General features: G+C 45.0%; 46 protein-coding genes (2 of these 46 running past the window's edge). 31 read left to right on the forward strand and 15 right to left on the reverse strand.

The window, feature by feature from the left end; all coding sequences use genetic code 11:
• The 5 genes from recC to ACE1OE_RS07940 form a co-directional block, all read left to right on the forward strand.
• Positions 1-2,569, forward strand: the 3' portion of a protein-coding gene (recC, locus tag ACE1OE_RS07920) for an exodeoxyribonuclease V subunit gamma (protein ID WP_449210646.1). Its footprint begins 944 nt before the window's first position; the window shows 2,569 of its 3,513 coding nt (coding positions 945-3,513); its start codon lies off the left edge, out of view; its stop codon occupies positions 2,567-2,569.
• Positions 2,570-2,877: 308 nt separating this feature from the next.
• Positions 2,878-6,501, forward strand: coding sequence for an exodeoxyribonuclease V subunit beta (recB, locus tag ACE1OE_RS07925; RefSeq protein WP_449210647.1), 3,624 nt, complete (start codon positions 2,878-2,880; stop codon positions 6,499-6,501).
• Positions 6,501-8,702, forward strand: coding sequence for an exodeoxyribonuclease V subunit alpha (gene recD / locus ACE1OE_RS07930; RefSeq protein WP_449210648.1), 2,202 nt, complete (start codon positions 6,501-6,503; stop codon positions 8,700-8,702). Before recB ends, recD begins: the two co-directional genes overlap by 1 nt.
• 360 nt (positions 8,703-9,062) lie before the next feature.
• Entirely contained in the window at positions 9,063-17,846 is an 8,784-nt protein-coding gene (locus tag ACE1OE_RS07935; protein WP_449210649.1) for a LamG-like jellyroll fold domain-containing protein, read from the forward strand.
• Positions 17,847-17,860: 14 nt separating this feature from the next.
• Positions 17,861-19,111 (forward strand): DUF1501 domain-containing protein, encoded by a 1,251-nt coding sequence (locus ACE1OE_RS07940; RefSeq protein WP_449210650.1) that lies wholly within the window; start codon positions 17,861-17,863, stop codon positions 19,109-19,111.
• A gap of 150 nt (positions 19,112-19,261) precedes the next feature.
• Here ACE1OE_RS07940 and ACE1OE_RS07945 read toward each other — a convergent pair whose 3' ends face one another.
• The 3 genes from ACE1OE_RS07945 to argA form a co-directional block, all read right to left on the reverse strand.
• The gene (locus ACE1OE_RS07945; protein WP_449210651.1) at positions 19,262-20,149 is read right to left on the reverse strand and encodes a LysR family transcriptional regulator; all 888 of its coding nucleotides are present in this window, start codon (positions 20,147-20,149) and stop codon (positions 19,262-19,264) included.
• Between the two features lie 644 nt (positions 20,150-20,793).
• Positions 20,794-20,973: a hypothetical protein gene (locus ACE1OE_RS07950; RefSeq protein WP_102468762.1), complete on the reverse strand. Its 180-nt coding sequence runs from the start codon at positions 20,971-20,973 to the stop codon at positions 20,794-20,796.
• A gap of 178 nt (positions 20,974-21,151) precedes the next feature.
• Positions 21,152-22,489 (reverse strand): amino-acid N-acetyltransferase, encoded by a 1,338-nt coding sequence (gene argA / locus ACE1OE_RS07955; RefSeq protein ID WP_449210652.1) that lies wholly within the window; start codon positions 22,487-22,489, stop codon positions 21,152-21,154.
• A 227-nt stretch (positions 22,490-22,716) separates the two neighbouring features.
• Between argA and ACE1OE_RS07960 the strand changes: the two genes are divergently transcribed.
• The 4 genes from ACE1OE_RS07960 (at position 22,717) to ACE1OE_RS07975 (ending at position 25,685) form a co-directional block, all read left to right on the forward strand.
• Entirely contained in the window at positions 22,717-23,151 is a 435-nt protein-coding gene (locus ACE1OE_RS07960) for a DUF2850 domain-containing protein (protein ID WP_449210653.1), read from the forward strand.
• 70 nt (positions 23,152-23,221) lie between these two features.
• Complete coding sequence (gene mltA, locus ACE1OE_RS07965) at positions 23,222-24,331, forward strand: murein transglycosylase A (protein WP_102468759.1); 1,110 nt, start codon at positions 23,222-23,224, stop codon at positions 24,329-24,331.
• A gap of 97 nt (positions 24,332-24,428) precedes the next feature.
• Positions 24,429-25,238 (forward strand): tRNA cyclic N6-threonylcarbamoyladenosine(37) synthase TcdA, encoded by an 810-nt coding sequence (gene tcdA / locus ACE1OE_RS07970; RefSeq protein ID WP_372059451.1) that lies wholly within the window; start codon positions 24,429-24,431, stop codon positions 25,236-25,238.
• Between the two features lie 15 nt (positions 25,239-25,253).
• Positions 25,254-25,685, forward strand: coding sequence for a SufE family protein (locus tag ACE1OE_RS07975; RefSeq protein ID WP_449210654.1), 432 nt, complete (start codon positions 25,254-25,256; stop codon positions 25,683-25,685).
• Between the two features lie 178 nt (positions 25,686-25,863).
• Here the strand turns inward: ACE1OE_RS07975 and csdA are convergent, their stop codons facing one another.
• The 4 genes from csdA to ACE1OE_RS07995 all read right to left on the reverse strand — a co-directional run bounded on the left by csdA (position 25,864) and on the right by ACE1OE_RS07995 (position 29,452).
• Entirely contained in the window at positions 25,864-27,063 is a 1,200-nt protein-coding gene (gene csdA, locus ACE1OE_RS07980) for a cysteine desulfurase CsdA (protein WP_449210655.1), read from the reverse strand.
• Positions 27,060-27,662, reverse strand: a complete 603-nt coding sequence (locus ACE1OE_RS07985; protein WP_372059447.1) for a DJ-1 family glyoxalase III — start codon at positions 27,660-27,662, stop codon at positions 27,060-27,062. The genes csdA and ACE1OE_RS07985 overlap by 4 nt, the downstream gene beginning before the upstream one ends.
• On the reverse strand, positions 27,655-28,548 hold the full coding sequence (locus ACE1OE_RS07990) for a 2-dehydropantoate 2-reductase (RefSeq protein ID WP_449210656.1): 894 nt from the start codon (positions 28,546-28,548) through the stop codon (positions 27,655-27,657). The genes ACE1OE_RS07985 and ACE1OE_RS07990 overlap by 8 nt, the downstream gene beginning before the upstream one ends.
• Positions 28,549-28,672: 124 nt before the next feature.
• Positions 28,673-29,452: an outer membrane protein OmpK gene (locus ACE1OE_RS07995; RefSeq protein ID WP_449210657.1), complete on the reverse strand. Its 780-nt coding sequence runs from the start codon at positions 29,450-29,452 to the stop codon at positions 28,673-28,675.
• Positions 29,453-29,761: 309 nt separating this feature from the next.
• Here ACE1OE_RS07995 and ACE1OE_RS08000 point away from each other — a divergent pair, with 309 nt between their 5' ends.
• From ACE1OE_RS08000 to ACE1OE_RS08010, 3 genes are all read left to right on the forward strand, one after another.
• Positions 29,762-30,355, forward strand: coding sequence for an LON peptidase substrate-binding domain-containing protein (locus ACE1OE_RS08000; RefSeq protein WP_372059444.1), 594 nt, complete (start codon positions 29,762-29,764; stop codon positions 30,353-30,355).
• A 157-nt stretch (positions 30,356-30,512) separates the two neighbouring features.
• A complete protein-coding gene (locus ACE1OE_RS08005) occupies positions 30,513-31,091 on the forward strand; it encodes a sigma-70 family RNA polymerase sigma factor (RefSeq protein WP_372059443.1) in 579 nt (192 codons plus the stop codon).
• Between the two features lies 1 nt (position 31,092).
• Positions 31,093-31,770, forward strand: coding sequence for a ChrR family anti-sigma-E factor (locus ACE1OE_RS08010; protein WP_449210658.1), 678 nt, complete (start codon positions 31,093-31,095; stop codon positions 31,768-31,770).
• 193 nt (positions 31,771-31,963) lie between these two features.
• On the opposite strand, the gene ACE1OE_RS08015 is transcribed toward ACE1OE_RS08010, so the two are convergent.
• The 4 genes from ACE1OE_RS08015 to ACE1OE_RS08030 all read right to left on the reverse strand — a co-directional run bounded on the left by ACE1OE_RS08015 (position 31,964) and on the right by ACE1OE_RS08030 (position 35,778).
• A complete protein-coding gene (locus ACE1OE_RS08015) occupies positions 31,964-33,325 on the reverse strand; it encodes an AmpG family muropeptide MFS transporter (RefSeq protein ID WP_449210694.1) in 1,362 nt (453 codons plus the stop codon).
• Between the two features lie 71 nt (positions 33,326-33,396).
• Entirely contained in the window at positions 33,397-33,942 is a 546-nt protein-coding gene (locus ACE1OE_RS08020) for a peptidylprolyl isomerase (RefSeq protein ID WP_372059441.1), read from the reverse strand.
• Complete coding sequence (locus ACE1OE_RS08025; protein WP_102468749.1) at positions 33,942-34,511, reverse strand: YajG family lipoprotein; 570 nt, start codon at positions 34,509-34,511, stop codon at positions 33,942-33,944. The genes ACE1OE_RS08020 and ACE1OE_RS08025 overlap by 1 nt, the downstream gene beginning before the upstream one ends.
• A 136-nt stretch (positions 34,512-34,647) precedes the next feature.
• The gene (locus tag ACE1OE_RS08030) at positions 34,648-35,778 is read right to left on the reverse strand and encodes a methyltransferase (protein ID WP_372059440.1); all 1,131 of its coding nucleotides are present in this window, start codon (positions 35,776-35,778) and stop codon (positions 34,648-34,650) included.
• 149 nt (positions 35,779-35,927) lie between these two features.
• On the opposite strand from ACE1OE_RS08030, the gene bolA reads away from it, so the two are divergent.
• From bolA to ACE1OE_RS08095, 13 genes are all read left to right on the forward strand, one after another.
• Complete coding sequence (gene bolA / locus ACE1OE_RS08035) at positions 35,928-36,236, forward strand: transcriptional regulator BolA (RefSeq protein ID WP_102468747.1); 309 nt, start codon at positions 35,928-35,930, stop codon at positions 36,234-36,236.
• Positions 36,237-36,734: 498 nt separating this feature from the next.
• Positions 36,735-38,075 carry a Na(+)-translocating NADH-quinone reductase subunit A gene (locus tag ACE1OE_RS08040; RefSeq protein ID WP_102468746.1) on the forward strand — a complete coding sequence of 447 codons (1,341 nt, stop codon included), beginning with the start codon at positions 36,735-36,737 and terminating at the stop codon, positions 38,073-38,075.
• A gap of 3 nt (positions 38,076-38,078) precedes the next feature.
• Positions 38,079-39,320 (forward strand): NADH:ubiquinone reductase (Na(+)-transporting) subunit B, encoded by a 1,242-nt coding sequence (locus ACE1OE_RS08045; protein ID WP_102468745.1) that lies wholly within the window; start codon positions 38,079-38,081, stop codon positions 39,318-39,320.
• Entirely contained in the window at positions 39,310-40,077 is a 768-nt protein-coding gene (locus ACE1OE_RS08050) for a Na(+)-translocating NADH-quinone reductase subunit C (protein ID WP_102468744.1), read from the forward strand. The genes ACE1OE_RS08045 and ACE1OE_RS08050 overlap by 11 nt, the downstream gene beginning before the upstream one ends.
• Positions 40,077-40,709: an NADH:ubiquinone reductase (Na(+)-transporting) subunit D gene (locus ACE1OE_RS08055; RefSeq protein ID WP_102468743.1), complete on the forward strand. Its 633-nt coding sequence runs from the start codon at positions 40,077-40,079 to the stop codon at positions 40,707-40,709. The genes ACE1OE_RS08050 and ACE1OE_RS08055 overlap by 1 nt, the downstream gene beginning before the upstream one ends.
• Before the next feature lie 7 nt (positions 40,710-40,716).
• Positions 40,717-41,313, forward strand: coding sequence for an NADH:ubiquinone reductase (Na(+)-transporting) subunit E (gene nqrE, locus ACE1OE_RS08060; RefSeq protein ID WP_102468742.1), 597 nt, complete (start codon positions 40,717-40,719; stop codon positions 41,311-41,313).
• Between the two features lie 29 nt (positions 41,314-41,342).
• Positions 41,343-42,569: an NADH:ubiquinone reductase (Na(+)-transporting) subunit F gene (gene nqrF / locus ACE1OE_RS08065; protein ID WP_449210659.1), complete on the forward strand. Its 1,227-nt coding sequence runs from the start codon at positions 41,343-41,345 to the stop codon at positions 42,567-42,569.
• A gap of 145 nt (positions 42,570-42,714) precedes the next feature.
• Entirely contained in the window at positions 42,715-43,740 is a 1,026-nt protein-coding gene (locus ACE1OE_RS08070) for an FAD:protein FMN transferase (protein WP_449210660.1), read from the forward strand.
• Between the two features lie 12 nt (positions 43,741-43,752).
• Positions 43,753-43,986 carry a (Na+)-NQR maturation NqrM gene (gene nqrM / locus ACE1OE_RS08075; RefSeq protein WP_102468739.1) on the forward strand — a complete coding sequence of 78 codons (234 nt, stop codon included), beginning with the start codon at positions 43,753-43,755 and terminating at the stop codon, positions 43,984-43,986.
• A gap of 114 nt (positions 43,987-44,100) precedes the next feature.
• Positions 44,101-45,171, forward strand: coding sequence for a DNA polymerase IV (dinB, locus tag ACE1OE_RS08080; protein ID WP_102468738.1), 1,071 nt, complete (start codon positions 44,101-44,103; stop codon positions 45,169-45,171).
• Position 45,172: 1 nt separating this feature from the next.
• Positions 45,173-45,649: a GreA/GreB family elongation factor gene (locus tag ACE1OE_RS08085; RefSeq protein WP_449210661.1), complete on the forward strand. Its 477-nt coding sequence runs from the start codon at positions 45,173-45,175 to the stop codon at positions 45,647-45,649.
• A gap of 19 nt (positions 45,650-45,668) precedes the next feature.
• Positions 45,669-46,424, forward strand: coding sequence for a DUF2884 family protein (locus ACE1OE_RS08090; protein ID WP_449210695.1), 756 nt, complete (start codon positions 45,669-45,671; stop codon positions 46,422-46,424).
• Between the two features lie 296 nt (positions 46,425-46,720).
• Positions 46,721-48,088 (forward strand): sodium-dependent transporter, encoded by a 1,368-nt coding sequence (locus ACE1OE_RS08095; RefSeq protein ID WP_449210662.1) that lies wholly within the window; start codon positions 46,721-46,723, stop codon positions 48,086-48,088.
• A 106-nt stretch (positions 48,089-48,194) separates the two neighbouring features.
• Here the strand turns inward: ACE1OE_RS08095 and ACE1OE_RS08100 are convergent, their stop codons facing one another.
• From ACE1OE_RS08100 to ACE1OE_RS08110, 3 genes are all read right to left on the reverse strand, one after another.
• Positions 48,195-48,386: a DUF4250 domain-containing protein gene (locus ACE1OE_RS08100; protein WP_102468734.1), complete on the reverse strand. Its 192-nt coding sequence runs from the start codon at positions 48,384-48,386 to the stop codon at positions 48,195-48,197.
• 10 nt (positions 48,387-48,396) lie between these two features.
• Complete coding sequence (locus ACE1OE_RS08105) at positions 48,397-48,600, reverse strand: YaeP family protein (protein ID WP_102468733.1); 204 nt, start codon at positions 48,598-48,600, stop codon at positions 48,397-48,399.
• Positions 48,601-48,747: 147 nt separating this feature from the next.
• A complete protein-coding gene (locus ACE1OE_RS08110) occupies positions 48,748-50,217 on the reverse strand; it encodes an aminoacyl-histidine dipeptidase (RefSeq protein ID WP_449210663.1) in 1,470 nt (489 codons plus the stop codon).
• 905 nt (positions 50,218-51,122) lie between these two features.
• On the opposite strand from ACE1OE_RS08110, the gene ACE1OE_RS08115 reads away from it, so the two are divergent.
• The 6 genes from ACE1OE_RS08115 to ACE1OE_RS08140 all read left to right on the forward strand — a co-directional run bounded on the left by ACE1OE_RS08115 (position 51,123) and on the right by ACE1OE_RS08140 (position 57,399).
• Positions 51,123-52,418: an NCS2 family permease gene (locus ACE1OE_RS08115; RefSeq protein WP_372059435.1), complete on the forward strand. Its 1,296-nt coding sequence runs from the start codon at positions 51,123-51,125 to the stop codon at positions 52,416-52,418.
• A 37-nt stretch (positions 52,419-52,455) separates the two neighbouring features.
• A complete protein-coding gene (gene gpt / locus ACE1OE_RS08120; protein WP_102468730.1) occupies positions 52,456-52,920 on the forward strand; it encodes a xanthine phosphoribosyltransferase in 465 nt (154 codons plus the stop codon).
• Between the two features lie 171 nt (positions 52,921-53,091).
• Positions 53,092-54,339, forward strand: coding sequence for an esterase FrsA (frsA, locus tag ACE1OE_RS08125; protein WP_102468729.1), 1,248 nt, complete (start codon positions 53,092-53,094; stop codon positions 54,337-54,339).
• Positions 54,340-54,467: 128 nt separating this feature from the next.
• Complete coding sequence (gene crl / locus ACE1OE_RS08130) at positions 54,468-54,857, forward strand: sigma factor-binding protein Crl (RefSeq protein ID WP_102468728.1); 390 nt, start codon at positions 54,468-54,470, stop codon at positions 54,855-54,857.
• Between the two features lie 135 nt (positions 54,858-54,992).
• Complete coding sequence (gene proB / locus ACE1OE_RS08135; protein ID WP_102468727.1) at positions 54,993-56,129, forward strand: glutamate 5-kinase; 1,137 nt, start codon at positions 54,993-54,995, stop codon at positions 56,127-56,129.
• Positions 56,130-56,148: 19 nt separating this feature from the next.
• Positions 56,149-57,399, forward strand: a complete 1,251-nt coding sequence (locus tag ACE1OE_RS08140; RefSeq protein WP_449210664.1) for a glutamate-5-semialdehyde dehydrogenase — start codon at positions 56,149-56,151, stop codon at positions 57,397-57,399.
• A 174-nt stretch (positions 57,400-57,573) separates the two neighbouring features.
• On the opposite strand, the gene ACE1OE_RS08145 is transcribed toward ACE1OE_RS08140, so the two are convergent.
• Positions 57,574-57,671: the 3' portion of a YaiI/YqxD family protein gene (locus ACE1OE_RS08145; protein ID WP_102468725.1), read on the reverse strand. It continues 358 nt past the right edge of the window; only the last 98 of its 456 coding nucleotides appear in the window; its start codon lies beyond the right edge, outside the window; it ends in the stop codon at positions 57,574-57,576.

Raw genomic sequence — 57,671 nt, forward strand, 5'->3', positions numbered from 1 at the left:
GATGGGTAAATTGGGCCGAGACAATCTTTATCTGCTTTCTCAGCTTGAGTCGAATGAAATTGAAGCCTTTGTTGATATCGACCGAGATTCTTTACTGCATCATATTCAGGCCGATATTTTAGGTCTGGAAGAGCATCAAAATGACAGTATCATCCTCAACTCTGAGCACAAACCGGATATTGCCAGCGATGATCGCTCGTTAACGCTGCACGTCTGTCATAGCGCGATGCGTGAAGTTGAAGCCCTTTACGATAATCTACTCACCATGTTTGACAATGATCCCCAGCTCAAACCAAGGGATATCATTGTGATGGTGGCGGATATCAACGCTTACAGCCCTTCGATTCAAGCGGTATTTGGTAACGCCGCGGGTGAGCGCTATATTCCTTTCTCCATATCAGACCGAACCGCAGACAAAGAAAGCCCGCTACTCAATGCCTTCAATCAGCTTTTGGCGCTGCCTGAGTTGCGTTGTACCTCTAGCGAGCTGTTAGAGCTCCTTGATGTACCGGCCATACTGGCGCGTTTTGATCTCGATGAGCAAGAATACGCCATGATCAAGCTTTGGGTTGATGAAGCTCAGGTTCGCTGGGGGATTGATGAGCATACCGCTCACGAGTTTGATTTACCGGAGTTTGGCCAGAATTCGTGGATGTTTGGCATATCAAGAATGCTAGCAGGCTATGCAATCAGTGAAGAATCCGGATTACTTTGCGTGGATGACGATGTGATTGCACCTTATGAGCAGACCCAAGGTATGCGCGCAGAAACGGCCGGTAAATTAGCGCAGTTTATCGATACCATAGCAGGCTATAGGCAACGCTTGAGCATGGCCACTAACATTGAGCAGTGGCGTACGGTGATTAATCAGCTGGTGGATGATTTCTTCAAGGTTGAACTTGAAGGCGAAGTCGTGATTAAGTCGATACGAGATACCATTTCAGGGCTGCAAGAACAGTTGCAAGATGCGTGTTTCGACGAGCATTTATCCCCTAAGATCGTCAGGCAGTATTTTATCAATAAACTGTCGGGCTCACGTGTTAGTCAGCGCTTCCTTGCCGGGCAGGTGAATTTTTGTACCCTAATGCCGATGCGTTCGATCCCGTTTAAGGTGGTGTGTTTGCTGGGAATGAATGATGGCGTCTATCCGCGAAGCGTCCCGCCGGAGAGTTTTGACCTCATGACAGGGCGTACTCGGGCTGGGGACCGGTCTCGACGAGATGATGACCGTTATCTGTTCCTCGAGGCGCTGCTTTCTGCGCAGCAATCCCTTTACATCAGCTATGTTGGACGCTCTATCCAAGACAACACTGAACGAGTGCCATCGGTACTAGTGTCTGAGTTGATGGAGTACTGTCAGCAAAATTATCGCTTGCCGGATGATGGGGATATGAATGTGGATGATTCTGGTCAGCGTCTCAATCAGCGCCTAACACAAGAATACCCAATGGTGCCATTTAGCCCTTCGCACTTTGATGCCAATAGCGATAAGCAGAGCTATGCGGCCGAGTGGCTACCCACCGCGCGACAGAGCTCGCAAGAACAAACGGTGCAATCTGCGGCAACGCATTTTGTGCTACCGCCGATTGACCGAGCGTTAGGCGAAGTGGTTGAGCTGGACCTAACCGAGTTACAGCGATTCTGGCGCTTGCCGGTGCAGTATTTATTTAATCGTAGGCTGCAGGTTTCATTTGACCAGCAGCATTTTATGGTCGAAGAAGACGAACCCTTCGCACTCAATGGGCTAGAAAGTTTTGGCCTGCGAAATGAGTTGCTGTCGACACTGGTTAAAAATGGTGGTCAGTTGTCTGAGTCGGCCATGTCGGACTTTCAACAACAGCAAAAAGCGCAAGGCTTCTTACCTGTGCGGCATTTCGGTGATTTAGAACTGGCGGGCAACATGATGCAGACGCAAGAGCTGGCGCAAGCTGTGGCTGCGTTGACGACCTCTACGGTGGATGATTGCGAGGTGAATCAACGAGTAGATCTGGGGCACTACCGCATTCGCCTGCAAGGCTGGATTACCGGGCAGTATGCGTCGGGTTTAGTTCGATACCGAAGTGGGCGGCTGCGTGCCAGTGATTATCTCAGTGCGTGGATTGACCATTTACTACTCGCGGCAACCGGCAGTACTAAGGCCACTCATATGCTGGCATACGACAAAAAAGAAGGCGTTGTGCATCGCGTTTTACCCGCGTTGGACGCAGAGTTTGCCGCAGGGCATCTGAAAGAGCTGTTGTCTTTGTTTGTGGAAGGGCTCGATCAACCCTTGGCGTACTTTCCTGAAACGGCCATGGCAGGCATTGAGGCCAACTTTAGCCGCGGCGCATGGAAACCCGATGACGAAAAAATGCTGAGTAAAATGGAAGCCAAGTTCATCGGGGGTTACATGATGATTGGAGAGGGGGGAAACCCTTATATCTCGAGAGTCTGGCCACAATGGGACGACAACATGGCGCAAGAAAGCAAGCAATTGGCGGCGCGCGTCTTACAGGCGCCACGAACCATGAGCCAAAGTGCCGAAGACTTTTATTCAATGGTTCCCGCGACCACAAACGCCGACGATTGACGCCGATCATGAGTGCTAATAGCCTGATAGAGAGAGTAAATCGAGAGAGTGGGCATGAGCGATCGGTTCTTTTAAACCACAGCGCCCATCGGCAAATAGGGGGGAGTGACCGCCAGCATTATTAGTATATGTAGGGAGTACGCTGGTCGGCCACAGGGTCAGAGGGACCGTAATTCGTTAGGCATGATAGTAGTGCCTATCTAATATTGATTCCGTGAATGGGATCGCACGGATTATGGCTTTAACCTCGTAATTTATTGTTTTAATTAAATTTTAAGTACTGGATCACAAAGTTGAGTTCACACATCATGTCAGACAAGAATATTCAGGCACCAATCGCACTTGATACAATGAGTTTTCCCTTGCACGGGGCGAGGCTGATCGAGGCTTCGGCGGGCACAGGGAAAACCTTTACTATTGCTGGCCTCTATTTACGTTTGTTGCTTGGGCATGGTGATGACGCCTCTCGCCATCAGCATCCACTTACCGTTGACCAAATACTGGTGGTGACCTTTACCGAAGCAGCCACTGCAGAACTGCGAGACCGTATCCGTGCACGGATTCATCAGGCCCGAATTGCCTTTGCGCGAGGCCACAGTGATGATCCTGTGATTGCTCCGTTACTGGCGGATATTAAAGACCATCGCTTTGCGGTTACGACGCTATTACAAGCGGAAAGACAGATGGATGAAGCGGCGGTGTATACCATTCATGGTTTTTGCCAGCGCATGCTAACCCAGAATGCCTTTGAATCGGGCGCTCGTTTTAACAACGAATTCATTACGGATGAAAGCCGATTAAAAGCACAAGTGGTGGCAGACTTTTGGCGCAGCCAGTTTTATCCACTTGCTTTGGAATTGGCAAGTGAGGTGAGAAAGCTGTGGGCAACCCCTAGCGCTTTGCTGAAAGACATTTCTCGTTATATGACAGGGCCGGCTGTCGCCTTTACTCGTCATGCCAGTGCAACTGACTTGGCGGCGCTACATCAAGATAACCTTAACGCGATTCAAGCACTAAAAGCTCAATGGAGCGCGGCAGCTGATGATATTGAGGCTTGCATCAGTCAGTCGGATGTCAACAAGCGCAGTTATACCAAAAAGTCACTGCCTACCTGGATTAGCGCGGTGACACAATGGTCGCAAGCCGAGACAAAAGATTACTATTTACCAGAACCACTAGAAAAATTTTCTCAAGCGATATTGAATGAAAAAACACCGAAAGGTACTGCGCCTGCTCATGAGATTTTCCTTGCGATAGAAACCCTGCTTGCGTCACCTCCGGAGCTTAAAACACCACTATTGGCGTTGGCGATCACCCAGTGTCGCCAACGACTGATTGAAGCTAAAGAGAGCAAGCAATGGTTGTCGTTTGATGATCTACTGACGCATTTATCTGCTGCGCTTGAGTTTGAATCGGGCGACCTACTGGCAGAGAAAATACGTCAGCAGTTTCCCGTGGCGATGATCGATGAATTCCAAGATACCGACCCGCTGCAATATCATATTTTTAGTCGCGTCTACCTTGAATACGCACAGTGTGGTTGGTTCATGATTGGTGATCCTAAACAAGCCATTTATGGCTTTCGTGGTGCCGATATTTTTACCTACATCAAGGCAAGAAATCAGGTAACGAAGCACTACACGTTGGGGACGAACTGGCGCTCAAGTGAGAGCATGGTTCAGAGTGTTAACACCCTGTTTGAGCATGCGCAATCGCCGTTTGTGTATGATGACGATATTCCCTTCTTTGCGGTCAACGCGAACCCTAAAGCCCACCTTCGTCACTGGCGTTTGAATGACGAGCCACAAAGTGCCATCGAATTTTGGCTGCAAGAAGCCGAGAAGCCGTTACCAAAAGGTGAATATGTCACCGCAATGGCGGCGTCGACGGCTCAACACATTAAACAGGTGCTGACAGGCTCTCAACATAATGCATCCGTGTTAGTGGATGGGGACAAGCAATCTGCGATTCAAGCCGGAAACATGGCGGTACTGGTGAGAACGGGAACCGAAGGTCAGCTTATTAAGCAAGCACTGGCTGATCGCGGTATTGCCAGTGTCTACCTGTCTAATCGAGATAGTGTATTTGCCAGTCCAGTTGCCATTGATCTGTTGCGTCTACTCCAAGCCGTATGGTCCTTAGGCGATGAACGGGCCTTAAAAGCGGCACTAGCCAGTGAGCTTTTTGCGTTATCGGCTTCCTACCTCAATGATCTTAACTACGAAGAGAGCGTGTGGGAAAAGGTGATGGCAGAGTTTCAAGAGTACCGTCATTTATGGCAGACCCGTGGGGTATTGCCGATGCTGCGAGCGGTACTGTTTAAGCGTGAGATTGCGAGCCGGTTATTGACGGAGGCTGGCGGCGAACGCTTACTGACGGACTACCTTCATCTTGGTGAGCTGCTGCAAAATGAACGACAAGATCTTGAGAGCGATAGCGCCCTGTTGCGTTGGTTTGGTCAATCTATTGACGATGCGCAGCAAGGGTTGGGGGGGAGTGACGAGCACATTCAACGTTTAGAATCTGAACGTAACCTTGTGCAAATTATCACGATCCATAAGTCGAAAGGGCTGGAATATGATCTCGTGTACCTGCCGTTTGTGACTGGCTATCGTGAGGCCTCAGAGGCTAAATATTATGATGACGCCCTGCAATCTCCGGTGATTGACCTTAGTCAGTCAAAGTCGGCACTGGCGCAAGCAGATAAAGAGCGGCTAGCAGAAGACTTACGCCTTATCTACGTGGCATTGACCCGTGCTGTCTATGGGTGTTTTATTGGTATCGCTCCACTGCGTAATGGTCGCTCAACCAAGGAGCCAACGGGGGTGCACCACAGCGCGATAGGGTATTTAGTGCAACAAGCGCAAGAGCTGGGTGTGAACGAACTGGCCTCAGCGCTAGGGCAACTTGAAGGTAAGCAATCGGCGATCCAAGTCGTGTCACCGCCGTGTGTTGATGACGAACTCTATCGAGCTAAAGAAACGGAACTGCCGTCACTCAGTGTTAAAACGCTCGCCTCTGGTATCGACCGAAACTGGAGAATGACGAGCTATTCAAACCTAGTGAAACAAGGGCATCAGCATTCCGACCGCGAGGTGTTCATTGAATCGGCGGGCATTGATATCGACTCTTCTCAAGAAGAGGAAAGCGTGTCTTTGCTTGAACCGGAGAAAACGATTTATCATTTTCCCAAAGGTGCGCGTCCAGGGACGTTCCTCCATACCGTCTTTGAAGAGGTTGAGTTTACTGACCCGGTGAGATCTGAGCATAACCGCGAGGTGATTGAACACTTATTAGATAAAGAACAATATGAGCCACAATGGCTGCCTGTTATTCATGATTTAGTGGATCGCGTTCTTGATACGCCTCTTGACGGCGCATCGATGCTTTTAAGAGACAAATCGCCCTCACAACGTTTGGTTGAGATGGAGTTTTTATTGCCGATTGAGGTTCTGGATGCTGTCTCGCTTAATCGTGTCGTACAACGTTACGATGATCTATCCGCGCAGGCCCAAGACCTCGGTTTTTATACGGTAAGCGGCATGTTAAAAGGCTTCATTGACTTGGTTTTCGAACATGAAGGCCAATACTATGTCCTTGATTGGAAATCGAATTACCTTGGGGATTCGGTGGAGTATTACCAGCAGGCTCAACTGAATCACGCGATGATCGATCATCGCTATGATCTTCAATATCAAATCTACGCCCTTGCGCTGCATCGCTTCCTTAAAACACGCATTAAGGATTATGACTATGACCAGCATATCGGTGGGGTGTATTACTTATTTCTACGGGGTATTGAGCCTGGTTCAACCTCGGGTATTTTTAGCCAAAAGCCTCAAAAGGCATTGATTGAGGCGCTCGATGCGCTGATTTCGGGTGAGACTACACATCATGAGCACTCAGGTGAGCAACAAGGGAAGGGACAATAATGTCGGATCGGTTTCAGTCATTACCAGAGATCATTGAATTCTTAACAGAAAAGAAAATATTACGCCCTTTAGATCGTCAGTTTTCTAAGTTTGTCGCGTCATTGGAGTCACGTTATCAAGCTGAGGTCATGTGGCTAGCCGCTTTGACAAGTGCGCAACTCGGCCAAGGGCATATTTGCTTGAACCTAGACCCTAGTGAAGCTCATCAACCATCACTCAGCGGTGGCGCAAACTTGCAACCAAGTGCGAGTGTACTTGGGATCTATGGCGATGCGGCGCAGCAGATTGACCGCGTGGTAAGCCAAGTCGATTGGTTGGCGGTATTGAGCGGTGCGGATAGCATAGAAGCGATTAATATTAATGGTCTTAATGCAAGTAACGCTAACGGTGATTCGCCGACTCCGCTGGTTTGGCAAAGAGGGCGTTTGTACTTGCACCGTTATTACCGGTATGAACAAACCATCGCTGAGCGTCTCAATGCCATGGCAACACCAATTACGATTGAAGACCCATCGAAATCGGCTGAGCTGTTAGATCGATTGTTTGCTCGTGAGTACCACTATTTATTTGCGTCAATACAGGCTTTGTCTAATGACAAAAATACTCAAGTGACACGGCAACAGCTCGTTTGCGATGCATTAGATGTGGTGCTGCCTGACGCTATCGATTGGAGTGGGGTGGATCAAGTTCTGCTTGCGGCAAACCAGGTAAGTGATCTTGATATTCTGAGCGCTTTGATTCCACTGCCGCTTTGTTTGAATTGGCAAAAAGTAGCGGCGGCGGTAGCGCTTACACGTCGCTTCTCCGTGATATCGGGTGGTCCGGGAACCGGAAAAACCACCACAGTGACCAAGTTATTGGCCGCATTGCTGCATCAATCGCGTTCAGATAAGCAGGGGCCAGTGATAAAGCTGGTGGCACCGACGGGAAAAGCCGCAGCTCGTTTAACGGAGTCGATTGGTAAAGCGGTGACGAGCCTCGCGATTGACCCTAAAACCATGGAGCAAATTCCAACCGAGTCGAGCACAATTCATCGCTTGTTGGGTGCGATTCCGAACCGAGTGGAATTCAGACATAATCGAGACAATCCGTTGCACCTTGATGTTTTGGTGCTTGATGAAGCATCGATGGTGGATCTGCCGATGATGCATCGATTATTAGATGCGTTGCCGCCACATGCTCGCCTTATACTTCTTGGTGACAAAGATCAGCTCGCCTCTGTCGAGGCTGGAGCGGTGTTGTCGGACATCTGTGAGTTTTCCTCTCTGGGGTACAGTCCAGCGCAAAATGACACCATTCAGCAATTGACGCAGTTTGACTGTCAACGAGTGCTACCAACCAAAAAATCGACTCAAAGCAGCGCGGTTGCAGATGGTTTGTGTGTACTGCAAAAAAGCTATCGCTTTGATGCGCGCTCCGGCATTGGCCAGTTGGCGAAGGCCATTAATGCCAGTGATACTCGTGGTTTTGATCGGGTGTGGGAAAAAGGATTTACTGATATTCAATGGCATCATTTGAGTGGTAATGCTTACCAAGATTTGTTGAAAAGCATGGTGAATGCGTACAAACCGTATTTAGATGTTATTAAGCTAGAGCCTACTGGTGAAGACCGAAATACAAACGAAATTTTAGCCGAATGGCAACGAAAAACGGCAAAGTTAGCATTGACGACTTTTGCTCATCATCGGTTGTTATGCGCGGTTCGAGAAGGCGACTTTGGTGTGGTTGGCCTAAATCAGAGAATTGAACAACGATTAAATCAACGAGCAATGATCGCGAATAGTGAGGTTCAGTGGTATGCCGGACGCCCTATCATGGTGACACGTAACGATCACAACCTAGGCTTATACAATGGCGATATCGGTTTATGTATGGTGGATTACACAGGCGATGTCGATAAGCTAAAGGTGTTTTTTGAATTGCCAGATGGCAGTATTAAATCGGTGTTGCCGAGCCGAGTTCCGGACCATGACACGGCCTATGCTATGACCATCCATAAGTCTCAAGGCAGCGAATTTGCTCATACCTTTTTGATTCTACCCGGTGATTTTTCGCCATTGCTGACTAAAGAATTGATCTATACCGGTATTACTCGCGCTAAAAAGACCCTGACAATGATCGCTGATCCTGCTGTTGTTCACAAAACTATCCGCAGTAAAACGGTGAGGCATAGTGGTTTGGCGCAGCAGTTAGCGCGTTAATAAGTAGTGATACGTTGTTCAATTTAAAAGGTTGAGCAACGTATTTTAATTAGATGAAATAGCGATGGAGGTATATAAGCCCTCCCTTTCAATATTTACATATTATATGGCGCGCATGATTTTTATTAAATGACAATGTTTAATTTTAAAATGTTGGCATAGCTTATCGAAAATAATCACAGGGTCATATTTTTGACTGTTTCAAACGTCATTTTTCCGACTTACATATTAATTTAATTTTTGATACCTATAAGTAAAATATATTGTACCTTCTGTTTTTTGACTATTGCTTGTTATTTTTTATATTACTTTACTATATCGATTTATTTTTATAAGAATTAAAGGTATAGGGAATATAAAATGATGAATAAAATGGCAGTGGTGCCACAAGGGATTACTTTATTCGCTATTTTCAGTGTGTTTGCTTCTGTTGCTCAAGCGAATAATGAGAGTTATTCGTTATTACAACCTCAATTGTTGGATGAAGAACAAAGCTATTATATCCACGAGCCCAATATTGAGTTGGGTAATGTGTATATTTTTGAACTTGAAAATAAAAATGAAATAGACGCTGCTTATGCGGATATTTTTGCTGATAGTGAGCGTATTGCTTCACTTAAAGTGGATGGTGATACTCGTGATTATGCTATTAGCGTAAATGGCTCAATCGAGGAGCTTGAATTAAGGGTAGTAGAAGGGCAAGTCACGTTATCTCACGTTTCAAATCAGCAAGACTTACCGTTGCAAAATCCCAATACTGCAATAGAAAGAATCGAATTAGGTACTTTTGAATTAACCGATCAGTGGCAGACACTTTACCCGACTCTACAATATTCGATGCCTATTTTACTAACGTCAGCATATCAAGTCAGTAGCGGTGATGTTGAGGTAACAACAGAGCCGAACGTGAATGACTCAGGTGTGGTTGAACGACGCCAAGATGCGGCAGGTAATTGGGAGTTGCGCGTTAAGCCTTGGCCAGGAATGGATAACTTTCACGCGAATATCGATTACTTGATTATAGAGGCGCAAGAATATCAGTCTGAGTCAATGCAGCTACTGGCCGCTCGCTTAAACCGCACGTCGAGTGATTTCTGGCAGCAATGGTTATTTTCTGAGGCCAGCCAATTAGGTATGAATTGGCACCACCTTCCTGCCGTGGTTACTCAACCGCAAACTCAACATGATGAACGCAGCCTATTTGCTCGCATTAAACAGCTGGACTTCTCTGGATTCTGGAGCGCGTTATTCTATCCAAGCGCAAATGGAACCGGTGGCGATACAGATGAAGAGTTGGGTGTACTGGCGTTATCGGTGAATGAGGATGCCACATTAGCGATTCTTGATGTGAATATGCCCGTCTCCATGAACACATTTTCTTTAAAAGAAGCCTGGAAACAAATGGGAGATTGGGAGTATAGACTGACCGAAGATACCACCGATGATTCAGAACAAAGTCACACGTCGGAAACCGTAAACCTGATTCAAATAGGTGAGATTCAATTGGTACAAACAGTGACCAATAACGGTTCAGATAACTACAGTATTGAGCGCCGATTACATAGTTCGGTTGATTACGATCATGATGGGCTTCGTGATGAGTTTGATGCTGATAAGGATAATGATGGTGTTGCCAACGCGGATGATGCTTACCCCTACGACGAACTGCGTTCGGTTGTTGCTGTCGTTCAAGTGCCGTCGATGATTCATGCCGTGGACTATACCGAAGGTCAAGACAATGACGAGGGAGAAAGTAACTATCGAGGCGCAGACGGCATTGATATTGAGAATGATGCTACCGCTGGCTTGCATATTAGTCGAATGAATGAAGGAGAATGGTTAAGGTACACGATTGACGTGGCTCAAGCCGGTTACTATGACGTCACATTTTCTCTGGGTAGTGAAGGTACCTCTACACTGGAACTGCAAGTCGAAGGGCAGCGAAATACGACCTTAGATTTTCAATCTGGGGGAGCGAGAAACTTCCAGCCGTTTACGATACCGACCGTATATCTTCCCACTGGAGAGCAAACACTAACCGTTACTGCGAAACATGGCAGCTTTCGTTTTGCAAATATAGAAATAGCAGAACATGCCCCTGAGCTGTCGCCACTGTTGAAGTTAATGTTTGAAGATGACCATGATCTAACAATAGATAGTTCAAGCTATGCAAGAGAAGACGTCAAGCAATTGGGGGACTTTGAGCAGCCGATAATGCGTACTGGTTATGGTTTACAATTTGCGGGTGATCACACTCAGAAACTCGTGTGGAAAGCTGGCCCTACATTAAGCGATTTCTCTTTAAGTGTCCAAATCAACCAAGCTGATGTAGCAGAAGGTACGCTTAGTCTTATGGCATTAAGTCAGGCAGAGCGTGGATTTTTATTACTAGAAAAAACGCAGTCAGGCGTATTAAGACTTCGTAGCGTAGTGAAAGATGATCAAAATAACGAGATTGAACGAAGCCGGTGGGATATACAAGAAGGCACGGATAGCAACGGGTTCTTAACCATCACTTTTGCAACGGTAGAAAACCATACGTTGTACCGAGTGGGAGACCTCAAGGTTTATATTGATGGCGAACAAGTTGTCGATGAACAGCGTGTCTTTTTACCGCGCTACGATGTCAGTCAGTTGGTTCTCGGTGATAGTAGTGCTTCACTGACTCAGTTTTATAGTATTGGACGAGTGCAGCTCGATGAATGGCGCCTTGATGGTCATGCACTTAGCGCTTCTCAAATTGCCTCTGTCTACGCCAATAGCGCTGCGCCAGATACGGACAATGATGGGCACATTGATATTGTCGATGCGTTTCCGGAGGATGTTCATGAGTGGCAAGACAGCGATAACGATGGGTTAGGTAATAATGCCGACACCGATGATGACAATGATGGCGCACCAGACAGCACTGATGCCTTCCCGCTTGATCCCACTGAAGACACCGACACCGATGGCAATGGCATTGGTAACAACGCCGATACGGATGATGATGGTGATGGGGTGTTGGATGACAATGATGCATACCCTACGGATCCTAACCACTCTGAAAGTGTGACGTTAACGGTCAATGTCGATGATATTGGCGTGCCATTAACAGCGCAGATTATCTTTACTCATGGCGAGGAAAGTTATCCGTTAAATGTGCCATTTGGGGAGCTGAAAAACACCACGCTTCCCGCGCAAAAATACAGCGTTTATGCGCCCTCTGTTCAAGGGTTACAAGCATTCCGTACGCCAGTTATCGTGGATTTAAGTGATGCTGACACGGTACCGGAGGCGCTGTCTCTACGATATCGCCCAACCCCTGATGTCTCATATGTTAACCAGCGTGCCTTACCGGGGTTGAGCATTGACGTGCTAAAAACAGGCTTGGGCAATATTCGCCAGTTGGCGTTAGGTGACGGGGTACTTTACGCCGCAACGCGAACAGAAGACAAAGTCTATGGCATGCCCTTCAACGCCGCTACCATGGAAGTGGGTCACCCGGTTGTGGTGGCCGATGGGTTGAACATGCCGAGCGGCTTAGCGTATCGAGATGGGGCGTTATACATTGCTGATGTAGATGGCTTATATCGTGTCAACGATGTGGATGCACATTATACCGCTTTCCCAACTACCGAAACGTTGTTGACCTTGCCAGGGAGTGAGCTGGATACCTCTGATCGATCACAAGCCGGGCAAATTCACCATCAATGGAAGTTCATCCGTTTCGGTCCCAACCCTAACGACAACAGTATTTATATCCCGGTTGGTCAGCCGTGTAACGCGTGCAGTATTGAAGATGAACGCTTTGGTACCATCTTAAAATACGACTTAAACACGGGGGAATACACTATTGCGGCGAAAGGTATTCGTAATACCGTCGGCTTTGATTTCCATCCCGATACCCAAAACTTGTGGTTCAGTGACAATAGCCGTCAAGCGACGGGACTGGGTTCAGAGTTTCAAGGCGTGGTCGATGAGCTCAACCACGTGACAGAAGAAGGTCAACACTTTGGCGCGCCTTACGTTTATGGTTATGGGCAGCTTGGTGTTTCTCAAGACGAAGAAGACAATGGTGAAGGGCTCAATATTCCTTTATCGGATATTCGCGTCGAAAATTACCAAGCGCCAGCATTGAGTATTGCCGGTCATTCAGCGCCACTCGGCATTGAGTTCAACAACCTATTGCCAGCAAGTTTTGGTGCCCAACAGTTGTGGATAGCAGAGCATGGTAACGGCACGCCAGAGCATGAAGGCATTCATGTTCAACTGGTAGGAATGAACGCGCAAGGCGAGATTGATTATCAGATAGACGCCATTCCATTTATGAAGACATTTGGTGGCAGCTATATCTGTTTTGATGGTTCATGTAATGGCCGCCCTGTCGCGTTTTTGACGCTGGCTGATGGCAGTATGTTGATGTCAGATGATGCCATGGACAGCTTGGTTCATATTAAATCAAATGAAGCTGCATTACTGGACACTACCTTAACCATTACGCCGCCTGACGCGCCAAGTAACGACTTAGTGAACGAGCGTGTGCGTGTTCGTCTAACGGATCCGTTGGGCTATGAGCGAAACATCACGCTGCGTTTTGGTGGTCAACCACTAGTCATACAGGGTGCAATACATGGTGATTACACGCTAAAAGCCTTGGACTTCACAGATTGGCTGTCTGAATTAGACGCCCCTGAAAGTCAGTCACTGAACAGTGACAACAAAGCGATCGCGTGGGGAGTGGATTACTATGAAGTGACGGTAGACTCAGGGAGTGTCACCTTAAGGACGCCAACATCACCGAGTTTTGATGTCGTCAACGACCAACAATCAGTGACGATAACGGGAGAAAATTACCAGTCAAACCAAAATATGGCGTGGAACAGTACGTTAGTACTGGATGACTTAGCGTTAGGAGAGTATGAATTGGTCGTCTCTCAGGTTGGGGCGTATTCACCCGTGCCATCGAGCCAACGTTTGAGTGTTACGGGTCGCGAACCTAATGTAAACGCGACATGGACCATGAGCGGTGACAGCACGACCGGTGCGTCGTTATACCAAGAAAAATGCGCCGATTGCCATAATGGACAGGGTGTGGGACCCGACCTGATTGGCGATCAGGCTGTCGCGGATCGATGGTCAGATCGTTCATTGACTCAATTGAAAAGTAAAGTGGATACGATGTTTACGATGACGTGTGATGATCTATGTCGTCAGAAGGTCGCCAGTTACTTGTGGTATGACGTATGGGGAAATAAAACTGAGGAGGTCGTTGAACCAGGTATTATTTCACTCGCTTTGAATGCATCAAATAATGAACAAGTAACGGTTCGTATAATTGGCGATAATGTTGAGAAAGAAGTCGTTGTTACTGCTGGTGATGAAACGTCGATTATTGATCTACCATTGCAATATTATCGAATTGAAGTCGTGACAAAGACTGGCGTTCGCGCTATTCCAGCGGGCTACCAAGCGACGTTAAGCGAACAAGCTCCAACTCATACGATTATGTTTGAGCTACAAGCCGATCCGGATAGTGATGGTGACGGTATTGCGGATTCAAGAGACTGGGATGATGACAATGACGGAACCCCGGACTTGTTGGATGAATCACCACTTGATAACGCTGTGACTAATAATACGCTCATCTTCGATTACGGTTTTGAAGCGGAAAGCCGCAGTGTCAATCCAGATTCACCAAATGAAGGGAACTACTGGGTATACCAGAGTAGAAATTCTGCACCTAACCTGTATGCCAATCAGTATTTTGAACCCGTTCCAGGAGCCGTTGGCGACGGCGCATATAGCTATAAAGCTCGTACATTATTCGCTAACGGACTGACATTTAATTTAACGACGTTCTTAGAGAGTTTTACCTTTAGCTACTGGATGAACTTTTCTTATATTGATGCAGGCAGTTACCTCGGCCTCAACCGCTGTACGTGGCTCTGTCTGGTGCCGAATCAAGATAGCTCAATATCGGTCTTTGATAATAATGTTGAGATACATAAGAGTCAGGTGATTGATGGCTTAGATGGCTGGGCTCATATCGCGTTAGTTTACGATCAAGGAACATTCCATCTTTACGTAGATGGTAAGTCGATATCAACGTTTGTACATAGCGTCGATAAGTGGAGCCTAGACGGTCGACTCTTTATTGGTAACCCTAATAAAGGTATTGATGAGCTCAAGTTGTTTGACGCTGCACTCACAGCCAGTCAAGTGTCTGCACTGCGAGGTGATAACGACGGTGATGGCGTGCTCGATATTGACGATTTGTCCTCGAAAGATAACACGCTGGGCCTTGATAGTGATAATGATGGCATAGAAGATAGCCGAGATCTGGATGACGACAACGATGGTGTCGTGGACAGTTTGGATTGGGCGCCTACCGACGCCAGTGAAACCTTAGATACTGACGGTGATGGGATTGGTAACAACGCCGACAATGATGACGACAATGATGGTGTACTTGATGCTTACGATGGTTATCCACTGGATCCTTTGCTCAGCACATTGCCGGTCATGGTCGATATTGACCCGAATACCGCCACATTTGCTGATGTTAACGAAAGATTAATCCAAGCAAGGTGTGTGGCATGTCATACCGATGGTGGTGCGGCGGATCTCAGTCAACTGAAATTTGAACACGGTGATGATGATCTGACGGTCCAAAAAAATGCCGATCGTTTAATGGATTATGTCCGAGATTATGACAGTGAGATTGTGACTGTCCTCGCCAAGCCTGCAGGTAAAGTCAATCATGGCGGTGCCACGGTTTTTCCTGAATCAAGTAATCAGTGGCAAATTCTACGTGCGGTTTTATATAAAGCGTTTAATAAGCCGATTGAAACTGAACCAGAAGAGACCAGCTTATTCCACTTAGAGAGCAGAGACCAAACCTACAGAAAAGCGAAGCTGCTGCTGCAGGGGGAAGTACCGACTCAAAGTGAGATGTTAGATGCCAGAAGCTGGAGCGAAGAAAAGCTTAGAGAGGAAGTCACAAAACTGACGGACAGTAGTGAGCAGTTTAAAGCGTTTGTTATACGCACTGCTAACGACAATCTGCACACAAGATCGTTGCTCGGTATTAATGATTATCGCCGGCAAGATTACACGAACGACTATTACTATTGGCACTACCCTGAGTCATACAACTTAATTTCTACTGAAGGGTCGGACGTGACTTATCAAGATGGAATTAAATTCTCCAGGGAATTAATAGAAGCACCACTCGAACTTATTTGGGACATTGTTTCTAAAGATAAACCGTATAGTGAGGTTTTAACCGCAGATTACACAATGGGTTCTGCGTCAACAGCGAAACACTTTGCTGATATCAATGTTGAAGAAGGGACATTTGTGCCCGTTAAAGACACGAATTATCACGTGTCCTCAGACGGTAGGTTGCCCAATTATTATGGGGATAGCAGAGAACGGGTATGGTCCGAAAATGACATTAGTGTCGATCGGCCGCATTCTGGTGTGCTCTCTACGTTTGGATACTTGTGGACGTACCCCAACACCGATACCAACTTTCATCGTACACGTGCTAACAATACGATGAAAATATTCCTCAATTATGAGATTGAAACCAATTTAGCTCGGACGATTTCAACCGACGATGTCATTGATGATGATAACCCAACGATGAATAACCCAGCTTGTGCGAACTGTCATATCACCATGGATCCTATTGCAGCCGGCTTCCAAGACTATGGACATGAAGGCCAATATAAATATGTGGGAGGCAAAAACTCACTCATTGGAAGTTATCGAGCAGAATACATTTTTGATGACAATGAAACGTGGTACAGAGATATCCGTCCAGCTGGTTATTATGGTGTAAACCTCCCAGATGGCGAGGTGCCAATTAAATGGCTTGGTGAGCGTTTAGTTCAGGACCGAAGATTTGCCACTGGTACGGTGAACTTTTGGTGGCCGGCTCTGTTTAGCCGAAACTTGCGAAAAGCCCCCGATCCTGACTCGTTAGAGTATCAAGATGAACTGGCTATTTATGAGTATGAGCAAAGGATCGTAGAAGACCTCGCTGATAATTTCGTGGCGTCAAATATGAACCTGAAGCTTCTCTTGGTGGACATGATTATGCATGAATACTTCAGAGCAGAATCGACAACAGAGGGCTCAATCTCTGGATTGGAACGTTACCGAGCGCTCACGCCAGAAGAGCTGATCAACAAATTCGAGAGTGTGACTGGCTATTCATATAACGAAGATGGAGATTGGGGGGTGAGTGAGCATCTATTTAATGACACCAGCTATCGCGTCAATCTCGGAGGTATTGATTCAATTTCTACGAAAACTCGACAGCGTGATGTATCCGCGATTGCTTATGGTTTGATGAAATCACAAGCCGTAACGTCGTCGTGCAGCATTATCGTGAATGAATTTAAAGCTCAGAATAAGCGCTTATTCAACGGTATATCGGAGAGCGATGTACCAGGGTTGTATTCAAAGACGGATGTCATCATTAGCGCATCAGACTCCCCAGTGAATACAGAGGTTTGGTCATTTGCAGGAAAAGGAGTCAATTCAATCAGACTCAAGTTTACTGAAGGTGGGTTTATTGGTCGGTATCTATGGATCAAAAATGAAAACGACGATGTTGTACTAGAAGGGACGTTACAAGAGTTAGTACAACGTGGTGTCATCACTCATAATTTCACAGAACATAGTGATGGTGAGTCGATTTCAACGTGGAGTAATAACAATACTCGATTTATCAACATTAATATTGATATTCCTAGCAGTGGTAATTACACCGCCATTATTGAAAGTACGCCTAAAAACCAACTAGATGTTGGCATCAATGTGACGTGGAAACAGCAGGATACTCGATTAGCGGTAGGTGATAGTAAAGATAAGGTACAGGCAAAGCTATCTGAGCTGATCAACACATTATGGGGTGAGAACACATCGGTGGAGAGTGAAGAAGTACTTAAAGCTTATGAATTGTTTGCACAACTACTCGATAATCGTACGCTGGAAGCAGATGGTAGATCGTTAGATAGCTATGGTCGTTGTGCTTATATGAGCGCTGATCCTAATGCGAATATTGAACTTAGTGATACGTACAACACGCTCAATACGTGGCAAGCGATGTTGTCATACTTCCTGATGGACTTTAGGTTCGGGCATGAGTAATTAGGAGAAGAATTATGGAACGAAGAAATTTTCTAAAAATGCTAGGTATAGGCGCGACAGCGACGACTTTTCCTGCGTTATCGTTTGGACAAAGTGCCGAATCTGACCAGTACTTTATTTACGTGAATGCCCAAGGTGGATGGGATGTGACCTACTTCTGTGACCCAAAAGTAAATGTTGATGGTCAACCTGTCATCACCAATTGGTCTAAGGACAGTGCGGTTGGAAAGGCTGGGAACTTGTATTACGCACCAGTAGGGGGTAATAAAAGTTTCTTTGATAAACACCATGACAAAACGCTCGTGATTAATGGTGTCAATATGAATACGGTTAATCACACGTCAGGTGTCATTTACTCAGTATCAGGCAAGATATCTCGCACGCATCCAACACTCGGTGCACTCAATGCCAGTAATGCGAACGCAGAACTCGCAATCCCCTTTATGACTTCGTCAGAGTATAAAAATACCAAGGACTTAGTGTCTGGGTTCAACTTGTCTGGCAATTCTGATGATTTAATTGCTAAAGCGGCTTACCCGTATAACCATAAAGGCGGAACAACCAGTTCAATCTATCTAGGAAATGAAGAGCAACTACTTGAAAGTGCGCATAAATTGTCAACAGAACGGTTGGTTAACAATACAAGCCTGCTCGCGGGTGATAATGCTCGCTTAAAAAGGTTTAAGAGCACGAGTGAACAAAATCAGTATTTATACAAACTCGCTGAATACCATCAGACATTAAAAGAAACGGTGCCTGATGGGGTGGATCAAACGTTCACCTTTATGATGGCTGGACTTTGTTCGGGCTATACATCCAGTGCCGACATTGCGTGCTATGGATTTGATACGCATTTTAACAATGACGCCGGCCAGATAGATAGCTTAGATCGTTTGACGCGACATGTTGATTATATTTGGCAAGTCGCTGAAGCGGGCGGCATTGCTGACCGTCTCACGGTTCTAGTCGGTTCTGATTTTTCTAGAACCCCAGCTTATAACGGGAGTGCGGGCAAAGATCATTGGCCAATCAATAGTTATTTGGTCATGAATAAGACTTGGGGCTTAGGAAACCAAGTGATAGGAACGACAACAGATGGTCACTACGCAAATAAAATGGACATGAATACGCTAAAAGAGGATGCCGAAGGGGAGCATTTGACGCCTGAACATGTACATCAATTAGTCAGAGAAAAACTAGGCTTAGCCCAAACTGAGCAGGGGATTAAATATGCATTAGGTGTTGCGAACCCTATCAGTATTTAATTTAAGCGTGCGCCAAACCGCCACGATCATCAGGTAGTGGCGGTTTGGCTTTTTAAAATCCGAAAGTAAGGACGTCACTATGTGGCAAGATCATCAATCATTATCTATTCATTTGAGGGTAAATTAACGCCTTCGTCCATGACTTGATGGCTATAATCGATCGATGTTTGAGATTCTGTATTGTAACCAGTTTAAAGATGGAGATTTACCTAACGTCTTTTTCAACAGTGTAGATGTTCTGCAATAGGATTTATTTAATTTGTCGAAGGCTAAAGGGATCTTCATCAATTGCTGAGATGCGATATCACCGACAACGATAAAGTCAGGTAGGCAGGCTAAACCAACGCCATTTTTGCATAGCGATAATGCTGTGAGTGAGTCTTGAATTTCCCAGGTTTGGAATGCATCACAAACATCACGATTAATGACGTTTTTTATACCGTCAACAACAAGAATTCTCATGTTGCAAAACTCTTCGTAGGACAGCATGTTGGAGACGTTTTGGTCGTAATATCGAGGTGAAGCGACCCAACTAAAATTGACATAGTAACCCAAGGCACAGTTCAACGTTGTCCGGTCAGACACATTAAATAATCCAATAGCCATGTCAATCTCGTCTTGTTCAATTTTTTCATGCAAGTTCGCACTAGATTGTTGCACTAAATTTATTCGAACGGTTGGAAATAATTTTGAGAAATCACTTAAAACATCAATGACCTCAGGTGCGAAAATGAGTGGATCAATACCAATGGAGATATGTGATGGATTAGTGCTGAATATATTTCGAGATTGTTCAACAAAGTTGTTGTATTGAGATATCATCATCCGAGCACCTTTCAAAAGGAATTTCCCTTTCTCTGTCAATACAGGGTACCTCCTACTGCGGTCGAATAAAGCATACCCTAAATCTGCTTCTAAATTCTGTATTGAAAGGCTGATCGCAGCTTGAGTCTTATTGAGCTTCCTTCCAGCAGCACTAAATGACCCATTTTCGGCAGCGGCGATAAATGAATAAATGTTATCTATTTGAATCGTCATCTTTAAGTCACTTCTATTGGCACTTGATTCAATGTTCAACATATAACAATTAATAGGACGTCATTAATGATTTGTTACATACGCGGTGTGATGAGTGGAGTGTATAATATGATGCTTTAATGTGGTTACATATTTACATGCTGCTTAATGAGGATGATATTGTTTTTTGATGGGGTGTATTTTTAAGGCTTTGTTTTTTAATGATAAAGGCATGACTTTAATTATTGCTTATCGTTTGGGTAACTACTCAATAATTTCTTGTTGTGTGATTATTTCAGTATTTAAATCTATAAAAAATTAATTTAAATTATTTTAATCTGTTTGTTGTGTTTAAATAGTTAATTTAATGCATGGTTTTAAAAGTGTGATTTATTGCCAAGTTTATTGCTCATGTATTATAAGCGTAAATTAGGATACTTATATCCAATATCTATGGTTTACTTGTTGGGTATATTTGAAAGTTATTTTACCAAGGGTGGGAATATAGTCTGTATGTAAAGATTGCCTGTATTAGATATCGGTATAGCGAGAGTTTTATGAGCATGGGCTGGAATAAAAAAAGGATATCGAACCTAGTGGGCGCTAAATGCCTCAATAGCAAGACCGTCCCTGGTCGAGAGGTGTTAGTTTTGAGGAGGATAAGATCAGTTAAACACTTCAGAAAAAGTGATTTTATTGATCTTATATTGCTCTTGGTAGTGCCCCATCAGTGACTGAATCTTGTCAGATGCGGGGAACACACAATGAACATTTAAGCCTTCAAGAAAGTGGTTTTCAGCCATATCCCAAAAGCTTTGGACAGAATTACAAATAACAGTACGCATAAATATTGCTCTCAACGGCAGTCGTGGCACACGTAGCTATCCCTGCGTTTTCCCAACTTATTGGGATTTACATCACAAAACACTCTGTAATTTGTGCGAATTTTAGACAGTTATTGGCGCGTTGTAAAATAATTTATGCAATTAATTAATAGCAATCGGTTTTATATAACGTAGGTCACTAAATTGGGATGGATAAGATCTTGGATTTACGTTGAAAATTGTAAAAATCTTGCTTACTCATTGGTAGTGATTCTACACCGATCTCATGGAATCCTTGTTCTCTAAACCAGTGAAGGCTGTGTGTAGTGAGGACAAAGATTTGCTCGATACCTTTCGATTTAGACTGTTGTTTCATGTGATTAAGCAATAATAACCCGCGATTGCCATCGCGATAGTCAGTATGAATGGCGACACATGCCATTTCAGCCATTCTGTCTTCGCTATATGGGTAGAGAGCGGCGCAGCCAATGATGAGGCCATCTTTTTCAATAATGGTGAACTGATGAATCTCTTGCTCAAGTTGCTCCCTTGAGCGTCTAACGAGTACCCCTTGCTCTTCTAAGGGACGAATAAGATCGAATATTCCGCCAATATCATCGATTTCTGCCTGTCTCACTTGTTCGGCACTCGCTTTCACTATTTGTGTGCCGATGCCATCGAGAGAGAACAGCTCTTGAATCAGAGCGCCATCTAATTTGTAACTAATTAGATGACAACGCGGTACGCCAGCATGGCACGCCGCTTTTGCAGCTCGCAGGAAACGTAATGTACCGCTGCTTCGTTCTGGGTAATGCGCTTCGTTGATTTCCAGTTCGGTGATAATGCGGTCGACTTCCTTTGGGAATAATTCAGCTAATGCATTGCCATTATTATCCAATACGCCTTGCTCTGAACAAAAACCAATAAGCTTGTCGGCATTTAATTTTATCGCGACCTTGGTCGCCACTTCTTCAGAGAGTAAGTTGAAGGTTTCGCCAGTCACAGAGCCCGCCACTGGTCCTAATAATACAATGGAGCCTTGGTCAAGGACTCGGTTTATGCCGTCGATATCAATACGGCGAACCTTGCCGCTGTGACAAAAATCAACGCCATCATCGACGCCAAGTGGTTGGGCAATGACAAAATTACCACTGACGACATTGAGCTGTGTTCCAGCCATTGGGGTGTTGTTTAGGCTCATTGAAAGGCGAGCGGTGATATCAAGCTGGAGCCGGCCGGTTGCTTGCATTACGTAACCCAGTGAGCGCTCGTCGGTGACACGAGTGCCTTTGTGGTATGGGCAATAGCAATCATTTTTTTCCAGCAGTTCATTGATCTGAGGGCGAGCGCCGTGCACAAGAATCAACTTCACACCTAGGCTGTGAAGCAAGGCAATATCGCTGATGATATTACCGAAATTTTTGTCCGAAAAAGCTTCACCACCGAGTGTAATGACCATCGTTTTGTTTCTATGGGCATTGACGTAAGGGGTGGATTGCCTGAATCCCTTTACTAAGGCAGTGCTACGGATTTTCACGGTAATGACCTTCTCTACTTTGATGCAATGAATATTGAATAAATTCTAGTGATAATTAGCAATATTATTGTTATTTATGTGGAAATAATGACTTTTTATTCAATGTAGTGCAAGGGGAATTTTACGTACGGTGTTTTCTGATGATGAATTGATTTAAATAATGGCAATGGTCATCGTTTTAATAGGGGGCCTCATGCATAATGAGGCAGGATGAATCGAGTCGTATCATGAGTGAAGCACCAATGTCTGAGGTAGCAAATCAACGTCGCATACCGAATGCGAATAAATGGGTCGAATGGTTATTAATAGGGTTGGCACTGATCGGGACGATTGCGGTTATCGGGTTGTATCAAGATCTTGCTCAGCGCTATCACGAGCATTTAAACCCTAAATCTTCTGTGTTCGGGGTATGGGTAGAAAAGGAAGCAAGTGCTTACGTGAAAGACTCCTTTGAATTGAGCGCAAAAGGGGTAACGATTAATCACAGGGTGGTAGCGACAAGTTTTGAGTTTCAACAAAATAAGATTACCTTTTATGCAGGCGATACACTGCATCAATACCAAGTTCTGAATCAAAACCGAACGCAACTGCAGCAATTATCGCCGATGCACTATCACCCTGTGTTTGAATTGTCAGGAAAACACAAAAAAAGCCTTCGTTAACCCTAGGTTTTATTGCGATTTTTTAAAGAGTTTGCCATCCTGAATGCATCATCAATAAGGGATCACAATCTTGATAAAACGTATTCTTCCACTGGCCTCGATTTTACTTGTTTTTGGTTGCGCTCAACAAACGGATCGCGCACAACAATACAACGACGATGAATTCGCCGCGCCGCTCAATAAGACGGAAACGATAGAATCTAATCAGCCTCGAAACTTCAACAGTTTTGAAAAACAAGCGGAAGAGGTGACAAAAAACTCACCGTCGATGGCAAAAACCTATCAACCCTTATATGAACAGTTACAGGTCTGGGCCGTAAAAAGTGGCGATCCCAAGGCCTTAAGTCAGTATGGCGTGCAAGCGGCTCAGTTGGGTGGCGGGGATAAAAAAGGCAATGTGCTGTTCACCGGATACTTTTCACCGGTCATGGAACTGCGTCATAGCCCTGATGCGACATTTAAATATCCAGTCTATGGTTTACCAGACTGTAAAAAAGAGTGTCCGACACGTGCTGAAATTTATGGTGGCGCTCTTAATGGTCAAGGGTTAGAGCTTGGCTATGCCGATAACTTGATTGACCCATTTATCATGGAAGTTCAGGGCAGCGGTTTTGTGCATTTTGGTGACGACGATAGCCTAGAATACTTTGCATATGCTGGAAAAAATAACCAAGCCTATGTCAGCATTGGTCGCGTTCTTATCGAGCGCGGAGAGGTGCCTAAAGAGAAAATGTCACTCAAGGCCATTAAAGATTGGGTGATGAGCCAAGATGAGAAAACGGTACAAGCCTTATTAGAAGAGAACACGTCTTATGTGTTCTTTTCTCCACAAAAAGCGGCACCAGTAACGGGGTCGGCCGGTATCCCGCTTCAAGCCATGGCGGCTGTTGCAGGCGATCGAAGCCTATTCCCAATGGGAACACCTATCCTTGCTGAAGTGCCGTTGTTAAATGCGGATGGGACGTGGAGTGGGGCGCATGAGTTGCGTTTATTGATTGTCTTGGATACCGGCGGGGCGGTTAAAGGTAACCACTTTGATTTGTATCACGGGTTAGGTGAGTTTGCAGGCACACAAGCTGGTCACTATAAACATTTTGGTCGAGTCTGGAAGTTAGGTCTAGAGAACTCAAAGACCCAAGACCCTTGGCTCTTACCTTCAGATAAAGCCGCACCCCAGTAGAATTAATTACTAGGTAAAGTGCAGCAGTTGACCTTTTTTAAAAGAGTGCGTATAAATCGCACTCTTTCTTTTTACACAGACTCAGCTAGGTAGCGTTATGCGAGAACTCACCCAACCCGCCTCCGACAATTATAATCAACGCTTCGGTGGAACTCGACGCCTCTACGGACAAAGTGAGGTGGAGATCCTACGTGCTGCGCATGTTTGCGTCGTTGGGATTGGTGGTGTCGGCTCGTGGGCTGTCGAGGCGTTGGCACGCACAGGTGTAGGTGCGCTGACCCTTATCGATATGGATGATGTTTGTGTCACCAATATTAACCGCCAAATTCATGCCATGACAGGCACCGTCGGTCAGAGCAAAATTGAGGTGATGGCGGAGCGAGTTAAGCTGATTAACCCTGAATGTAAAGTGAACCTAATTGATGATTTTATTGAGCCAGAGAACATCGCTCAATACATCACCAAAGACTTCGATTACGTGCTGGATGCCATTGATAGCATGAGGCCAAAAGCGGCACTTTTAGCCTATTGTCGAAGCAATAAAATTAAAGTGATTACCACTGGCGGTGCTGGAGGGCAGGTCGATCCTACGCAGATTCAAATTGCAGATTTGACAAAAACCATCCAAGATCCGCTTGCGAAAAAGCTCAAAGATACCCTTCGTCGCCATCATAATTTCCCTAAGAATCCAGCGCGTAAGTTTGGTATTGACTGTGTCTTTTCTACTGAGCAGTTGAAATACCCTCAACCCGATGGGTCTGTTTGTGGTGTTAAGGCTACGGCAGAAGGGCCGAAGCGAATGGATTGTGCCAGCGGATTTGGCGCAGCAACGGTGGTGACTGCAAGTTTTGGGTTTGTCGCGGTTTCTCGAATTGTCGAGAAACTCATTCAGAAATACAGAGCTTAAACAGGAGTGATGAGTATGAATCAGCCCTTTGGTACGGAACTGAGTGCCGACGACATCGCCCAAAAGATGGCACAGTTGAACGGTTGGGAAGCGCGATATCGCCAGGTGGTGCAGTGGGGAAAGTTGCTACCCATTATGGATGACGTAGAAAAATCAGATCAAGTACTGGTATCCGGTTGTGAAAGCTCAGTCTGGCTAACCATGACGGAGGTGGACGGTGTTTGGCATATTAGTGCAGATTCGGATGCGCGTATTGTTCGCGGGTTGATTGCTATTGTATTGGCGGCTTACCACCATAAAACGTCACAACAAATTCAATCTTTTGATATTAATACTTACTTTGAACAGCTTGATTTGATTAATCATCTAAGCCCTTCACGTGGGAATGGTTTAAGAGCGATTGTGGACAGTATCAAAGTGGCCGCTATAAAAACGAGTGCCGAGTAATATCAGCGTCGGGTATAGATTCGATGTTGAATAGTTGAATAATTAAATAGTAATAACGACTGAAAAGCGCCATGCAAATACCTGTTTGCATGGCGCTTTTTGTCAAGAGTACACTTTGTTTAATCTAATTTTCAGTTGAACCGTTAAGGCTCAAGTCATCACTAATTATCGTGATGGCTTACAGTATATCGACACACTTCCTTACGGCCTGAACAAAACGCTCGACCTCTTCCATGGTGTTGTAAATGGCAAATGAAGCCCTCACGGTCCCCTTCACACCAAGGGCGTCCATAAGTGGATGTGCGCAATGATGGCCAGATCGCACTGCAATTTGTTGTTGGTCCAATAACGTGGCGATGTCTTGATGATGCACACCCTGCATGATAAATGTAATCACACTGGAATGGGGTTGGAAGCCAATAATCGTGATGTCATCGATCTTGCTGAGTTCATCATAGGCTTGTTGTTGAAGTGCACAAACATGTTGCTCTAGCTGCTTTAAGTCGTATTGCTGTCGCCAATCAATCGCGGCTGCAAGCGCTAGGGCGCCAGCGACATTGGGAGTGCCAGCCTCAAACTTACCGGGAAGTCCTGAAAATGTGGTGTTAGCAAAACTAACGTGTTCCACCATTTTACCGCCCCCGTGCCAAGGCGGCATCGCTTCCAGTCGTGCTTGTTTCCCGTATAACACACCAATTCCTGCGGGAGCATAGAGTTTATGGCCCGAAAATACATAGAAATCGGCATCTAACGCCTGGACGTCTGTGTGTTCATGCACGATGCCTTGAGCGCCATCGACGACGACAATAGCAGCGCTCTGTTGGCGTGTAACGGCGATGATTTTTTCAATGGGAAGCCGACTGCCTGTCACATTAGTGACCTGCGCAATGGCCACGATTTTTGTGCGCTCATTAATCAAGGTTGCAACGGTTTGTACATCAACCTGGCAATCTGGTGTCATTGGGATTCTTACGACGACAGCGCCTGTTTGCTGGGCGACAATCTGCCACGGTACAATATTGGCGTGGTGCTCCAGCTCGGACACTAGGATTTCATCCCCTGGCTTCAAGGTGCTACGTGCATAGCTTTGCGCAATTAGATTCAGTGCCTCGGTAGCGCCGCGAGTCCAGATGATTTCTTTGCTTGAGTTAGCATTTATAAAGTTTGCGACCGTATCGCGCGCCGCTTCGAACCGGCTAGTGGCCAGTGCCGTGAGTGAGTGGCTACCGCGATGAACATTAGCGTTTTGGTTTCGGTAGTAATCACTCAGACAATCAATCACGACTTGTGGTTTTTGGGTGGTGGCTGCGCTGTCTAAGTACACAATATCTTGTGCAAGAGCAGGGAATTGCGCTCGAATCGATAGCATGTCGGTCATGTTCGTTTGCCCATTTCGTGGTAATGCAGAATCGGGTTTGTCACCATAGGTTCGGCGACCTCCCAGGCTTTTTCTTTCCCACAAAGTGCGATAATTATTTCAATGGAAAACTCAAGCGCACTCCCCGGACCTTGACTAGTCATGAGGTTGTGAGTGACGTCCATAGTGACTCGCTTTGGTCGCCAACAGTGGCTAGGGATATGAGATTGAAACGCAGGGTGACAAGTCATTAAAGCATCTGGGTAAAGCTTGTGGTGCATCAATACTAGCGCCGGTGCGGCGCAAATGGCTGCCATTAATTTGCCGTCGTATTTATGTTGGCGCAGCATCTCAATCAAAAGCGTGCTGTCTCTGAAGATCTCAGCTCCGGCTACCCCGCCAGGCAGTGCAATGACGTCAAACTCTTCATCAGCGACATCCACCAATTTACAGTCGGCAGTCAGCGTAATGCCTCTCGACCCGAGCATAGTAAGGGCACCGTCAAAGTCGACACTGGCGGTGGTAACCTTGAAGCCTGCTCTTATCATGGTATCGATGATAGTAATGGCTTCCATTTCTTCGGTGCCGGGCGCAATAGGCACCAATACATGTTTAGTCATGTTTACTCCAACTGGCTTCAATCTGCTTTATTTGGTTCAACATCGCTGCGTTGGCAGGGATGTGAAGTTGGTATTGCTTTGCGATACGAACAAGGTAACCGGTGATAAAATCGATCTCAGACGGTCTTTTATTATCGATATCTTGTTGCATCGATGAATAGTTCTCTGCCGTATTGCTGATGACGTTAAAAACGGTGGTGGTCATAACTTGCTCATCAAAGACGACTCCCACGCAAGCCGCACATAATAGCGCCTCTTTGATGATCGCCGTTATTTGATTTGCATAATCTGATCGGGATAGCAGACCGTTCTTACAGTTCTCTATGGCCGTCAGTGGATTAATAGCACAATTAATGACCAGTTTAGTCCATAGGGCTTGTTGTATTGTATCGTGCCAATGTACGGGTGAGATAGCGTGATTCAGTACATCGGTAACAAACTGACAATGCAACCCTTTCTCGTTCCATGCGCCAATTTTGGTCTCACCGAGCCCAGTGTGCTTCACTTGTGTATCACTTTTTCGTAAAGCGCCATGGGTACTTGTCCCAAGTAGTACGGGAAAGGGTTTGAGCTTAGTGGTCATCTTATCTACGCAACCCATACCATTGTGTAGAAACAAGATAATAGTATCGCAATGAAGGATGTCTAGCAGTGGCGAAAGGGCAGTCTCAACTTGCCATGCCTTGAGGGTCACGATCAACAGGTCACTATGTTTTAGGGCATGAGCGTTTTTATTGGCAAAAGAATGCAGCGGTTCGCTGTCTAGTTGTATCGAGATGGATTCCGCTGATTGACGTCCCCAAAGTGATACGTTATGGCCCGCGAGGGTTAACTTAGAGGCATACAATGAGCCGATGGCACCGGGGCCGAGAATAGTAATGTTCACAACAGGCATTAGGTTATGAGTAATAGGCGCAGAATAGCAAAATTATTGGCAACATTCGAAAGTAACAGGCATAAAAAATGGCGCTAATGCGCCATTTTTTCGAACTTCTTCTATTGAATAGACATTAGAAGTTGTATTGCATACGGTAGATGATTGCATCACCGTAATGCTGCTCGTCACCTGAAGAACCGTACACGCCAAGCTTGTTGTTGAAGTAACGGTACTGGATAGCAGCAGTGATGTGCTCTGTTGCGTGCCAGTTGAATAGCAATGCGCCGTTCACACCGTTTTTGCCGCCTTGGTTTTCTGCGTATGCATCGTTGCGATCAAATTCGATTTCGTTCCAGTTCACGAACGAGAAGTTTTGGCCGAATGCGCTGAAGCCGTAACGTGCCGTCCAACCTGCCATGTAGCCGTTGTTGCCATTTACATTTTGGTTTGGTGAAAAGCTATCCCAAGAAGTGATGTCATGTACACCGACCCATGGTTTGAAGAACCAGTTGTCACCTTGAAGTGCAGTATAACCCACACCTAGTACGCGGTTAGTTTCGCTTTGTGCTGGGTTGTCATGGTGATAAACCTGACCGTAAAGAGATACGCCAGTGTCGCCAAGGTAAACGTGAGCTGTACCTTTAAAAGAGTTTTTTTGCTCAGAAGCACTTTTCTCAACACTTTCACGGTCGTAGAAGCCGTATAGTTCACCCCAAGTGAAGCCTGCGCCACCTTCGATACCTAGAACAAATTGATTACGTTGGTCACCAACGTTGTCGCTGATAGGACGAGCACCGTGATCCCAGCTTTGGTGATCAAGATAAACGCCGCCGAAACCGTATAGATATTCTGCTGAAGCTGGAACTGCTGATACTGCTGCAACAACGCCAAGAGCTAAAAGTGATTTACGCATAGTGATAACTACTCTTCTTAAGTTGTAATGAAATTGGTCGCTTTCCATGCGAACTTGTCCGATGACGCGCATAATAGCGATTTATATCTCAAAGTAAATGTGCAACATCGCAAACGGTTGCTAAATATTGTGACAGCTATCGCATTTATTGGATGTTGAACGGAACTTTTATGAATTGCATACAAAGTGACCAAAAAATACAATCAAAAAACTAACCGTACGGTCAATGTTATTAACAATTTTAAAGCTGAACTGATCGACTTAGTTGTGTGGGCGTAGAAGCAACAGTTGACTAAACAAGGAGTTGGAATGTCTCAAATAATGCTATTTCCTCTGAGCTCTGTGGTGCTGCCAGAAGGAAAAATGAAACTGAGGATCTTTGAGCCTCGTTACAAAAGAATGATCGCAGAATGTCTAAAGGCGGGCACAGGCTTTGGTATGTGTCTGGTGAACAACGATGCAGGGGCATTACCACATAACACGTCTTCTATCGGTACCTTTGTTAGCATTGTCGATTTTGAGACCCTCGACGATGGACTGCTGGGCATCACTGTGTCTGGCACCAAGCGTTTCAAGATTGAACAGGTATCTACCGAATTTGATGGCCTTCGTCACGCAGACGTGACGTGGTTACCAACGTGGCAGCCAAAGCAACTCAATGAACATCACCTTTTTGTTGGGGAGAGGCTTCAGGCTGTTTACAAAGCATTCCCATTACTTGGCGAGCTGTACACACATTGTTTCTTCGATGATGCAACGTGGGTCAGCCAACGTTGGATTGAAGTGCTTCCGGTAACGTGTTTAGAGTTTGAAAGTCTCGCTTTACAGCAAGATTGCGACGAGATGCTAGATTTTGTAGAGGAAATGATCACGGTAAACGATTCACAAAAAGCTACAATATAAACACTGTGTAGTGGGATTTACGATGACATGTTTCGCTAGACAATGCGTAACAGATAATTTTAACCCACGGTAATTGATCTATTCTAATATCCAAACGTATCAATACCAATGAAGCGGAAACTGCAAGACAGACGCAGTCTATTTTAGGGATTTTTCTATGACGCAAGACGAACAGGAAACCTTGACCAAACAAGAATGGATAGAGTGTATTGAGCGCGTCAAACAACGTGATAAACATGCTTATGCTACCTTGTTTCATTATTACTCGCCGCGCCTGAAGCAGTTTGTTTTTCGTTACATAGGCAATGATCAAGTTGCGATTGAGATTGTTCAAGAGGCGATGGCAGCGGTTTGGCAGAAAGCCCATCTTTTCGACGCCTCTAAAAGCGCGTTGTCGACTTGGATTTATACCATCGCACGAAACCTTTGTTTTGATATGTTGAGAAAGCAAAAAGGTAAAGAGCTGCATGTCCGCGCGGACGACATCTGGCCGTCCGATTATTGCCCGCCTGACTTTGTCGAACATTACTCGCCAGAGACTGACCGACTTAAAGAGCAAATCATTCAATTTCTTGACGATCTTCCTCAGGCTCAAAGAGACGTAGTAAGGGCGGTATACTTGCAAGAAATTCCTCATCAGCAGGTTGCGGATATGTACGACATACCGCTTGGAACTGTGAAGTCTCGCTTGAGGCTCGCCGTTGAAAAATTAAGACTATCGTTAGAGGCGCATTAATATGGCTTATCATCCAGATGACACTTTACTCAAATTATACGCCGCTGGAGAGATTGACACGGCGAGAGGGGTGGCAATTGCTTCTCACGTAGACAGTTGCCACCAATGTCGCGAAGCCGTTGCTCGTTTCGAGGAATGCGCCGCTAGTGCTTTAGAAGAAATGGAAGTAGCGAACACCTCACTTCAAGATGAAGAGGCGGTGTTCAGCAATATGCTTGAAGATATTATGACGCTAGAGGCGGATTTTTCGAGCCCGAGGGTACGCTCAGCGGCTACGATCACCGTCAACGATAAAAGTTTTCGGGTACCTGCTTCGTTGCAACCTTTGGTCGATAGAATGGGTGAATGGCGCAGCTACGGTGGCAAGGTCTTTACCTCGACCGTCGATATCGATGAAAACTACCGTGTGAACCTGCTCTATATTACTGAGGGAGTCCAGGTTCCTCAGCACACGCACAAGGGTATTGAATCGACATTGGTATTACATGGCGAATTCAGTGACGAGATGGGTAGCTATTCCAAGGGTGATTACCTTGAAGAAGATGGCGAAACGAAGCACGCTCCACAGACTGCGATGGGGCAGGATTGTTTATGTTTGTCTATTTTGACGGAACCAATGGTCTTTACTCAAGGGGTCGCTAGAATTTTCAATCGCTTTGGTAAAGGCATGTATCCTTAGATGCTAGATGCTAGATGCTAGATGCTAGATGCTAGATGCTAGATGCTAGATGCTAGATGCTAGATGCTAGGTATATAGTCTGGCAGGCAGGCGCTAAATCGGAACGCGATGAGTAAAATAAAAGCCCATGACTTAGATGTCATGGGCTTTTTCGTAGTGCTGTATCTAGAAGCAACGCTTCTTAGAGAGCAACTTATTGCTGGTCATCTGCTTTAGACTGTGCATCTCTTGCTCGAGCTTTCTCAAGTAAATCATTGAAGTAATGCCTAAGTGAATACAGCATAATCAAACTCGGAATGACCATGAGCGAGGTAATAATAAAGAACGTGCTCCAGTCATTGAGCATGTCGACTAACTCCCCGCTAAACGACGCAAGTGTCGTGCGCCCAAAATTGCCTAATGAAGCGAGTAATGCATATTGAGTGGCTGAAAAGGCCTGTCCAGTCAAAATTGTCAGGAATGACACGAAAGCCACCGTTGAAAATGCGGTGGTGAAGTTATCGACAATGATAGTTGCAAGGAATAAGTGCTCATTCGGGCCGACTTGTGCGATCCAGGCAAACATCAGGTTGCTTGCACTCATGGCGATCCCACCAATCATTAGCCCTTTAACAATACCAAATCGGACATTGAACATGCTGCCCAGCAACGTAAAGGCAATCGTCGCACCCCACCCAATGAGCTTAGAATAGTAGCCAATTTGCTCATTGCTGAAACCAATCTCCTTATAGAATGGAATCGACATTCGTCCTAAAAACGCTTCGCCTATTTTGAACAAAAAAACAAAAAGTAACAGAGTGACAGCGACTTTAACCCCATTGCTTCGAAAGAAATCAAGAAAGGGTTCAACAACAGTGACACTAAGCCAAGCGACGACTTTGTTACCGACCACTTTTTTATGGCGTTGTTCAGCCTGTGCTTGCAATGCATCCCGGTCCGTTTTTGGTTCACCTACCAGTAACGTAAATACCATGAGAATAGCTACAATACCGGCCATGCCGTAATAAACGCCATTCCAGCCGATAGAGTCAGCATTAACAAAGGCGAGGTAACCGGGTAAAGAATACCCTGTCCACCACCCCATGACGGCCATAGCGGACGCTTGCGGTAATTTGTTGGCTTGAGATTTTGGGAAGGTGTCTATACGAAAAGCATCAACCGCAATATCTTGCGTCGATGAGGCGATGGCGATGCCTAATGCAAGTACCGAGGTTAGCATCAGGTTTGTCGCTGGATTGACACCTGCAATAAGCAGTGTGCAAATGAGCATTAAAGACTGACAAAGAAAAATCCAGCTGCGCCTTTGACCCAGTGAGCTGTATAGGAAAGGCAGTCGAACACGGTCGACAAGCGGTGCCCACAAAAAGTTAACAGCGTAGACGGCAAAAACAGAGCCAAAGTAGCCAATGGCGGTACGGGTGAGGCCAGCATCTTTGAGCCAACCCGACATATTGGAGCCAATAAGTACCCATGGGAAGCCGCTAGAACAACCGAGCATAAATACCCAAAGTAGACGTTTGTCCCAATAGCTTTTAACGGTATCTCGCCATGTCATTTCTTGTTCCACAGAGGTGCTCCTCACCTAGCAATAACAAAAGAGAGCGTGAGCTCTCTTTCATGTTTTAGTTATGGTAGACGTTCGATTTTTGTTATGACAATCGGGTCCATCGGTACGTCGCGCATGCCACGGACGGTGCGAGTAGGTTTTTGAGACATCTTTTGCACGACATCAAACCCTTCAGTGACCTTTCCAAATACGGCATAGCCAGGGTTGGAGACACTGTAGTTAAGAAAGTCATTATCTGCATAGTTGATAAAGAACTGGCGGGTAGCTGAGTTTGGATCTTGCGTTCGTGCCATGGCGATAGTAGCGACGTCGTTATCTAATCCGTTAGCGCCTTCATTCTGGATCGGGCTGTTGACAGGAAGACGGTTGAATTGGTCATCAAACCCACCCCCTTGTGCCATAAAACCAGGAATAACACGATGGAATTGGCTGTTCACGTAGCTGCCATCGTCTACATAGCTCAAAAAGTTGTTTACGCTAACTGGTGCTTTCTCTTCATTTAACTCAACGGTAAATGAGCCGATATTGGTTTCCACTTGCACTTTAGGTCCAGCGAAAGCGGTGACAGAGACTAAAGCAAGTGTAGCGACTAGAGTTTTCATCATTAGAAACGTTCCTTCATATAATCAACTAATTCAGTGTCGTTGGATATTTCTTTGAGTACAAGATTGACGGTGTGATTAAGCATGTCTTCGATGTCACTATTGGAGGCACTCATTAATCCCGAACGATTAGCCTTGCCTGTGTAGGTTTTGACCAGCTTACCCTGAGCATTTTCTACGGTTAGTTCAACCACAACGTTAGCCGCCATGTCATTTTCCATCACTGTGTGCTTAACGGAAACCAAGGCTTCTTGGACTTCAATTTTCACCGCGTTCGGACTGTTGACGGTAACCTTATAGCCTTGTGATGAAAACTGCTGAGCGATCGCGTTCTCGATACCAATTCGTACATTTTGACGAGTATGAATAGGAGTAATATTTGATCGACCGCTGTCCATCAACGCGACGTACTGGGCGGTGCGAACATCTTGGCTGGATAGAGACATAGTTTTGCCTTCTACGATTTTTGCTGCGCTGGTGGCCGCTTGAGGCGCAAAGTTAATCTGTTCTTGTTTTGGGCTTGCACAACCAGCAAGTAAAACCACGGCGGCTGCTAAAACGAGCTTTTTCATTATTCATTCCTTTTCACTCTCATCGGTTTGATGAGGAAAGCCTTTATCAACGCGCCACGGGTAATGAGCGCGCTTGCGAAATCTTATCCGATAACCAAAGAGGGAGATGACTTCTTTGGTAACTATGACGATAACTTTACTTAGTCGCCTGTAAAATAACAAATTTGGCGTTAGAAGCGACAAGTTTAACGTGATGCTTACCAAATAGTTTTTCTAGTTTTTTGTCGTAGCCTAGGTGGCGATTGCCGATCACTAGCAATTCACCTCCGGTACGCAGGGCATGTTTTGCGTCATTAAACATCTGCCAAGCAATATGGTCAGTGACGGCTTGCTGCTGGTGAAATGGCGGATTGCATACGACAAGGTCTTGCGTTTGAGGTGAGAAGCCATCGAGACAGTTATTGGCGACAAATTCAGATTGGTCGTTTGATAAGCCGTTAGCCTCAATGTTGTGTCGAGCTGATTCTACGGCCATGTAGCTTTCATCGACCGAAGTCACGATGGCATTGGGGTTTAACTGACGTAGTTTCACGGATAAGACGCCGTTACCGCACCCAAGGTCCGTCACATGTTGATATTTTTGATCGCTAGGAAGATAAGAAAGGAAGAAACGCGCGCCGAGATCAAGAGATTCACCAGAGTACACATTTGGCAGGTTGGAGAGCGTTATGTTTTCTTCATCAACGTGCCATGTGGTCAGTGGAACGACTGGAGTGATGCAAGACTGATCGCCTGAGGAAAACACTAAGCGATGTTTTTTCCAGGCGAGTGAAGTGGTGGTGGTCCCCAAGTTCTTTTCGAATAACTTTAACGTCGAGCTATGGATATCTTTGGCTTTATTGACGCCAATCACGGTGCAGTTATCGCCGTATAGGGCGTGTATTTGACTCAATTGCCACGTCAGGTAACGGTTGTTACGTGGGATTTGCATCAACACGATATCTACTTTATCTGGCCATGAGTCAATAGATGACAATAGCTCGATAGGCGGACACTTGTTCAAGCTTAAATTGCTCACAATACCTTGATGAGAAATGAATGAATCGCTAACGGTAGTAACGCGATGTTGCTTTGAAAACCAACAACTCAATGCGCCAAAATTATCATTTAGTACTAGAATACGTTGTGGCGTTGAGAGGTTAAGTGATTCGATATGGGTGATCAAATATTCATCACCAGCATCCCACGCCTGCAGTTTATCATTAGCAAGTTTTGGATAGCGATAGAGTTCAAGTGTTTGGTCAAGCAAAGAGAGTTCAGTTTTCATAGTGATGAGCTTGTGTGATTATCGCTGTATTTTGGCAAAAACTACGACTAATAGCCAAAGAGAATCTTCTTTTAAAGAAGATTATTGATTAAGTAAAGGATATACTTTACCGACAATATAACGATAAGAAAACCAGCACAGGAAGTCAGATGATTCAACAAACCATCGAACAAAAGCTCCATCTAGCGTTTGAACCCACTTTTCTAGACGTTCTCAATGAAAGTTATATGCATAATGTACCACCTGGCTCAGAAAGCCACTTTAAGGTCGTCGTTGTCAGTAATGCGTTTTCTGGAGATCGTCTTATCGCTCGTCATCGTAAAATAAATACAGTCCTTGCCGATGAGCTTTCTGGTGTGATTCACGCTTTGGCGATTCATACCTACACACCTCAAGAATGGGCTGAGAAAAACCAACAATCCCCGATAAGTCCGGATTGCGCTGGTGGTGGTCATTGACCGCGACGATGTGCGTTAGTGTGATAGCTTAATCATTGGTAACATTTTTGATACGTGACATAGTTTGTGGCAATAAGAGTTAAAAATGACGCTGAAGAAAATAACCCGTAAGAGGTATTTTTTAACAGTGTTTCAACATGTTTTTTTGTGCGATGTAGTTAAGTCGGAATGTTTCATTTTGTGAATGAATTAACTGATTAATTTAAATAGAATAATGATGCTCTGTGCGATGCGTCAAAGATATTAATATTGATTAGCTCAGTAGTAGCAAAACTTTCGAAATAATAAGGTTATTGCAGGGATTCATCATGGCATCCAGTTTACAAAAGATGTTAAACTACCGCACCAGACAAATCTCGCAGTGATTTCACCATGAGATTGTTAATGTGATGTTGCTGTCTTGGTGTTTAAAACGCCGAGGCGAGACACCTCAATGTCGTGTCTAAATGTTACGCAATAAAAAGAATCTTTTTCCCGATAAAAGTAGTGCAAGTGCGTATGATTACAATAAAAAAGGGCTTGGACCTTCCTCTAGCAGGAACTCCATCCCAGGTGATTAATGATGGTAAATCCATCACTAAAGTCGCCTTGCTTGGCGAAGAGTACGTGGGTATGCGCCCAACAATGCATGCCCGTGTAGGCGACGAAGTAAAAAAAGGTCAGGTTGTTTTTGAAGACAAAAAAAATCCTGGCGTTATGTTTACTTCACCAGCAAGCGGTAAAGTTATCGAAGTAAACCGTGGTGAGAAGCGTGTACTTCAATCTGTAGTGATTGAAGTGAGCGGTGATGATCAGGTTACGTTTGATAGTTACACGGCTGACCAATTAGTAGGACTTGATCGCGAGACGATTAAAAACCAACTTATTGCTTCAGGTATGTGGACAGCTTTACGTACTCGACCGTTCAGCAAGGTACCCGCGATTGATTCAACTACTCAGGCGATTTTCGTCACTGCTATGGACACCAATCCATTGGCGGCAGAGCCTGAATTGATCATTAACGAACAGAAAGACGCGTTTGTTGCAGGTCTTGACCTTCTGTCTAAATTGACAGATGGCAAGGTGTATGTCTGTAAGAAAGGCACCAGTCTTCCTCGTTCAACTCAATCTAATGTAGAAGAGCATGTTTTCGACGGTCTGCACCCTGCAGGTTTAGTCGGTACTCATATGCACTTCTTGTACCCAGTTAACGCAGAGACCGTCGCTTGGAGTATTAACTACCAAGACGTTATTGCTTTCGGCAAGCTTTTCACAACCGGTGAGCTATTCACAGATCGTGTTATCTCTCTTGCTGGTCCTGTCGTCAACAAGCCTCGTCTAATTCGTACTCAACTAGGTGCTAGTCTAGAAGAAGTGACGGATAGCGAATTGATGCCAGGCGAAGTTCGTGTGGTGTCTGGTTCTGTGCTTTCAGGTACTCACGCTATTGGCGTGCACGCATATCTAGGCCGTTACCATCAACAAGTTTCTGTATTACGCGAAGGCCGTGATAAAGAGCTGTTTGGTTGGGCGACCCCAGGTAAAAACAAATTCTCGGTGACTCGTTCGTTCCTCGGCCACGTATTTAAAGGTCAGTTGTTTAATATGACAACGACAACGAATGGTAGTGATCGTGCAATGGTTCCAATCGGTAATTACGAAAAAGTATTGCCATTGGATATGGAACCGACGTTACTTCTTCGTGATTTATGTGCTGGCGACATAGACAGTGCACAACGTCTTGGAGCTCTTGAGCTAGATGAAGAAGATTTGGCGTTATGTACCTTTGTTTGTCCTGGTAAGTACGAATATGGTCAACTCCTACGTGAGTGCCTAGACAAGATTGAGAAGGAAGGGTAACCCATGCTTAAGAAATTCCTTGAGGATATCGAGCATCACTTTGAACCAGGCGGCAAACACGAAAAGTGGTTTGCACTGTATGAAGCAGCGGCAACGCTGTTCTACACGCCAGGCTTAGTGACACAACGTAGCTCGCACGTTCGTGATAGTGTTGACTTGAAACGTATCATGATTATGGTTTGGTTTGCCGTGTTCCCAGCAGTATTCTGGGGCATGTATAACTCAGGCAACCAAGCTATCATGGCGCTTAACCATATGTATGCGGGCGCAGAACTTGCGAACATCATCGATGGTAACTGGCACTACTGGCTGACTCAGGCTATCGGCGGAACCTTAGGTGCCGACGCGGGTTGGGGCAGTAAGATGTTGCTAGGCGCAACGTATTTCCTACCAATCTATGCGACGGTGTTTATCGTTGGTGGTTTCTGGGAAGTCCTGTTCTGTATGGTTCGTAAGCATGAAGTCAATGAAGGCTTTTTTGTTACGTCTATATTGTTTGCGCTGATTGTTCCTCCAACATTGCCTCTATGGCAAGCAGCACTAGGTATTACCTTTGGTGTTGTGGTTGCAAAAGAGATCTTTGGTGGTACTGGCCGAAACTTCCTTAACCCAGCACTTGCTGGTCGTGCATTCTTGTTCTTCGCTTACCCTGCGCAAATCTCGGGTGACGTAGTATGGGTTGCAGCTGACGGCTTCTCTGGTGCAACGGCACTAAGTCAATGGGCACAAGGCGGTGAAGGCGCTCTATTAAACAACATCACTGGCCAAACTATCACTTGGATGGATGCTTTCATCGGTAACATTCCAGGTTCGATTGGCGAAGTTTCTACACTTGCGTTAATGATTGGCGCAGCGATGATCGTTTATATGGGTATCGCATCTTGGCGAATCATTGCTGGTGTAATGGTCGGTATGATTGCAATAGCGACGCTGTTTAACGTCGTTGGCTCTGATACCAATGCTATGTTTGCTATGCCTTGGCATTGGCACCTAGTTCTAGGTGGCTTCGCATTTGGTATGTTCTTTATGGCAACCGACCCAGTATCGGCTTCGTTTACTAACAATGGTAAATGGGCATACGGTATTTTGATTGGCGCCATGTGTGTCATGATTCGTGTTGTTAACCCAGCATACCCAGAAGGCATGATGTTAGCGATCTTGTTCGCCAACCTGTTTGCTCCTCTGTTTGACCATGTTGTGATTGAGAAGAACATTAAGCGGAGACTAGCGCGCTATGGCAAATAATAACGATAGCATCAAAAAGACGCTCGGTGTTGTTGTCGGATTGAGCCTAGTGTGTTCAATCATCGTATCAACAGCAGCTGTAGGCTTACGTGATAAACAACAAGCAAACGCAGTTCTAGATAAGCAAAGCAAGATCGTTGAAGTCTCTGGTATTACCGGAGAAGGGACGGTACCTGAGCTTTTTGCCAACAACATTGAACCACGTCTTGTGGATTTTGCAACGGGCGAATTTGTTGAAGGAGACGCTGCAACTTACGACCAACGTAAAGCAGCAAAAGATCCTGCAGAGTCGATTAAACTTACTGCTGAGCAAGATAAAGCCAAGATCATCCGTCGTGCCAACACGGGCGTGGTTTATCTCGTTAAAGACGGCTCAGAAACAACAAAGGTTATCATCCCTGTTCATGGTACTGGTCTATGGTCAATGATGTATGCGTTTGTTGCAGTTGAAACCGACGGTAACACTGTTTCTGGCATCACTTACTATGAGCAAGGTGAGACTCCAGGATTGGGTGGTGAGGTAGAAAACCCTGCTTGGCGTGATCAGTTTGTCGGTAAGAAATTATTTGACGAAGACCACAATCCAGCGATTAAAATCGTGAAAGGTGGCGCACCGCAAGGTTCTGAGCATGGCGTTGATGGCCTATCAGGTGCAACTCTGACGGGTAACGGTGTTCAAAATACTTTCGATTTCTGGTTGGGTAAAGATGGCTTCGGTCCTTTCCTAGCTAAGGTTCGTGATGGAGGCTTGAACTAATGTCAAATACAAAAGACATGAAAAAGAATCTTCTTTCTCCAGTACTTGATAACAACCCAATCGCCCTTCAGGTGCTTGGTGTTTGTTCTGCGCTTGCGGTAACAACTAAGCTAGAAACAGCTTTTGTTATGACGCTAGCGGTAATCTTTGTAACGGCGCTATCGAACTTCTTTGTATCGGTTATTCGTAACCACATTCCAAACAGTGTGCGTATTATCGTGCAAATGGCGATTATCGCATCATTGGTAATCGTTGTTGACCAAGTGCTTAAAGCGTATCTTTACGATATCTCTAAGCAGCTATCTGTATTTGTAGGCCTAATCATTACTAACTGTATTGTAATGGGTCGCGCAGAAGCTTATGCCATGAAGTCAGCGCCACTTCCTTCGTTAATCGACGGTATTGGTAATGGTTTAGGCTATGGTTTCGTACTGATTACTGTCGCGTTCTTCCGTGAGCTATTGGGTAGCGGTAAGTTGTTTGGCCTAGAAGTTCTTCCTTTAGTGAGCAATGGTGGTTGGTATCAGCCTAACGGCATGATGCTGCTAGCACCTTCTGCTTTCTTCCTAATTGGTTTCATGATTTGGGTTATCCGAATCATTAAACCTGAACAAGTCGAAGCGAAGGAGTAAGGTAGAAATGGAACATTATATTAGTTTGCTTGTTAAATCGATTTTCATCGAAAACTTAGCACTTTCATTTTTCCTAGGTATGTGTACTTTCTTGGCGGTATCTAAGAAAGTTAAGACTTCGTTTGGTCTTGGCGTAGCAGTTATTGTGGTATTGACCATTGCGGTTCCAGTTAACAATCTGCTTTATACTAATATCCTGAAAGAAAATGCATTAGTTTCTGGTGTCGATCTAAGTTTCCTTAACTTCATCACGTTTATCGGTGTTATTGCCGCGTTAGTACAGATCCTCGAGATGGTACTTGACCGCTTTTTCCCACCGCTATATAACGCTCTGGGGATTTTCCTGCCATTGATCACCGTAAACTGTGCGATCTTCGGTGGTGTATCATTCATGGTACAGCGTGATTACAACTTCGCAGAATCAGTCGTTTATGGCTTTGGTTCTGGTGTGGGTTGGATGTTGGCGATTGTTGCGCTAGCAGGTATCCGTGAAAAGATGAAGTACTCTGACGTGCCTCCAGGCTTACGTGGACTTGGTATTACCTTTATCACTGTTGGTTTAATGGCGTTAGGCTTTATGTCTTTCTCTGGTGTTCAACTGTAGGGTAAGCACCCAAAAATAAGGAATAACAAATGCAAAGCATTATTCTTGGTGTAGCGATGTTTACCATTATTTTACTTGTTTTGGTTTTAGTGATTTTATTCGCTAAATCGAAGCTAGTACCTACAGGTGACGTTACTATTTCAGTGAATGGCGATCCAGAGAAGAGCTTCGTGACTTCTCCTGGCGACAAACTACTGAGTGCAATGGCGGGCAAAGGTATCTTTGTATCGTCGGCTTGTGGTGGCGGTGGCTCGTGTGGTCAGTGCCGTGTGAAAGTTAAATCTGGCGGTGGTGATATTCTACCGACTGAACTTGATCACATCACAAAAGGTGAAGCTCGTGAGGGTGAGCGTCTAGCTTGCCAAGTGGCTGTGAAAACAGACATGGATATCGAGCTTCCAGAAGAGATCTTTGGGGTTAAAAAGTGGGAATGTAGCGTTATCTCTAATGATAACGAAGCAACCTTTATCAAAGAATTGGTGCTGGCAATCCCTGAAGGTGAAGAAGTTCCTTTCCGTGCTGGTGGCTATATTCAGATCGAAGCTGAACCTCATCACATTAAATATGCGGATTACGATATTCCTGAAGAGTATCGTGAAGACTGGGATAAGTTTAACCTATTCCGTTATGAGTCTATCGTAAAAGAGCATTCGATTCGTGCTTACTCAATGGCTTCATACCCAGAAGAGAAAGGCATCATCAAGCTTAACGTACGTATTGCGACTCCGCCGCCAAATAACCCAGACGTAGCACCTGGTGTGATGTCGTCTTATATTTGGTCTCTTAAAGCAGGTGATAAATGTACTATTTCAGGTCCGTTTGGTGAGTTCTTCGCTAAAGAAACTGACAATGAAATGGTCTTCATCGGTGGTGGTGCAGGTATGGCGCCAATGCGTTCACATATCTTTGACCAACTTTTACGCCTTCAATCGAAGCGTAAGATGTCTTATTGGTATGGTGCTCGTTCTAAGCGTGAAATGTTCTACGTAGATGATTTTGACGGCCTAGCGGCAGATAATGAAAACTTCGTATGGCACTGTGCTCTGTCTGATCCTATGCCAGAAGATAACTGGGATGGTTACACAGGCTTCATCCATAATGTATTGTATGAAAACTATCTAAAGGACCATGAAGCGCCTGAAGATTGTGAATATTACATGTGTGGTCCACCGATGATGAATGCGGCCGTTATTGGTATGCTGAAAGATCTTGGTGTAGAAGATGAAAACATCTTACTAGATGACTTCGGTGGTTAAACCTCGATAGTGTATTAATCATGGCTGGCTCATGTGTGAGCCAGCCATTTTATTTTTTATTACAGTAAGAATATTCATGGTTATCCGTTCTAATATAGGGTTGATAAGCAGAATGTTTTTGGAAATTCGGTAGGTGAATAAAAGTATGTATCATCTAGCTAAGCGCTTTAGAATGATTATCCTGAGTCTAGCGGCTCTATTGGTCTTGTCGGCTTGTGGCGGAAGTCGTGAACAGATTCATCTCAGTGGGCCTACTATGGGCACACTCTATAATGTAAAATATATCGTTAAAGAGAACACGCCAAAACCAGAAAACATCCAGTCTGGTATTAACGCATTGCTTGCAGAAGTTAACGACCAGATGTCGACGTATAGACAAGATTCAGAATTGAGTCGTTTCAACCGTTATTACGGAACGGAACCTTTTCCTGTCTCGAAACAAACGGCAACGGTTGTAAATGAAGCGATTCGTCTTAATGCATTGACACTCGGTGCGTTGGATGTGACGGTTGGCCCTTTAGTGAACTTATGGGGCTTCGGGCCTGAAGCTCGACCGGAAGTAATACCAACCGACAAAGAAATCGCTGAGCGCAAAGCACAGACGGGGATATCGCATTTAACGGCCACAGACGAAACCCTTCGAAAAGACCTAAGAGGCCTATACGTTGATCTCTCCACCATCGCAAAAGGATGGGGGGTGGATGTGGTTGCCGAGTATCTAGAAAGTGTAGGTATCGATGATTATATGGTGGAAGTTGGTGGTGAAATGCGCCTAAAAGGTATTAATCGCGAGAGCGTTAAATGGCGAATTGCGATTGAGAAACCATCAGTAGATGAGCGTAATGTTCAAGAGATTATTGAGCCAGGTGATATGGCGATCGCAACCTCTGGTGACTATAGAAATTATTTTGAGAAAGACGGTGTACGTTATTCTCATATCATCGATCCATCAACAGGGAAGCCGATACATAATAAGGTCGTGTCAGTGACCATTTTAGATAAATCATCGATGACAGCAGATGGTCTAGCAACAGGATTGATGGTGCTGGGTGAAGAGCAAGCACTAAAAATTGCGGATGAAAATCACATCCCAGCCTTGATCATTGTAAAAACAGATGATGGCTTTGAAGAATTTGCGTCAGAGGCGTTTAAGCCTTACCTTAATAAGTAATAGGTGGACAAAATGAATACATTTATAATTACATTCGGTGTTTTTCTAGCGGTTATCGGTGCGATGTCTGTTGGATATATCTTTCAAAAGAAAGTCGTTAAGGGCAGCTGTGGCGGTCTAGGCGCGATGGGGATAGATAAGGTCTGTAACTGCCCAGAACCTTGTGATGCACGTAAAAAGCGTGAAGCAAAAGCAAAAATTCGTGCAGAAAAACTCGCGGCATGGGAAAAAGATCGCATCGCATAGCGCGTGACCTTATGCTGATGAAGAGCCAAAGCCTATGCTTTGGCTTTTTTACATGTTAGCTATCGATAAAATGTCGTATACTTTACCTGTATATATAGACAGTTCGGTGCGGTAGTGTCAGATCCTATTCGAAAATTTATCCATGTTGATATGGACTGCTTCTTCGCTGCGGTAGAGATGAGAGATAATCCTCACTACCGAGGAAAACCGTTAGCGGTCGGCGGTAATGAGCGACAAAGGGGCGTAATCAGTACCTGTAACTATGAAGCCAGAAAATTTGGCATCCGTTCGGCTATGCCCTCGGCGCAAGCGGTAAAGCTGTGCCCTCATCTTCTTCTTGTTCCGGGAAGAATGGACGTCTACAAACAAGTTTCCCAGCACATTCGTCAGATTTTTAGCCGTTATACGTCATTGATCGAACCGCTTTCTTTAGATGAGGCTTATTTAGATGTAACGGACTGCCTGATGCACCAGAACTCAGCCACTCTTATTGCTGAAAGTATCCGGCGAGATATCGAGCGTGAACTTTCGCTCACGGCCTCAGCAGGCGTTGCACCACTAAAGTTCTTAGCGAAGATAGCCTCAGATCTGAATAAACCAAATGGTCAGTTTGTGATTCCGCCGGAGAAGGTGCAAGATGCGATTGATGAATTGGACCTGGGAAAAATCCCTGGTGTAGGGAAGGTGAGTCTTGAAAAACTGAACCGAGCAGGCTTATATACGTGTTTGGATGTTAGGAATAGTGATTATAGAGACCTTATTGTTCGTTTTGGACGATTAGGTGCGTCCCTTTGGAAAAAAAGCCACGGTATTGATGAGCGGGAAGTCGTAGTAGAACGAGAGCGCAAGTCTATTGGCGTCGAACGAACATTTACTCAGAATATTTCAAGCTATGAACAGTGTTGGCAGGTCATTGAAGAGTCCCTGTTTCCCGAACTGGAAGGAAGGTTGAGCAGGGCTCAACCCGCACGAAATGTGTTGAAGCAAGGCATAAAAGTTAAATTTGCTGACTTTAAACAAACCACTATCGAACATGTGCATAATCAATTAGATTTACCGTATTTCAAGGATTTGTTAAGAGAAATATTGGAACGTCAGCAAGGAAGAGAGATTAGGTTACTGGGATTGAATGTGATGTTGGAACCACTTGAAAACGCACGTCAATTAACCATGTTTGAGGATTGAAATGAATAAAAACGCTGCTATCCAACAAGTGATTACTGTGTTGGAAGAAAAAGTAGTCACGTTGTTATCGGCTATAGAGCAGACCGTGGATGCTGCCACGAACGAAGAAACGATACCTGATAATAAATATGACACCTTAGCACTGGAGGCGGCATATCTTGCCCATGGTCAAGCGATGCGTCTTGAAGAGGTAAAGAAAGACATCAGCTCGTTGAGAAATTTGGTGGTTCGTTCTTTTTCTGACGATACCCCCATTGGTTTATCGGCTATGGTAGACCTTGAAGATGATAAAGAATCGGTATGTCGATATATTTTATTACCCTGCGGGGGAGGCGTTTCAATCGGGTCCGATAATCTGAGAGTGGTCACGCCTGAATCACCACTTGGTCGCTCATTAGTGGGCCGTCGCCTAGATGATGAGGTCAGCATACAGGTTGGCGACAACATCAACCATCTTGTGATTGTAAATATTGCTTAGTGAGGAAATGACGATGAAAATGCAATGGAAGCAAAGTGTAATCGGGTTTGGGTTGGTAGTATTATCAACCACTGCATTCGCTTATGAGCAATGCAACCTCGATATAAAAAATGAGGTGCACCTTGACGGGCAGCAAGTCGAAATTGTTAAGCCGGAAGGCGCTAAAGTGCTTATCGATAATAATAATGATCTGTTTATTGATGGCCAAAAGATTGAGCTCGATAAGCTTCAACAAGACGCATTAAAAAGCTATCGAGAAAACATGAATACCTATGTTCCGAAAGCGAAAGAGCTAGCAGAGAATGGCTTGAGCCTGACTAATGATCTTATTGATGATGTATCAAAGAGTTTTGATGATTCGCAAGCTTTCGACAATGTAAAAACGGCGGTACTAGACTTTTATCAAGATATGGAATCACGCTACGAAGAAGATGGCAGCTTTGTCTTAAAATCTGAGGCGTTTAGTTCATTCATGGACAATTGGCAACAGGATTTGGATAAAGCCAAAGAAGTCTTTAACAAAGAGTTTTTTAGCAGTGCATTTACCGCTCTGCAGGAGAAAATGCAGCAGGATGGCGGGTTGAACTTAACGGAATTATCGACGCAAATGGATGAACTTAAAACTCGCTTGGCGGAGACAATGGCCAGCCAGTCTGATGAAATCAAAGAACAAGCCAAAGACTATTGTGATTCGCTAAACGATGTCGCAAGTGAAGAGCAAGAGCTACAGAAAAAAATCCCAGAGCTGAAAGACTACCAGGTGTTTACTATTTAATGGCTAGCATTGAATTAGCCTAACGAGATAAAACCACGATCTATAAAATGGATGAAGGTGGCGATGCTGCCTTCATCTCCTCCATGTCATGCATCGTTCTTATTCTTATCTGATGAGACGCGATGTTAGTCCTATTATCGCCAAGCCTTCCTTTATTTCATATTGCCGATATGGCATGTAATGGTTTATGTACAAATAACAACGAAATTAAAATAGTTCATTAAACTGTCTTTTATTGATTTGGTGGTTTAATTCGATTATCGTACCAGCCAACTAGTACGCAATGATTTTAAACTGTGAATAATACGACTTCAAACGCAACGCCTCGTGAACATTTTGGTTCTAAATTAGGCTTTATTCTAGCAGCTGCAGGTGCAGCAGTAGGGCTAGGTAATATTTGGGGGTTTCCCACTCAAGTAGCCAGCAACGGTGGCGGGGCTTTTCTACTTGTCTATTTAGTGATGATTTTAGTGGTGGCATTCCCAATGCTCGTGGTTGAAATGGCCATCGGTCGACACGGTCAAGCGAATCCTGTCGATAGTATGCGATCTCTTTCATCCAATCCCATCGCTAAAAAATTAGGTGCCGGAGTGGGTTGGATTGGGTTGGCGGTGCCTTGTGCGGTTCTTGCGTTCTACTCGATTGTTGGCGGCTGGCTTATTTGCTTCTTATTCGGGGCATTGTTTGAAATCGCCGGATTGACTGGACCTGCGGATTGGTTCCAAGGCTTTAGCGTTGGCCGCAATGTGTTTGGTACCGTCGCATTCTATCTTCTTACCATCTTGATCGTACAAGGTGGTGTTAAGCAAGGTATCGAGAAATGGTCCACACGCCTTATGCCATCATTGTTCATTCTGTTCGCGCTGCTCTTTGTCTATATCATGATGCAGCAAGGAGCAATGGAAGGGCTTAAGCATTATTTGGTCCCAGATTTTGAAAAAATATGGGATAGAAAACTGATTTTGGCGGCAATGGGGCAGGGGTTCTTCTCTTTGACCATTGGTGGCTGTTCAATGCTTATCTATGGCTCATATTTATCGAAGAAAGAAAACCTGCCAAAGATGGCAATGAATGTAACCTTGGTCGATACCGCCGTGGCATTTATCGCAGGCCTCGTCGTCATGCCCGCTATGTATGTTGCCATGCAAAGAGGCGTACAGATCTATGCGCAAGATGGCTCGCTGCTCAGCTCTGACACGCTGGTATTTACCGTATTACCTCTGATGTTCGAATCATTGGGTTTACTCGGCCTTGTCTTTTCTGTCGTGTTTTTCTTGTTGTTAACGATTGCAGCATTAACGTCTTCAATTTCTATGCTTGAGTGCCCAGTCTCGTTGGTGGATGAGCGCTTTAAAACGGGCCGAAAGAAAACAAGTTGGGTATTGGGGGCCGCAATTGCAGCGTTTAGTATCTTTATTGTGTTTAACTTTGCTGATTTATTCGGACTTGTGGCTATGGTGGCGACGCAGTACTTACAACCGATCGCGGCGTTACTTTTCTGTGTTTTTGGTGGCTGGGTATGGAGTCGCGCAAGTAAGGTAAAAGAACTAGAGCAGGGGTGCCCTGACTTTCAGCTTGGTTGGTTTGGTAAGGTGTGGCCTTTCTACGTGAAGTTTGTCTGCCCCGCGCTGGTTGCCATCGTAATCTGGGCGTCGTTTGGTTAGCGTCTTAGTGTGTATATAGTCAGTTAACTTATCTTTGTATGGTTAACGTATCTCTGTAATGTTTACATGCTGAAAAATAAAGCCGACGGTTTGCGTCGGCTTTATTTTATCGAAATTGGCCAGCATCAGGTAAAAAATCAAATCCCGCACCAGACAGCTTATCACTTAGCGCCTGTTTATCAATATCGAGCGAAGCACACAGCTCGTCCAGGTCACCATTGAAGTCATCTCGTAACTTCATATTGATGATGCTCATTAGCATGATGGGATCCATCGCTATAAAATTGTTGAGGTTCATGGTTTCTCTCTTAGTCCTCAAAATCTGAAATAAGCAGGTTTGCCGCTGCAAACGCCGCTTTTTCACGAATCTCTAGTGGCAGTGATTCGTCAGATGCCACGTCATTTAATGCTCTTACTGCACATGACACCGCTTTTGGGATGTAGGCTTGATCGCCACTACCGATTTGAGCATAGAGTTCTCTGATGAGTTCACAGCAGCCATATACTTGCATGTTTAATTCTCTTCTAAATGATAACTTATCTCAATATACACAGTGTCTTGTGAAAAAACAAAATTCCAAGTTGACCTAAAACAAAAAAGCCGACGTTTTAAAAACGTCGGCTCAAATGCTAGCCAGCTTTACTCGTTATCGGAGTCGTTAAGCTTTTGCTGGGATAGCTTCAAGTAGCGCAACCATCTGTTCCCAGAAAAGAGCAACGGTATCAATCTTCACTTTCTCGTCTGGAGAATGTGGGAATTTGATAGTAGGCCCAAAAGAAACCATGTCCATATTAGGATAAGGTTCTTTAAATAAACCGCACTCAAGGCCAGCGTGAATGACCATGATGTTAGGTTTATGGCCGTAAATACCTTCATACATATCACGGAAAATCGCCATGATGTCTGAATCTGGGTCAGGCTTCCAACCCGGGTAAGCACCGGAGAATTCGATGTTTGCACCGGCCAGCTCTGCAACTGAAGTCAGCATACCTTCAACTTGAGAGCGACCAGAATCAATGAGTGAACGAATTAGGCATAATACGGTTACCGTGTTTTGCTCGGTGGTAATGACGCCCACGTTAAGTGAGGTCTCAACGACGCCTTCAATGTCGTCACTCATGCGAATCACGCCGTTTGGACAGGCATTAAGTGCAGCAATAAAGCGAGCTTGTGACTGTGCTTCAAATACCTCGGTCAGCTCGGTGTCTTCATTGAAGGTAACGAGTCCAGTTTCGATGGCACCAAGCTCTTGTTGCAATAACGTCGTGTAGTGCTTGAACAACTCATCGAGTTTAGCCAGATTTTGTTCTGGAACGGCAAGCGATACAAAACCTTCACGAGGAATAGCATTGCGCAAGCTGCCACCACGGAACTCAATCAAGCGAGCGTCTAATTCTTTAGCATGTCCTGCTAGAAAACGAGCAAGAAGTTTGTTCGCATTGCCACGACCAGTGTGAATATCACAACCAGAGTGGCCGCCTTTTAAACCTTTCAAGATAAGTTGACGAGCAACGAATCCGACCGGAGCCGATTCACGAACGATATCAAACTGGATAGCACCATCAATGCCGCCAGCACAACCCATGTAGACTTCGCCTTCTTGCTCTGAGTCGGTGTTAAGGAGGATCTCACCTTCCAACCAGCCAGCCTCAAGACCAAATGCGCCGGTCATGCCAGCTTCTTCATCGATGGTGAGTAGAACCTCGAGAGGGCCGTGCTTGATCTCATTTGACGCCAACACGGCCAAACAAGCGGCCATACCCATGCCATTATCCGCGCCGAGTGTGGTGCCTTTAGCCGTGACCCATTCGCCGTCAATATACGGTTGGATTGGATCTTGAGTGAAGTCATGGTCGGTGTCTTCATTTTTTTGTGGAACCATGTCGATGTGAGCTTGAAGTACGACACCTTTTTTATGTTCCATACCTGGCGTGGCCGGCTTTTTAATGAATACGTTACCGGTTGAGTCTCTTTTTACATCAAGGTTTTGCTCTGTCGCCCATTGAATAATGGTTTGAGCAAGGGCTTCTTCATGCTTTGATGGGTGAGGAATAGAGCAAATTTTATCAAAAAACTGCCAAACAGGGCTTGGTGATAACTTGCTGATCTCAGAGTGGAATTCAGACACAGATCTCTCCTATATACCGACTTTGCTAGATGGTTATTCCTAAAACTACACAAAATGCGTTGTGAACTTCTGGTTTTCTAGCGAATTAAAGATGACACAAAGGATACCATTAGTTGTAAACCGGGTGTAGTCATAGATAGTCGCTTTGATGGGGCCATTAATTACGTGAGTGTGAATGATAAAACTGGCATGTAATGATAGATTTGATTTTTATAGATCGCTTTTATGTAATTAAATTACATAAAATGGATTGATATGTAGCCAGTATACAAATAATTGTGATTTTAATCACTATATGATTGTAATTTATAATCATCATGGTATTATTCTTATCAGTTGATTGATTCAACAACCCAGTTCAAGGAATGAACCCGAGTGATCGCCTCCACGGAACCGAGATTCAACATTAATGATCAAGTTGTATGGTTTGAGGAGAAAAATATGAATGGTTTAGCAAGTGCGATGTTTTGGACAAATCAAAATGTATACACCCAAGACTTCGCCTATACCGTCTACTTCGGTAAATAAGTAACAGATTTATACCCCTATATTTAGAAATTACCGTCGGTTACCCCAATTGATAACCAAGAATTTTTCTACCGCCACTCAATGAGTGGCGTTTTTTTTGCCTAAAATTTAGCGATTTGTAACGGTCGTCACTTTTATCTTGTTCCGGGTTGTACGAATTTTGTGCAACTGGGCAGTGGTTATCCCGTTAAATCTATCGTTAATTTAACGCTAAGTGTTTCAATTCGTTAATAATAGATAAGGGATTAGTTTCACACAAAAGGTTGTTTTTGTGTATTAGAGTCAAAAATCTAGGTGGAATTTGCGTATTGAACCCCTTATAATTCGCGCCAATCGTTTACGCAACCGTTTACTTTTTACTCTTTAGGAATTCGATTATGCTCGAAAAGCTATTTAAACTCAGTGAAAATGGCACGAATGTGCGCACTGAGGTCATTGCTGGAATCACTACCTTCCTGACAATGGCTTATATCATTTTTGTAAACCCAGCAATTTTAGCTGATGCTGGCATGGATCGTGATGCGGTATTTGTTGCAACCTGTCTAGCGGCTGCTATTGGCTGTTTCATTATGGGTTTTGTTGCCAACTACCCTATCGCGCAAGCACCGGGTATGGGTCTGAATGCATTTTTTACTTATGCGGTTGTTCTCGGAATGGGACACACATGGCAGGTTGCTCTAGCAGCAGTATTCTGTTCTGGTGTGTTATTTATCCTGCTGAGCATATTTAAAATACGTGAATGGATCATTAATTCGATTCCAATGTCATTACGTACCGGTATTTCTGCGGGTATTGGCTTGTTCTTAGCGCTTATTGCATTAAAAAATTCCGGCATTGTTGTTGATAACCCTGCGACGTTAGTATCAATGGGTGCCATTACATCGTTACCAGCCGTTCTTGCCGCTATTGGTTTTTTCCTGACGATTGCACTCGTACACCGTGGACTCAAAGGCGCGGTGATGATTGCTATCTTGTCTGTGACTGTACTCGGAATTATTTTCGGGGATGTGCAATGGCACGGCATTATGTCAGCGCCACCAAGTATCGCTCCTACCTTCTTGCAGCTTGATTTTTCTCATATGTTTGAGATCGGTATGATTTCGGTTGTTTTTGCTTTCTTGTTTGTTGATTTGTTTGACACAGCAGGCACGTTAGTCGGCGTTGCTCAAAAAGCAGACCTGATTGACAAAGAAGGTAAGATTCCTCGTTTGAACAAGGCGTTACTAGCAGATTCAACGGCGACGTCTATTGGTGCATTGCTAGGAACATCAAATACAACTTCGTACGTAGAGAGTACGGCGGGCGTTGCAGTCGGTGGTCGTACAGGATTAACTGCCGTTGTCGTTGGCATTTTGTTCGTACTTGCATTATTCTTCTCGCCTTTAGCTGGTATGATCCCTGCTTACGCGACAGCTGGCGCGCTATTTTATGTAGCGATACTGATGATGTCAGGCCTCGTAAGTATTGATTGGCGTGACCTGACGGAAGCTGCACCAGTAGTGGTTACTTGCTTGATGATGCCTTTTACTTTCTCTATCGCAGAAGGTATCTCTCTAGGCTTTATTTCTTATGCAGCAATCAAACTGTTCAGCGGCAAAGGTCGTGACGTTTCAATCAGTGTTTGGGTGATGGCAGGTATCTTCATCTTGAAGTATGTCCTTGAAGCAGCATAATTAGCTTATTCGGTTTTATTTAATTTAGGTTTTTACTATGGCTAACAAATTCGTAATCACATGGGACAATATGCACTCATATTGTCGTCAACTGGCAGAACTTCAAATGCCAGCAGAGCAGTGGAAAGGCATCATTGGCGTGAGCCGTGGCGGTCTAGTTCCTGCAGCAATTCTAGCGCGTGAATTGGGTATTCGTTTTGTTGATACAGTATGTATCTCTAGCTACGATCACGATCATCAGCGTGATATGACGGTTCTTAAAGCACCTGAGCATGACGGTGAAGGTTTCTTGATTGTTGATGACTTAGTCGACAGTGGCGATACGGCCCGTAAGATTCGTGAAATGTACCCTAAAGCTAAACTGATCACGGTTTGTGCAAAGCCAGCTGGTGTTGATCTTGTTGACGAATATGTTATCGATATTCCACAAGATACATGGATTGAACAGCCTTGGGATATGGTGCTTTCTTATGTAGAGCCCGTAAATCGCAAGCAAAAGTAATTGACGTTAATTCGTACTTTAAAAGCCCGCATTTTTATGCGGGCTTTTTTATTACTTGCGCACGTAGCGTTGATATAGCGCATGGTTTATTCGTTGCCATACTCAAAAAAACTGAACCAAAACGCATTTTTGATTACTATAGAGCGGAAATGATATAAGTAGGGTTATGGTATGTCAGAAGAAGTCAGCAAAAATATCTCTGAAACCTTGTTTGAAAAAAACAAACAAGCAAAAGAAACCTCCCGCCTAATGAGGTATATGCCAAGCAGCGAGAAAACGTTAGAAGAAAAGCGTGAGGAAATACCGACTTCTTGGTACCGAAACCTACAGCGCCTCCAGTGGATTTGGCAGGGCGTTGACCCCATTGAGCAAGAGCGAGTGTTGGCGCGTATCGCGTCTTCGGATCATTCTCGTACCGTTGACGAATGGCTTGATACCGTAATGGGTTATCACAGTGGTAACTGGAATTATGAATGGACCAAGCTTGGAATGGAACATCAGAAACAAGCTAACGACCTTGAGGGAGACGCGTCGGCTGAACAGTTGTTCACGGCATCTTTGTGCTTCAGTATTGCCGGATACCCACACCTCAAGAATGATAACCTTGCACTACAAGCGCAAGTTCTTGCCAACACGGCTTATAATGAGGCAGCCAAGCGCACAAGCCACATTATCAAGCAGATCGAAATCCCTTATAAGAACAAGCGCATAGTAGCGAATCTCCATTTACCGAGCACCGATAAACCGCAACCCGTGGTTATTGTCAGTGCGGGTCTCGATTCATTGCAAACTGACATGTGGCGTTTATATCGAGATTATCTAGCGCCAGCAGGCATTGCGATGTTAACCGTGGATATGCCTTCTATTGGACATAGCTCTCGCTGGCCGTTAAGTGAAGACAGTTCGTGTTTGCACCAAGCCGTATTAGATGAATTACCGAAGATACCTTGGGTTGATCATTTTAAAGTCGGCTTACTCGGTTTTCGATTTGGTGGTAACGCGATGGTACGTTTGTCCTTTCTAGAACCATACAAGATTAAGGGCTGTGTCTCGTTAGGTGCTCCAATACACGACGTACTGACAAAACCAGAAAAAATCAGACAGATGCCTAAGATGTATTTAGATATGTTGGCCTCACGACTTGGTAAAGATGTGGTCGACATTAATAGCTTAGCTGGTCAGTTGATGGCATGGTCGCTGAAAGTACAAGGCTTTTTAACGTCTCGACGGACAAGAGTGCCGATTCTGGCCCTTAGTTTGGAGGGGGACATGATTTCACCCATTTCGGACAACCGATTAGTCGCCATGTTCAGTGATTATGGTAAAGCTAAGGAAATCCCTGCGAAAGGAATTGCAAAGGGTTATGAGCAGTCACTCGAAATGGCGATAAAGTGGTTAGAAGATGAACTTTTCAGGTGACATTTGTTTGGATTTAGTTAAATATGAAATAACCGTGTAATCAAACCTATGATAAAAATATAAATAAATCATGAGTTATGTGGTTATACGGATTATTAAGTATTTTCATATCGAAACGGAGTTTCACAATGTCAGAAGCGGTGAAAAAACCAACACATTATCGTTTGGTTACGGCATTAAAAGCAATTGGACCTTACTTAAGAGAGCCTCTTTGTAAAGAGGGCGCGTACCATTTTGACTGCTTATCAGTCTGTGTAGATGATACTCAGTCACCTGAAGATCGTGAGTTTTGGGGATGGTGGTTAGATCTGTCTGTGAATGATGCAAAACTAGAAGCAACGTATCAAATTGGTCGTTATAACCAAGTGGGCGAATGGGTGCTTGAATCAGCGCCGGAAGCATCCATAGCTGAAATCACACGCACACAAGAAGTTTTCCACGAAAAGCTAACGAAAGCACTGAACGAAAAGTTTGAGCTTTTTGTCGAAATTCATGACGATTCTGTTGAATTTGTGTAGCGAATAAATAGCCTTGGATGACTTCCAAGGCTAATTTTTGTTAGTTTCCCTACCGGTACAGTTTTTACTTGTGCTATTGATGTTTGATTGCTAAAACATCACTCCTTATTAAATTTTCATATCAAGCTCAAAGAAATGGCAACTGAAATCAATTCTCGAACGACTAATAAACAAACCGTTGTGGTTAAGTTGGGAACAAGTGTTCTTACGGGGGGCTCGCTGGCGCTAAATAAAGCGCACATGGTCGAGCTCGTTAGGCAATGTGCTGAGTTGAAGAAACTCGGTCACTCTGTCGTTATGGTCTCTTCTGGCGCGATCGCCGCTGGACGCGAACATCTTGATTACCCCGCACTGCCCAACTCTATGGCGAGTAAGCAACTACTTGCCGCCGTAGGTCAAAGTCAATTGATTCAAGTTTGGGAATCTTTATTTGCGATTTATGGTCTGAAAATTGGTCAGATGCTGCTGACTCGTGCAGATCTTGATGACCGTGAGCGTTTTCTTAATGCGCGCGATACCATTAATGCACTGGTAGACAATGACATTATTCCGATCGTTAATGAGAATGATGCCGTTGCGACGAACGAAATTAAAGTCGGTGATAATGATAACCTATCGGCCTTGGTTGGTATTTTGTGTGGTGCAGATAAACTGTTGCTACTGACTGACCAGAGAGGATTGTTTACCGCCGATCCACGTAAAGACCCGAATGCCGAGTTGATCCGAGAAGTGACGACGATTGATGAAACACTCCGAAAGATTGCCGGAGGTAGCGGTTCGACATTGGGGACGGGCGGAATGGCAACGAAACTGCAAGCGGCCGATATTGCACGCCGAGCTGGCATTGAAGTCATTATTGCCGCGGGCAGTGCAGATAATGTGATCTTTGATGCGTTGTCTGAAGCGCCACAAGGTACTCGCTTTCTACCGTTGGAAGAAGCATTAGAAAACCGTAAACGCTGGATTTTGGCAGGCCCCGCCGCGACGGGTGATATTGTTATCGATAAAGGCGCGGTCAATGCAGTGATTGGCAAAGGCAGCAGCCTATTGGCAAAAGGCGTGTTGAGTGTATCAGGGCGCTTTAAACGTGGTGATGTCGTTCGTGTGACAACCTCAGATGGCGCGTTGGTAGCAAAAGGCATTTGTGGCTATTCAGAGAGTGATCTCGCGAAAATATCCGGCAAACACAGTAAAGAAATATCAGTGATATTGGGCTATGACTATGGTTCAGAAGTTATCCATCGCGACGATATGGTTGTCATTCAAGACTAAAGAATTCAAGGGATAAATTATGGATATGATCCAAATGGGTCGTGATGCAAAGCAAGCAAGTTTTGCTTTGTCTACCGCTTCAACGGCGCAAAAAAATCAAGCATTGCATATTATCGCCGATGAGCTTGAGGCGAACTCGACCGCAATATTGGCTGCCAATGCTATTGATATTGACCAAGGCCGTGCAGCGGGCTTGACGGACGCTTTGCTTGACCGTTTATTACTCAATGAACAACGATTAAAAGGCATTGCGGATGATGTGCGCAATGTTATTACGCTGAATGATCCTGTGGGCAGCGAAATGGACAGCAAGGTGCTAGAAAATGGCATGAGCTTGTCTCGTCGCCGAGTACCACTTGGTGTCGTCGGGGTTATTTACGAGGCGCGGCCTAATGTCACTATTGATATCGCTGCGCTTTGCCTGAAAACAGGCAACGCCAGTATTCTTCGTGGTGGTAAGGAAACCTTCCATTCCAATATGGAGCTTGTGAAGGTGATTCAATCGGCATTGGCAAAAGCTGGTTTACCTGCCGCGTCCGTGCAATATATTGAAAAGCCAGACCGAGAACTCGTCTCTCAGCTGTTAAAGCTTGATGACTATGTTGATATGATCATCCCTCGTGGCGGCGCTGGTTTGCACAAGATGTGTAAAGAAAACAGTAATATACCTGTGATCATTGGCGGCTTTGGGATCAGTCATATTTTTGTTGATGAGTCAGCTGATCTCGCGCGTTCATTGGACGTCGTCGAAAATGCAAAAGTACAACGCCCGTCAGCTTGTAACTCGCTGGACACCTTACTTGTTCATGAAAAGGTGGCAGCAGAGTTTCTCGGCGCTTTGTCGCAACGTGTGCAGGGCAAGGTGGCATTGGTCGCTGAACCTAACGCATTCGCAATACTAGAAGGGACGGATGACCTACGGGTAGCGGTACAAGGGGACTTTGACACGGAATGGCTAAGTTACACCTTGGGTGTCAAAGTGGTTGCCGATGTTGACGAAGCGATTGACCATATGCGTGTTCACAACGCCAGTCACTCGGATGCCATCATGACCAACAGTCTGGCAAGCTCTGAAAAGTTTATTAACTCGGTGGGATCAGCGGCTGTTTACGTCAATGCATCCACACGCTTCACTGATGGCGCTCAGTTCGGTTTAGGAGCGGAGGTTGCTGTATCTACTCAAAAACTACACGCTCGCGGCCCAATGGGCTTAGAGGAGCTCACCAGTTACAAATGGGTCGGTAAAGCGGACTATCTCGTCAGGCCTTAGCTGAATAGCAATTTATAGCGATATAACCACTGACAGTGGTATCGCATAAAGCGATATCGAAAATTAAAACGGTATGTACTCAATACAAAAAGCGCAGAATCCTGCGCTTTTTTAATGCCTGAAATAAGCCGTATTAAGCAACGATTTCAGAACAGTGGGCTTGGCTGTTGGATTCTATGAACGTTGTGCTTTTGCCAAGAAGCGATCAAGGTTGTTAGCGAATTCACGTCGCTCAGTTTGACCTAAAGGCGCCGGCCCTCCGGTCTGAATAC

It is taken from the genome of Vibrio sp. E150_011 (genome assembly GCF_053544015.1).

Coding starts and splice junctions, on each gene's coding strand:
- recB (WP_449210647.1), top strand. CDS start 2,878: ATGTCAGACAAGAATATTCAGGCACCAATCGCACTTGATACAATGAGT.
- recD (WP_449210648.1), top strand. CDS start 6,501: ATGTCGGATCGGTTTCAGTCATTACCAGAGATCATTGAATTCTTAACA.
- ACE1OE_RS07935 (WP_449210649.1), top strand. CDS start 9,063: ATGATGAATAAAATGGCAGTGGTGCCACAAGGGATTACTTTATTCGCT.
- ACE1OE_RS07940 (WP_449210650.1), top strand. CDS start 17,861: ATGGAACGAAGAAATTTTCTAAAAATGCTAGGTATAGGCGCGACAGCG.
- ACE1OE_RS07945 (WP_449210651.1), bottom strand. CDS start 20,149: ATGACGATTCAAATAGATAACATTTATTCATTTATCGCCGCTGCCGAA.
- ACE1OE_RS07950 (WP_102468762.1), bottom strand. CDS start 20,973: ATGCGTACTGTTATTTGTAATTCTGTCCAAAGCTTTTGGGATATGGCT.
- ACE1OE_RS07960 (WP_449210653.1), top strand. CDS start 22,717: ATGAGTGAAGCACCAATGTCTGAGGTAGCAAATCAACGTCGCATACCG.
- tcdA (WP_372059451.1), top strand. CDS start 24,429: ATGCGAGAACTCACCCAACCCGCCTCCGACAATTATAATCAACGCTTC.
- ACE1OE_RS07975 (WP_449210654.1), top strand. CDS start 25,254: ATGAATCAGCCCTTTGGTACGGAACTGAGTGCCGACGACATCGCCCAA.
- csdA (WP_449210655.1), bottom strand. CDS start 27,063: ATGACCGACATGCTATCGATTCGAGCGCAATTCCCTGCTCTTGCACAA.
- ACE1OE_RS07985 (WP_372059447.1), bottom strand. CDS start 27,662: ATGACTAAACATGTATTGGTGCCTATTGCGCCCGGCACCGAAGAAATG.
- ACE1OE_RS07995 (WP_449210657.1), bottom strand. CDS start 29,452: ATGCGTAAATCACTTTTAGCTCTTGGCGTTGTTGCAGCAGTATCAGCA.
- ACE1OE_RS08000 (WP_372059444.1), top strand. CDS start 29,762: ATGTCTCAAATAATGCTATTTCCTCTGAGCTCTGTGGTGCTGCCAGAA.
- ACE1OE_RS08005 (WP_372059443.1), top strand. CDS start 30,513: ATGACGCAAGACGAACAGGAAACCTTGACCAAACAAGAATGGATAGAG.
- ACE1OE_RS08010 (WP_449210658.1), top strand. CDS start 31,093: ATGGCTTATCATCCAGATGACACTTTACTCAAATTATACGCCGCTGGA.
- ACE1OE_RS08015 (WP_449210694.1), bottom strand. CDS start 33,325: ATGACATGGCGAGATACCGTTAAAAGCTATTGGGACAAACGTCTACTT.
- ACE1OE_RS08020 (WP_372059441.1), bottom strand. CDS start 33,942: ATGATGAAAACTCTAGTCGCTACACTTGCTTTAGTCTCTGTCACCGCT.
- ACE1OE_RS08025 (WP_102468749.1), bottom strand. CDS start 34,511: ATGAAAAAGCTCGTTTTAGCAGCCGCCGTGGTTTTACTTGCTGGTTGT.
- ACE1OE_RS08030 (WP_372059440.1), bottom strand. CDS start 35,778: ATGAAAACTGAACTCTCTTTGCTTGACCAAACACTTGAACTCTATCGC.
- bolA (WP_102468747.1), top strand. CDS start 35,928: ATGATTCAACAAACCATCGAACAAAAGCTCCATCTAGCGTTTGAACCC.
- ACE1OE_RS08040 (WP_102468746.1), top strand. CDS start 36,735: ATGATTACAATAAAAAAGGGCTTGGACCTTCCTCTAGCAGGAACTCCA.
- ACE1OE_RS08045 (WP_102468745.1), top strand. CDS start 38,079: ATGCTTAAGAAATTCCTTGAGGATATCGAGCATCACTTTGAACCAGGC.
- ACE1OE_RS08050 (WP_102468744.1), top strand. CDS start 39,310: ATGGCAAATAATAACGATAGCATCAAAAAGACGCTCGGTGTTGTTGTC.
- ACE1OE_RS08055 (WP_102468743.1), top strand. CDS start 40,077: ATGTCAAATACAAAAGACATGAAAAAGAATCTTCTTTCTCCAGTACTT.
- nqrE (WP_102468742.1), top strand. CDS start 40,717: ATGGAACATTATATTAGTTTGCTTGTTAAATCGATTTTCATCGAAAAC.
- nqrF (WP_449210659.1), top strand. CDS start 41,343: ATGCAAAGCATTATTCTTGGTGTAGCGATGTTTACCATTATTTTACTT.
- ACE1OE_RS08070 (WP_449210660.1), top strand. CDS start 42,715: ATGTATCATCTAGCTAAGCGCTTTAGAATGATTATCCTGAGTCTAGCG.
- nqrM (WP_102468739.1), top strand. CDS start 43,753: ATGAATACATTTATAATTACATTCGGTGTTTTTCTAGCGGTTATCGGT.
- ACE1OE_RS08085 (WP_449210661.1), top strand. CDS start 45,173: ATGAATAAAAACGCTGCTATCCAACAAGTGATTACTGTGTTGGAAGAA.
- ACE1OE_RS08090 (WP_449210695.1), top strand. CDS start 45,669: ATGCAATGGAAGCAAAGTGTAATCGGGTTTGGGTTGGTAGTATTATCA.
- ACE1OE_RS08100 (WP_102468734.1), bottom strand. CDS start 48,386: ATGAACCTCAACAATTTTATAGCGATGGATCCCATCATGCTAATGAGC.
- ACE1OE_RS08105 (WP_102468733.1), bottom strand. CDS start 48,600: ATGCAAGTATATGGCTGCTGTGAACTCATCAGAGAACTCTATGCTCAA.
- ACE1OE_RS08115 (WP_372059435.1), top strand. CDS start 51,123: ATGCTCGAAAAGCTATTTAAACTCAGTGAAAATGGCACGAATGTGCGC.
- gpt (WP_102468730.1), top strand. CDS start 52,456: ATGGCTAACAAATTCGTAATCACATGGGACAATATGCACTCATATTGT.
- frsA (WP_102468729.1), top strand. CDS start 53,092: ATGTCAGAAGAAGTCAGCAAAAATATCTCTGAAACCTTGTTTGAAAAA.
- crl (WP_102468728.1), top strand. CDS start 54,468: ATGTCAGAAGCGGTGAAAAAACCAACACATTATCGTTTGGTTACGGCA.
- proB (WP_102468727.1), top strand. CDS start 54,993: ATGGCAACTGAAATCAATTCTCGAACGACTAATAAACAAACCGTTGTG.
- ACE1OE_RS08140 (WP_449210664.1), top strand. CDS start 56,149: ATGGATATGATCCAAATGGGTCGTGATGCAAAGCAAGCAAGTTTTGCT.